Genomic DNA, 57008 nt, shown 5'->3' on the forward strand with positions numbered 1-57008 from the left:
CCTCGGCCACCGGGTCCGGGTGGGTGCCCGGGTCGGAGGAGATCACCGACGGGGCGTCCAGCCACGGCGCGGACTTCGCGGCGCTGGCGAACTTGGAGGAGAACTCACCGAAGGTGAGGTGCTGCGACTTCCGCTCGATGAGACCGGCGGTCGCGATGTCCCAGAAGGCGGTGGAGCCGCCGTTGCCCAGGATCACCTCGTAGCCCTCGGGGAGGGAGAAGAGGTCCCGGAGGCCCTGGCGCACGGAGCCGACCAGGTTCTTGACCGGAGCCTGGCGGTGGGAGGTTCCGAGCAGGGAGGTACCGGTGGCGGCGAGGGCGTCCAGCGCCTCGGTCCGCACCTTGGAGGGGCCCGCGCCGAAGCGTCCGTCGGCGGGCTTGATGTCAGCGGGAATCTGGATCTCGGCCACAAGCGGAGCGTATCGGGTCCGGGTCCACGCTTTGGAACCGCGTCCACCCGATGAGATGACGCGCGTAGAGGTGGGAGCTGCTCGGAGAGGCCGGGAGCCGGTGGGAGGCTGTCCGCCGTGACGTCACCCGGTGAACTCGAACGGACCTTGCGGAAGAACCTGCGCGGAGAGGTCGACTTCGGCGCCGCCGCCCGGGCCCTGACGACGATGGACGCCTCGAACTACCGCCGCGTCCCCGTCGGCGTGGTCGCCCCGCGCGACGCCGAGGACGTGGCCGCCGCGCTCGCGGTGTGCGCCGCGGCCGGGGTCCCGGTCGTCCCGCGCGGCGGCGGCACCTCCATCGCGGGCCAGGCCACGGGCGTCGGCGTGGTGCTGGACCTCACCCGCCACATGAACGCCCTCGTCTCCCTGGACCCGGCCGCCCGCACCGCCGTCGTCCAGCCCGGCCTGGTCCTCGACCGGCTGCGGGACGCGGCCCGCCCGCACGGGCTGACCTTCGGGCCGGACCCCTCCACGCACTCCCGGTGCACGCTCGGCGGGATGATCGGCAACAACGCCTGCGGGGCCCACTCCGTGGCCTGGGGGACCACCGCCGACAACGTCGCCGGGCTGGCGGTGACGGCGTACGGCGGCTCCTCGCACCGGCTCGGCACCGGCTGGCAGGGCGCGCCGGACGGGCTGCGGGAGCTGGTGTCGCAGAACCTGGCGGTCCTGCGCACCGGCATGGCGGGCGGTGCGGCCGACGGCTTCGCGCGGCGGATCTCCGGCTACGGGGACCTGGACGCGCTGCTCCCCGAACGGGGCACCCGGGTGGCCCGGGCGTTCTGCGGGAGCGAGGGCACGCTCGGCGTGGTCACCGAGGCCGTCGTACGGCTCGTGGAGCTGCCGGCCGCCCCGGCGCTGGCCGTCCTCGGGTACGCCGACGAGAGCGCGGCCGCGCAGGCCGCGGCGGGGCTGCTCGGGTACGGGCCGCTGACGGTGGAGGGCATGGCGGCCGACCTGGTGGGTGGGGCCGCCGGGCTTCCCCGGGGCGGGGCCTGGCTGTTCGTGGAGATGCGCGACGAGGGCGCGGCCCGGGCCCTGCTCCGCGCCTCCGACGCGGTGGACGGGCTGCTGCTCACCGACCCGGCGGCGCAGCGGGCCCTGTGGCGGATCCGCGAGGACGCGGCGGGCACGGCCACCCGGATGCCCGACGGCACCATGGCCTGGCCGGGCTGGGAGGACTGCGCGGTCCCGCCGGCCCGGCTCGGCGCCTACCTGCGGGAATTCCGGGCCCTGCTGGCGGAGCACGGGCTGCGCGGATCCCCGTACGGCCACTTCGGCGAGGGCTGCGTGCACGTGCGGATCGACTTCGACCTGGTGACGGCGCCGGGCGTGGCGCGCTTCCGGGCCTTCTCCTCGGACCTCGCCGACCTGGTGGTCGCGCACGGCGGCTCCCTGTCCGGGGAGCACGGGGACGGGCAGGCCCGGGCGGAGCTGCTGCCCCGCATGTACGGGCCTTCGGTGATCGGGCTCTTCGAGGCCTACAAGCGGGTCTGGGACCCGGCGGGCGGCATGAACCCCGGGATCCTGGTCCGCCCGGCACGTCTCGACGAGAACCTCCGCTTCGCCTCCCTCCCGCCGTCCCTGCCCTTCGCGGGGGAGGTGGCCCGGTGCGTCGGCGTCGCGAAGTGCCGGTCGACGGAGGTCGGGGGACCGGGGGTGATGTGCCCGTCGTACCGGGCCACGGGCGAGGAGCGCCACTCCACGCGGGGGCGGGCGCGGCTGCTGCACGAGATGCTGGCCGGGGAGGTCGTGACCGACGGCTGGCGTTCGGCGGAGGTCGCCGAGGCGCTCGATCTGTGCCTCGGCTGCAAGGGCTGCCGCAGCGACTGCCCGGTGGGGGTCGACATGGCCGCCTACAAGGCGGAGTTCCTCCACCACCACTGGGCGGGCCGGCTGCGCCCGCTCTCCCACTACGCCCTGGGCGGGCTGCCGGGCTGGCTCCGCCTGATCGCCGCGCTCCGCCTGACCGGGCCGCTGAACCTGGTGTCCCGCTTCCTCCGCATCCCGGGCCTGGAACGGTCCCGGCCCCTGCCCCGACTGGCCCGGACCCCGTTCACCCGCGGGTGGCGCGCGGCGGCCCGCTCCGCGGGGCGGAGTCCCCTACCCGCCCTTCGCCCGTTCCCCGGGCTCCGCCCGGGAAATTCAGCCTCGCCGGCGTTTGAGGCGCGGGGTCCGGGGCGGAGCCCCAGGGGGTCCGGGGCACAGCCCCGGGGAACGGTGGAAGGGCGGGTAGGGGATCCAGCCCCGCAGGGGACGTTCGGGACCGTCGTGACGGTGTGGCCGGACACGTTTGCGGAGTACCTCGCTCCCGAGGTCGGGCACGCCGCCGTGCGGGTACTGCGGGCCGCAGGCCTGGCGCCCGTGGTGCAGACGGGCCGCGTCTGCTGCGGGCTGACCTACGTCTCCACCGGCCGCCTCGACGCCGCCCGCAGGGTCCTGCGCCGCACCCTGGACGCCGTGGGCGACCCCCAGGGACCCGTCACCGTCCTCGAACCGAGCTGCGCGGCAGCGCTCCGCACCGATCTGCCCGCCCTCCTCCCGGAGGACCCCCGCGCACCCCGTCTCGCAGCGGCCGTCCGAACCTTCGCCGAGACCCTGGAGGAGTACGCCCCCCACTGGCAGCCGCCCCGCCTGGACCGGCCGGTCGCCGGCCAGACGCACTGCCACCAGCACGCCGTGCTCGGCGACGCCGCCGACCGCCGGCTGCGCGAGCGCGCCGGGCTGACGGGAGGGCTCAGCGGCGGCTGCTGCGGCCTCGCGGGCAACTTCGGTTTCGAGCCCGGGCACCACGAGGTCTCCGTGGCCTGCGCCGAGGAACAGCTCCTGCCGTCGCTGCGGGCGGCCGCACCGGGGACGGAGGTGCTGGCGGACGGGTTCTCCTGCCGGACGCAGATCGCGCAGCTGGCCGGCGGCCGGGCCCGCCACCTGGCGGAGGTACTGGCGGAGGGCTTGCCGGAACCGGACGTAGACGGGATGTAAGGCAAAACACGGACGCACGGTCCTTACTCACCCCCTAATCTGGATAAATGCCCGCACCCTCCTCGCCCACGAGCACCGCCACGCCCACCCAGCCCTCGCAGACGACGGCCACCACCCCCGCGGACGGCTCCTTCCGGGCCCGCTTCGGTCCCGTCGCGCTGGTGGTCACGGCGGGCGTTTCGGTGCAGTTCGGTGCCGCCCTCGCGGTGATGCTCATGCCGAAGGCGGGCGCGGCCGGCGTGGTCACGCTGCGCCTCGCCGCGGCCGCGCTGGTGCTGCTGCTCGTCTGCCGGCCCAAGGTGCGCGGGTACTCCCGCTCGGACTGGTCGACCGTGGTGTGGTTCGGCGTGGCCATGGCCGGCATGAACGGGTTCATCTACCAGGCCATCGACCGGATCCCCCTCGGCCCCGCCGTCACCCTGGAGGTGCTGGGCCCGCTGGTGCTCTCCGTCGTGGTCTCCCGCCGCCTGCTGAACCTGCTGTGGGCCGGGCTGGCGCTCGCCGGAGTCGTCCTGCTGTCCACCCACGGCGGAGGCGGCCTCGGCGGCCTCGATCCGCTGGGTGTGGCCTTCGCCCTCGCGGCGGGCGGCATGTGGGCGGCGTACATCGTGTTCAGCGCGCGGACCGGCCGCCGGTTCCCGCAGGCGGACGGGCTGGCACTGGCGATGGCCGTGGCCGCCGTACTGTCCCTGCCGCTCGGCGTGATCGAGGCCGGCTCGGCCCTGCTGCGCCCGAGCACCCTGCTCCTGGGCCTCGGCGTGGCGCTGCTGTCCTCGGTCCTGCCCTACACGCTGGAGCTGCTCGCCCTGCGCAGGCTCCCGGCGCCGACCTTCGCGATCCTGATGAGTCTGGAGCCCGCGATCGCCGCGACGGCCGGGTTCCTGATCCTGAACCAGGCGCTGTCGGCGCTGGACGCGGCGGCGATCGCGCTGGTCATCGTGGCGAGCATGGGCGCGGTCCGCTCGCAGACCCGCCGGGAGAGCCGCCGGGAGAAGCGCCCGGAGAGCCGTACGGAGGCCCGCCCGGAGAGCCGTACGCGGCCGTCCGGTGTTCAGGCCGGCGTCGAGGAGTCCAGCGCGGGCAGGAACTGATCGTAGAAGCCGGCCTTGAGCCGTAGCGCCCGCTCCTCGGTCTCCTGGAAGCCGGCGGCCCCGGCCGCCCCCTCCGCCCGGGCGAGGAGCTCGGTCACCCGCGCGGCCAGCCGGTCGGAGTGGGTGTCGGACAGCAGGGACACCGTCGCGAGCGAATGCGTCTTCGCGTCGTGGACCAGGTGCGGGTGGTAGAAGCGCGAACGGTTGCGGCCGCCGCCCTCGGCCGTGAACAGCGGCCCCATCCGCTCCCACAGCCGCCCGTACTCGACGGAGACCAGCACCTCGCCCCAGAAGCGGAGGAAGGTCAGCAGGCGCAGGTCGGCGTCGGTGTGGCCGCCCGCGTCCGCGATCAGTTCGAGGGTGTCGGTGATGGCCCGCCGCGTCGCGGCCGTGGGCCTCGACGCCACCAGCGCCTCCCTGGACACGCCGAGCCGGCGCATGTCCTCGGTCATGTCCTCGCGGTGCGAGGGCGCGTGCCCCTGGGCGCCCGGGTACTCCTCGCGCAGGATGATCCGGGCGATCCGCAGCCCCTCCTCGTCGTGCAGCAGGTCGATGGCCAGGTCGTAGGACGGGGTGAAGGCGAGCGAGACGAAGCGCCGCTGGAGCAGGAGCGCGGTGAAGTCCTCGTCGGGCAGCCGGGTGATGTTCGCGAGGACCGGATGCTCCTCGAAGCGTTCGATCAGCCCGTTCTCGAACCGGTCCAGCTCGTGCAGTCCGTCCGGCCCGGCCGGCCCGTCGTGCTGGCCCTGGCCCGGAGCGCCCAAGTCGTACATGGCCGTACCTTTCCGTGGATCCGGATCACCAACTGATGTTTCTGAGCGACTCGCGCCAGTCGGACAGGGCCACGTCGCGGCCGATCGACCACAGCGTGTCCAGCTCCCTCTGGACCTGCCGGCCCATCGTCGTGTCACTGCCGTCGATCTCGGTCTGCGCGGAGTTGATCGCGAGCTGGCGGTGCAGGAACGAACTGACCAGAAAGTGTTCGTCGGCCTTGTGCACGGCGATGGACGGCAGGGAGTTGTACACCCGCACGCTGAGCAGCTCCCGGCCCGCCGGCCCGACGGCCCTGTGCAGTTCCGCGAGGCCGGCCAGGCACATCTCCACCCGGGCTCTCACGTCCAGCGCGAGGGCGGGGTCCCGTACGGAACGCAGTGCCTCGTCGCGCAGGCCCGCCACGGGGGAGGACGGGTACAGGAGCATGATGCGCACCGGGACACCGTGGTCCACCAGCGCCTTCTCCAGCGCGGGCTGGAGGTTTTCCAGGTTGGGGATGAAGGTCTGCAGGATGGCCACCTCCTGGGTGGCGCCCTCCACGAACGCGTTGAACTGCACGTCGGGGAACTCCGCGTGCACCCGGATCACGCCGAGGTAGTTCTCCTGCTTGAGCTGCTGCGCGACGGTGTCGATGTCCAGCTTGGCGAGCTGCGCCTGGAAGCTGCTGTCGAGCCGGGCGACCTGCGTCCGGAGGGTCTCGTCGAGCCGGGTGACCTGGGCCTCGACCACGTCGAGCTTGCGCAGGCGGTCGATCTCCAGCAGGAGGAACACGGTGACCGTGCTCAGGATGAGCAGGGTGACCTTGGGGAGCGCGCCCCCGGGAGCGAGTGCGTCGAGCCACCCGAGGAGGTCGGCGATCAGTACCACGACGCCCGATGTGGACATCAGGGCCAGCGCGATCCGTTCCACGCGATAGCGAACGTCGACACTCATGTTGCTCCAGCCCCCGTGCCCCGTACCTCTTGCCCGTCGTGGTCGGCGACGACGGTATACCGACTCCCTTTGTTTCAGGGGGGTTTGAGGGGTGCTGTGGGGAGAGGAGAGGCGAGTTCAGGCCACGCCGGTCCGGTGCGGTCCGTTCCGGTCGGTTCTCAGCCCGCAGTTCTCAGTTCTCAGTTCCAGATGATGTCGCCGGCCGGGCGGGGCGTCACGTCCGCGTGCTGGACGTTCGCCTCGACGTGCGTCGTGCCGGTCACCCAGTCCGCCGCCCAGGCGGAGAGCGAGAAGCCGGAGCCGGCGGCGGAGCCGGAGTCGGGGGAGCCCCCGTCCGGGAAGTCCTGGCCCCAGCCGCTGGCCATGGCCACGCCCAGCGCGAGGGCGCTCAGGGCGGCGGTCGCGAAGTACATCCGACGAGTCGTCATGCGCGGAGCATTCCAGTCGCCCGCACCGGAGGGAAGGGCTCAACCGTTCTTGTCCGCGCACCCCGCCTGGAGCGCCGCAGCCCCGTAGCGCGCCGCCGTCGCGGCGGCCGCCGCCCCGATGCGCCGGCGCAGGGCCGGTGGGGCCAGTACCTCCGCCTCCGCGCCGAGCTCCAGGAACTGCGCCTCCGCGTGGTCCTGCGACTCGATCGGCAGCACCGCCCTGGTCCACCCGGGCAGTTCGGGGTCAGGGGTCCCGGTGGCGGCCAGGGCCCTGGCCTGGGCGCCGGTCAGCCGGGCGGCGGCCCGCGCGGAGACCCGTACCTCCGCCTCCTCCGGGTACAGCCGCTCGTGGAACTCCACCTGGGTGCGCCGCCAGTGGGAGGCCAGCTCGAAGCCGTCCGGGAGCACGCACTCCTCGTCGGTCTCGCGCACCGCGAGGATCTGGTCCACCCGGTAGGTGTACGGGGGGCCGACGGGGGCCGGCGTGCCGGGAGCGGCGCCGGTGGCCGTGGCGGGACCGGCCGCGGTGGCCGCGACCAGGTACCAGCGCCCCGCCTTCAGGACCAGCCCGTACGGGGCCAGTCGCCGGTCCACCTCGTGGGGCGCCTTCCAGCGCCGGTAGCGGACCTCGACGACCCGCCCCCGCCACACCGCGTCGGCGACCCGCGCCAGGTACGGGGTCTCCTCGTGCTCCGCGTACCAGCCGGGCGCGTCCAGGTGGAACCGCAGCCGCATCCGGTCGGCCTGCGCACGCAGCTCCGCGGGCAGGGCGGCGCGCAGCTTCAGCTGGGCGGTGGACAGGGCCCGGCCGAGGCCGAGCTCGGCGGCCGGGCCGGGCATGGAGGTGAGGAAGAGGGCCTCGGCCTCGCCCGCGGCCAGGCCGGTCAGGCGGGTGCGGTAGCCGTCGAGGAGCTGGTAGCCGCCGCTGTGTCCGGCGTCGCCGTACAGCGGGACGCCGGCGGCGGCCAGTGCCTCCGCGTCGCGGTAGACCGTACGGACCGACACCTCCAGCTCCCCGGCGAGCTCGGCGGCGGTCATCCGGCCCCGGGTCTGGAGCAGGAGCAGGATCGAGAGCAGTCGGCTGGACTTCACGTGCACTTCACTGACACAGGATGTCAGTGGAGTGCTCCTACGGTTCCCCCATCAGCGCAGAGAGCAGCAGAGCACCGTTGTTGGGGAGACCGCACATGAACGACTTCGACTTCTTCGCCGGCACCTGGGACGTCACCAACCGGTGGCTCGCCGACTTCCTGGACGCGGACAGCGGCTGGGAGGAGTTCCCGGCGGTGTCCCGGGCCACCCGCCACTTCGACGGCGCCGCGAGCTTCGACGAGATCGAGTTTCCGACGAAGGGGTTCGCGGGCATGACCCTGCGGCTCTACGACCCGGAGCGCGAGCAGTGGACCCTGAACTGGGCCAGCCGCCGGACCGGAACGCTCTTCCCGCCCGTCATCGGACGCTTCGACGCGGCCTCGGGTACGGGCGTCTTCGAGGGCGAGGACACCTACGAGGGCAAGGCCGTCCTCGTGCGGTTCGTGTGGTCGAGGACCCAGACGGGCTCCCCGCGCTGGGAGCAGTTCTTTTCGGCCGACGGGGGCACCGGCTGGGTCCACAACTGGACGATGGACTTCACTCGCCGGGCGGCCGGTACCACCGCTTGATCCCTTCCGCCCGGCCGCGCTTCAGAGGAGTCCGAGCGGCCCGAGCGCCGTGCTCAGCGCGTCCGGCCGCTGCTCGACCGGCAGGTGCTCGACCAGCCGGACCGCGCACCCCAGCGCCGCGGCCCCCGCGTCCGCGACGGCGTCGTCCCCGACCATGAGCACGCCCGCGGGCGCCGCCCCGAGCGCCTCGCAGGCGATCCGGAACAGGCGGGGGTCGGGCTTCTGGACTCGGTGCTCGAAGGAGAGCGCGTACGCGTCGACGAACCGGTCGACCCCGTGGGCACGGAAGACGGGGCGCAGGTCCCAGCCGATGTTGCTGACGACGGCGACGGGGACGCCCCGTTCGTGCAGGGCGGCGAGCGTGGCCGCGGTATCGGGGTAGGGCCGCCAGGCCGCGGGGGTCCAGTGCCGCTCGTAGAGGGCGTCGGCCAGCTCCGGGGAGGGCAGCGGCACCTCGCGGGTGAGGGCGGTGTAGGCGGCCCGGTGCTGCTCGGGGCTCAGGTCCCGCTCCCGCCACAGCGGCTCCAGCCGGGCCGGCAGCCGCCGTGGCGAGGCGCCGCCCGGCAGGGCGCCCGCCTCTTCGAGCCGGGTGGCCAGGGAGGTGAGTTCGGCCTCGGGCAGGTCGATACCGGCGTCCGCCACGACCGTGCGCAGCCAGTCCTCGGTGGGCTCGACGCGGAAGAGGGTGCCGGAGAAGTCGAACATCACGCCTTTGACGGAGCCCGTGAGCACGCCTTGGGCGCTGTCCCTGTCGCTGCCTGTGTCCCGGCGGACGCCCTCGCCCAGATCGCCGCCGGTGTCGCCGCCCGTGTCGCCGCCCATGTCCCCCTCCTCGCGCTCGGCCATGGCGTGGATCCTCGCCGTGGGCGTGCGCCCGGCGCAAGCCCCGGCCCGCCCGCCGGGGCAGGGGCGCTCGGTCCAATTCCCTTCCGCTCCCACCCCGTTCACGTTCCGAAAAATAAATGCAAGCACGCTTGATTGTTTTCCCGACGGCTGCCACGCTTCCCCTCACGCCGAGAAGGGGAGCGCACCCGTGCCCGATCCGTCCGCTGTCGAGAACGCCTTCGCCGTCTTCGCCGATCTCCGCGAGGAGGGACGGGAACTCGACTCCCTGGTCGGGGAGTTGCCCGCTCCCGACTGGGCGAAGCCCACGCCCGCACCCGGCTGGAGCCTCGCGCACCAGATCGCCCACCTGCACTGGACCGACCGGGCCTCGCTGCTCGCCCTCACCGACGCCACCGCCTTCGCGGGGCTGGTCGAGGAGGCCCTGAAGGCCCCCGACTCCTTCGTCGACGCGGGCGCCGAGGAGGGCGCCGCGCTGGCCCCCGCCGAGCTGCTCGCCCGCTGGCGCGAGGGTCGCACCGCGCTCGACGGGGCCCTGGCCGCGGCCTCGCCGGATGCCAAGTTCCCCTGGTACGGGCCGCCGATGAAGGCCGCGTCGATGGCGAGTGCCCGCCTGATGGAGACCTGGGCGCACGGGCAGGACGTCGCCGACGCGCTCGGCGTGCGCCGCGTGCCGACGGCCCGGCTGCGCCACGTGGCGCGGATCGGAGTGCGGGCGCGCGACTACGCGTACGCGGTACGGGGACTGCCGGCGCCGGTGGGGGAGTTCCGGGTGGAGCTGGCGGTTCCGGGAGCCCCCGGCGAGGTGTGGACGTACGGCCCCGAGGACGCGCCGCAGCGGGTCACCGGCCCGGCGCTCGACTTCTGCCTGCTGGTGACCCAGCGCGCCCACCGCGCCGACCTGGCCCTGACGGCGTCCGGCCCCGATGCCGACCGCTGGCTCGACATCGCCCAGGCCTTCGCGGGCCCGGCGGGCCCGGGCCGTACGCCGGGGGCCTCCCGGTGACCGGGCGCCCGCTGCTGATCGGGAACGCGTCGGGCTTCTACGGGGACCGCTTCGACGCCCTGCGCGAGATGCTGACGGACGGCCCCCTCGACGTGCTGACCGGGGACTACCTGGCCGAACTGACCATGCTGATCCTCGGCCGCGACCGCCTGAAGAACCCGGAACTCGGCTACGCCAAAACCTTCCTGCGCCAGCTGGAGGAGTGCCTGGGCCTCGCCCACGAGCGGGGCGTACGGCTCGTCGTGAACGCGGGCGGCCTGAACCCGGCGGGACTCGCCGGAGCGGTCCGCGCGCTGGCCGCGAAGCTGTCCGTGCCCGTCGCGGTCGCGCACGTGGAGGGCGACGACCTGATGCCGTCCGCGGCGTCGTCCCCGCTGCCGTACGGGGAGGGCGCTCTCACCGCGAACGCCTACCTCGGCGGCGCCGGGATCACGGCCTGCCTGCGGGCGGGCGCGGACGTGGTGGTGACCGGCCGGGTCACGGACGCGGCGCTGGTGAGCGGGCCCGCGGCATGGTGGTTCGACTGGGCGCCGGACGACCACGACCGACTGGCCGGGGCGGTGGTGGCGGGCCACGTACTGGAGTGCGGGACCCAGGCCACGGGCGGCAACTACGCCTTCTTCACCCGCCACGACGTGTCCCGCCCGGGCTTCCCGCTGGCGGAGATCGCGGAGGACGGCTCGTCGGTCATCACGAAGCACCCGGGCACGGGAGGAGTCGTCTCCGTCGGTACGGTCACGGCGCAACTCCTCTACGAAACCCAGGGAGTCCGCTACCTCGGCCCCGACGTGACGGCCCGCCTGGACACGGTCCGGCTGACGCAGGCCGGCCCGGACCGGGTGGCGGTCTCGGGCACGCGCGGGGAGGCCCCGCCCGCGACCCTCAAGGTGGGAGTGACCCGTATCGGGGGCTGGCGCAACGAGGTCGTCTTCGTCCTGACGGGCCTGGACGTGGACGCGAAGGCGGCGCTGGTGCGGGAGCAGCTGGCCGCACTGCTCGCGCCGGTGGAGTCGGTCTCCTGGACGCTGTCCCGTACGGACCACGAGGACGCGGAGACGGAGGAGACCGCGAGCGCGCTGCTCCGCCTGGTCGTCCGGGACCCGTCCCCCGACCGGGTGGGCCGCGCCCTGACCTCGGCGGCCATCGAACTGGCCCTGGCCAGCTACCCGGGCTTCCACGTCACGGCCCCTCCGTCCCCGGCCCAGCCGTACGGAGTCTTCGACGCGACCACCGTCCCCGCCGCGGAGGTCCCCCACACGGCGGTCCTCCCGGACGGCACGGGGCTCCGGGTGGCTGCGGACGGTGGCCCTGCGGGGCCGGTCCCCCACCCGCCCTTCGCCCGTTCCCCGGGCTCCGCCCAGACCCTGGCGGGCCAGGAAAATCCAGCCCCTCCGGCGTTCGAGGAGCGGGGGTCCGGGGGCGGAGCCCCCGAAGGGGCCGGGGCGCAGCCCCCGGTTTCGGGAACGGGCGGGGTGGGGGAAGGCCCCGCAGGGCCCACCACCCCCACCCGCCGGGTGCCGCTCGGCACCATCGTCGGGGCCCGCAGCGGCGACAAGGGCGGGGACGCCAACGTCGGCGTATGGGCCGAGAGCGACCCCGCCTGGGAGTGGCTCCACGACACCCTCACCGTCGAAGCCTTCAAGGCACTGCTCCCCGAAACCGCCTCCCTGGAGGTGACCCGCCACCCCCTCCCCAACCTCCGCTCCCTCAACTTCACCATCACCCGGATCCTCGGCGACGGCGTAGCCTCCGGCCACCGCTTCGACCCCCAGGCCAAGGCCCTCGGCGAATGGCTCCGCTCCCGCCACGTGGACATCCCGGTAGCCCTGCTGGCGCCGCCCGCGGAGCCGCCCGTGGAGATCCCCGTACCCACCACCGCCCCGGAGGGGACCCCGTGACCCGCCTCAAGAGCGCCGTCGACCCGCTCGCCCCCGAGCACGCGCAGGCCCGTACCGCCGCCCTGGAACGCCTCGCCGAGCTCGATGCCGCGCACGCCGCGGCCCTCGCCGGCGGCGGCGAGAAGTACACCGCCCGCCACAAGACCCGCGGCAAGCTCCTCGCCCGCGAGCGGGTCGAGCTGCTCCTCGACCCGGACACCCCCTTCCTGGAGCTGTCCCCGCTCGCCGCCTGGGGCAGCGACTACCCGGTCGGCGCTTCGATGGTCACCGGCATCGGCACGGTCGAGGGCGTCGAATGCCTGGTCACCGCCAACGACCCCACCGTCCGCGGCGGCGCCTCCAACCCATGGACCCTCAAGAAGGCACTCCGCGCCAACGAGATCGCCCGGCAGAACAGGCTCCCCTGCATCAGCCTCGTCGAGTCCGGCGGCGCCGATCTCCCCTCCCAGAAGGAGATCTTCATCCCGGGCGGCGCCATCTTCCGCGACCTCACCCGGCTCTCGGCCGACGGCGTCCCGACCATCGCCGTCGTGTTCGGCAACTCCACCGCCGGAGGCGCGTACATCCCCGGCATGTCCGACCACACCATCATGATCAAGGACCGCTCGAAGGTGTTCCTGGGAGGCCCGCCGCTCGTCAAGATGGCCACCGGCGAGGAGAGCGACGACGAGTCCCTCGGCGGAGCCGACATGCACGCCCGGACCTCCGGCCTCGCCGACTACTACGCCCTCGACGAGCACGACGCCATCCGCCAGGCCCGCCGCGTCGTCGCCCGCCTCAACCACCGCAAGGCCCGGCCCGATCCGGCGCGCGCCGAGGAACCCCTCCACGACCCGGAGGAACTCCTCGGGATCGTCCCCGCCGACCTGAAAACCCCCTTCGACCCCCGCGAGGTCATCGCCCGAATCGTCGACGCCTCCGACTTCGACGAGTTCAAGCCCCTCTACGGCACCAGCCTGGTCACCGGCTGGGCGAGCCTGCACGGCTACCCGGTCGGCATCCTCGCCAACGCCCAAGGGGTGCTGTTCAGCGCGGAATCGCAGAAGGCGGCCCAGTTCATCCAGCTCGCCAACCAGCGCGACATCCCGCTGCTCTTCCTCCACAACACCACCGGCTACATGGTCGGCAAGGAGTACGAGCAGGGCGGCATCATCAAGCACGGCTCGATGATGATCAACGCGGTCTCGAACTCGAAGGTCCCCCACCTCTCCGTCCTGATCGGCGCCAGCTACGGCGCCGGCCACTACGGCATGTGCGGCCGCGCCTACGAGCCCCGCTTCCTCTTCGCCTGGCCCAGCGCCAAGTCCGCCGTCATGGGCCCCGCCCAGCTCGCCGGCGTGCTCTCGATCGTGTCCCGTCAGTCCGCCGCGGCGAAGGGACAGCCCTACGACGAAGAGGCCGACGCCGGCATGCGCGCCTTCGTCGAGGCGCAGATCGAGTCCGAGTCCCTGCCCATGTTCCTGTCGGGACGGCTGTACGACGACGGGGTCATCGACCCGCGCGACACCCGAACCGTCCTCGGCCTGTGCCTGTCGGCCGTCCACAACGCCCCCGTCGAGGGCGCCCGTGGCGGCTTCGGCGTCTTCCGGATGTGAGCCCGCACATGACGAATCCGACCCAGCAGCCCCTGACCCAGACCCCCCTCACCTCCCTCCTGGTCGCCAACCGCGGCGAGATCGCCGTCCGCGTCTTCCGCACGGCCCGCGCGCTCGGCCTGGCCACCGTCGCCGTCCACTCCGACCCCGACGCCGACGCCCTGCACGTCCGCGAAGCCGACGCGGCCGTACGCCTGCCCGGGGCGGCCCCCGCCGACACCTACCTGCGCGGCGACCTGGTCATCGCGGCCGCCCTCGCGGCGGGCGCCGATGCCGTCCACCCCGGCTACGGGTTCCTCTCCGAGAACGCCGACTTCGCCCGCGCCGTCCGCGCCGCCGGGCTCATCTGGGTCGGCCCGCCGCCCGGGGCCATGGAGGCCATGGCCTCCAAGACCCGGGCCAAGGAGCTGATGCGCGCCGCCGGGGTCCCGCTGCTCGACCCCGTCGACCCGCACGCGGCCACCGCGGCCGACCTCCCGCTGCTCCTCAAGGCCGCGGCGGGCGGCGGCGGCCGCGGGATGCGGGTGGTCCGGGACCTCGACTCCCTCAAGGAATCCCTCGAAGCCGCCTCCGCCGAGGCCCTGTCCGCGTTCGGAGACGGAGAGGTGTTCGCCGAGCCCTACGTGGAGCGCGGCCGCCACGTCGAGGTGCAGATCCTCGCCGACTCCCACGGCACCGTCTGGGCGCTCGGCACCCGCGACTGCTCCCTCCAGCGGCGCCACCAGAAGGTCATCGAGGAAGCCCCCGCGCCCGGCCTCCCCGAGGCCCTGCGCAGCGCCCTCCACGAGGCCGCCGTGGCCGCCGCCCGCGCGGTCTCGTACGAGGGCGCGGGCACGGTGGAGTTCCTCGTCACCGCCGAGGGCCGCCCGTACTTCCTGGAGATGAACACCCGCCTCCAGGTGGAACACCCCGTCACCGAAGCGGTCTTCGGGATCGACCTCGTCGCCCTGCAACTGCGGATCGCCGAGGGCGCCGCCCTGCCCCTGCAGCCGCCCGCCCCCGCCGGACACGCCGTCGAGGCCCGCCTCTACGCCGAGGACCCGGCCGCCGACTGGCGTCCGCAGACCGGTGTCCTGCACACCCTCGACGTCCCCTCCACGGTCCGCGTGGACACCGGTTTCACCGACGGGGACACCGTCTCCGTCCACTACGACGCCATGCTGGCCAAGGTCGTCGCCCATGCCCCGACCCGCGCCGAGGCGGTCCGCGCCCTGGCCCACGCCCTCGTCGGAGCCCGGATCCACGGACTGACCACCAACCGCGAGCTCCTCGTACGCTCCCTGCGGCACCCGGAGTTCGCCGCGGCCCGGCTCGACACCGGGTTCTACGAGCGCCACCTGCCCGCCCTCACCGAGACGGCCCCGGACGACCCGGCTCCCGCGCTCTGCGCGCTCGCCGCCGCCCTCGCCGAGGCCGCCCCCGATCCGGACGCCCCCCTCGCCACCCGCCTCGGCGGCTGGCGCAACCTCCGCTCCCAACCGCAGAGCCGCCGCTACACGGCCGGCGGGAGCGCGTACGAGGTCCGGTACCACCCGGCCCGCAGCGGACCCCCGGAACTCCTCGACCACCCCGGTGTCCGGGTCCTGTCCGCCGCGCGCCACCTGGTGACCCTCGAAGTGGACGGCGTCCGGCGGCTGTTCCACGTGAAACGAAATTCGAACACGACGTACGTGGACTCCGTGCTCGGCGCCCACGCCCTGACCGCCGTCCCCCGGTTCGAGGATCCCCAGGACCGCACCGAACCGGGCTCCCTGCTCGCCCCCATGCCCGGCACCGTCGTCCGGGTCGCCGAGGGCCTCGCCCCCGGCAGCCCCGTCACCGCCGGGCAGCCCCTGCTCTGGCTGGAGGCCATGAAGATGGAACACCGCATCCTCGCGCCCGCCTCCGGCACGCTCACCGCGCTCCACGCCGTCACCGGCCAACAGGTCGAATTCGGCGCCCTGCTCGCCGTAGTCCAGGAGGAAGCATGAGCTCCACCCCCGGCACCACGACCCTCGGCCCCACGCTTCTCGAAACAGAGGAGCACCAGGCCCTGCGCGCGGCGGTCGCCGCCCTCGGCCGCAAGTACGGGCGCGAGTACCTCGCCCGCATCGCCCGGGAGGGCGGCCACCCCGACGAACTGTGGGCGGACGCGGCCAAACTGGGCTACCTCGGGGTCAACCTCCCCGAGGAGTACGGCGGCGGGGGCGGCGGCATCGCCGAACTGTCCATCGTCCTCGAGGAACTCGGCGCCGCGGGCTGCCCGCTCCTCATGATGGTCGTCTCGCCCGCCATCTGCGGCACGGTCATCGCCCGCTTCGGCACTGAGGACCAGAAGCGCGCATGGCTCCCGGGGCTCGCCGACGGCACCCGCACCATGGCCTTCGGCATCACCGAACCCGACGCCGGCTCCAACTCCCACCGCATCACCACCACCGCCCGCCGCGACGGCGACGACTGGGTCCTCACCGGCCGCAAGGTCTTCATCTCCGGCGTGGACATCGCCGACGCCACCCTGATCGTCGGCCGCACGGAAGACGCCCGGACGGGCAGCCTCAAGCCCTGCCTGTTCATCGTCCCCCGCGAGGTCGAGGGCTTCGCGTACACCCCCATCGACATGGAACTCCAGGCGGCGGAGAAGCAGTTCGAGCTGGTCCTGGACGACGTGCGCCTCCCCTCCTCCGCGCTGGTCGGCGACGAGGACGCGGGTCTGCTCCAGCTCTTCGCGGGCCTCAACCCCGAGCGCGTCATGACCGCCGCCTTCGCCATCGGCATGGGCCGCTACGCGCTCTCCCGGGCGGTCGACTACGCGAAGACCCGCCAGGTCTGGAAGGCCCCCATCGGCGCCCACCAGGCCATAGCCCACCCCCTGGCGGCCGCGCACATCGAGCTCGAACTGGCCCGCCTGATGATGCAGAAGGCGGCGCACCTCTACGACGCCGGCGACGACATGGGGGCGGGCGAGGCCGCGAACATGGCGAAGTACGCCGCGGGGGAGGCCTGCGTCCGCGCGGTGGACCAGTCCGTCCACACCCTGGGCGGCAACGGCCTCACCCGCGAATACGGCCTGGCCGCCCTGATCGTCGCCTCCCGGGTGGCGAGGATCGCCCCGGTCAGCCGCGAGATGATCCTCAACTTCATCTCCCACCAGACCCTGGGCCTGCCCAAGTCGTACTGATTCCTTTCAACGCGCCCCTCGCACTGCTGCGCGGGCTTCGCGTCGCTGCGCCGGGCACCTTTTCGACGCGCCGCTCGCACCGCTGCGCGGGCTTCGCGTCGCTGTGCCGGGCTCCGTCCGGCGGTGGCCGGTCGGGGCTGTCGCCCCTGCCGCCTGGCGCGGGTGCCGGTGGGCGTGTGCGGGTGGTTCGGCCCTGCGGGGCTGGGTCCCCTACCCGCCCTTCGCCCGTTCCCCGGGCTGCGCCCGGACCCGTTGCCGGGTGCGGCGCCGTTGCCGGGGGCCGGCCCCCGGACCCCCGCTCCTCAAACGCCGGAGGGGCTGATAGATCCAGCCTCGCCGGCGTTTGAGGCGCGGGGTCTGGGGCGGAGCCCCAGGGGGTCCGGGCGCAGCCCGGGGCCCCGCTTTCAGCCCGTCCGGCGTTTGAGGACCGGGTCAGGGCTGGCCCTGGGAACGGTGGAAGGGCGGGTCGGGGACTTCGCCCCGCAGGGTCACCCACCGGCAGCCCACCGGAGCCCGCCGCAGGCGACCCGCATACCCTCCCCGGAGGGGTTCCCGACCGACCGACCACCCCCTCCGGAGGAGACATGCCCCCACTGGTCCACGCCGCGCGAACGCCCGGCCTCACCACCCTCACCCTCGACTCCCCGGCCAACCGCAACGCCCTCTCCGCCACCCTGGTCGAGGAACTCCGTACGGCCCTCGCCACCGCCGCCGCGGAACCGTCCACCCGGGCCGTGGTCCTCACCCACACCGGCACCACCTTCTGCGCCGGCGCCGACCTCAAGTCCCCCTGTGACCCCGCGGACTTCCTGGCCCTGCTCCGCGAGATCGCCGAACTGCCCAAGCCCGTCGTCGCCCGGGTCACCGGCCACGTCCGCGCGGGCGGCCTCGGGCTGCTCGGCGTCTGCGACATCGCCGCCGCCGGGCAGGCGTCCACGTACGCCTTCACGGAGACGCACCTGGGCGTCGTCCCGGCCGTGATCTCCGCGCCGCTGCTCCCGCGCCTGGACCCCCGCGCCGCGGCCCGCTACTTCCTGACCGCCGAGGTCTTCGACGCCGTCGAGGCCACCCGCATCGGTCTGCTCACCCTCCACACCCCGGACGCGGACGTCGACAAGGTGCTCGCCCCCGTACTGGAAGGCCTCCTCAAGGCCGGCCCCGAGGCCCTGGCCGCGACGAAACGCCTGGTCACCGCCCCGGTACGGGCCGCCCTGGAGCGGGACGGAGCCGCCCTCACCGAGCTGTCCGCCCGCCACTTCGCCTCCGCCGAGGCCCGCGAGGGCATCAGCGCCCGCTTCGAGCGACGGGACCCGTCATGGCTACGGTGACCACGGAATCCGGAGCGACCGGCGCGACCGGCCAGACCGGCGGCCAGGCCGGCCCGACGGACCAGACCGGCCCGACCGCCCCCAAGCAGGCCCGCAGCCGGGTCACCCGCCGCCACCTCCTCGAAGCGGCCGTCTCCTGCCTCGCCGAGCAGGGCTGGGCCGGATCCACCGTCGCCGTGGTCGCGGAGCGCGCCGGCGTCTCGCGCGGGGCGGCCCAGCACCACTTCCGCACCCGCGAGGAACTGTTCACGGCGGCGGTCGAGTACATGGCCGAGGTGCGCTCGACGGCCCTGCTGGACCTGTTCCCGCAGGGCGGCGCCGCGGCGGCCCGCGCCGACGTGGTCGGGGCGCTCATCGACCTGTACACCGGCCCGATGTTCCGCGCCGCCCTCCAGCTCTGGGTCGCGGCCTCCCACGAGGAGCAGTTGCGCCCCCGCGTGGCCGAGCTGGAGGCCCGCGTGGGCCGCGAGACCCACCGCATGGCCGTGGAGCTGCTGGGCGCGGACGAGTCCGTCCCGGGCGTACGGGAGACCGTGCAGGGCCTCCTCGACATGGCCCGCGGGCTGGGCCTGGCCAACGTCCTCACCGACGACACCGCCCGCCGGGCGCGGGTGGTCGCCCAATGGGCCCGGATCCTGGACTCGGAACTGGGCTGAGACCGCCCCCGCTCCCTGACCCCCGCAACGCGAAGGGCGCCGCACCCCCGAGGGGATGCGGCGCCCTTCGTCACGGCGGCGGCCCTGTGCGGGGGCAGCCGGTGCGGTCGTTCGCTCAGGCGGTGGAGGCGATGTCCGCGTATCCGGCGATGTCCTGCGGGTTGCGCACGCCCGGCCCGGTGTAGCGGGCCGAGGGGCGGACCAGGCGGCCCGTGCGCTTCTGCTCCAGGATGTGCGCGGACCAGCCGGCGGTACGGGCACACGTGAACATCGAGGTGAACATGTGCGCCGGAACCTCCGCGAAGTCCAGCATGATCGCGGCCCAGAACTCCACGTTCGTCGCGAGCACCCGGTCGGGACGGCGCGCGTGCAGCTCCTCCAGGGCGGCCTTCTCCAGCGCGGCGGCCACCTCGTAGCGCGGGGCGTCCAGCTCCTTGGCCGTGCGCCGCAGCACGCGGGCGCGCGGGTCCTCGGCGCGGTAGACGCGGTGCCCGAAGCCCATCAGCCGCTCGCCCTTGTCCAGGGCCTTCTTCACGTACGCCACGGCGTCGCCGGTGCGCTCGATCTCCTCGATCATGCCGAGGACGCGCGAGGGCGCCCCGCCGTGCAGTGGCCCGGACATGGCGCCGACGGCGCCGGACAGCGCGGCCGCGACATCGGCGCCCGTCGAGGCGATGACGCGCGCGGTGAACGTGGAGGCGTTCATGCCGTGCTCGGCGGCCGAGGTCCAGTACGCGTCGACGGCCTTGACGTGCTTCGGGTCGGGCTCGCCCCGCCAGCGGATCATGAACCGCTCGACCACGGACTCGGCCTTGTCGATCTCGCTCTGCGGGACCATCGGCCGGCCCTGGCCGCGCGCGGACTGGGCCACGTACGACAGCGCCATCACGGCCGCCCGCGCCAGGTCGTCACGAGCGGTCTGCTCGTCGATGTCGAGCAGCGGTTTCAGACCCCAGACGGGGGCGAGCATGGCGAGCGCGGACTGCACGTCGACCCGGATGTCACCGGAGTGCACCGGGATCGGGAAGGGCTCGGCGGCCGGCAGGCCGGGGTTGAAGGCACCGTCGACCAGCAGGCCCCAGACGTTCCCGAAGGAGACGTGGCCCACGAGGTCTTCGATGTCGACGCCCCGGTACCGCAGCGACCCACCCTCCTTGTCGGGTTCGGCGATCTCCGTTTCGAACGCGACGACTCCCTCGAGACCGGGTACGAAGTCGGACATCAGGCGGCTCCTCAAATAGTGCGAACACGCGCGGCTCCCGGCGTGATTCGCGGTCCGGCGCGGTCATCCCCGTTGATGCCCGGCACGGCCGATGGTCATCCGTTCGGGACCGTCGGACCGGCCCCAAGATTTTGTCCGTTCCGCTTGGCGCGGGGAAGCGTGACATACGGCACAGTCGCGGACGCCACACTGCGGCAGGATGGCGGCGTGACCGATCAGCACCTTGACCCTGCCGACATGCGCAAGCAGTACCGCTCCCAGCTCGTCGTCGAGGAGAGCCTCGCCGAGGAGCCGATGGGCCAGTTCGCGCGCTGGTTCCGGGACGCGGCGGATGCGAACGTCTTCGAACCCAACGCGATGGTCGTCGCGACCGCGACCCCCGAGGGCCGCCCCAGCTCGCGCACGGTCCTGCTGAAGCAGTTCGACGACCGCGGCTTCGTCTTCTTCACGAACTACGACTCCCGCAAGGGCCGCGAACTGGCCGCCAACCCCTTCGTCTCCCTGCTCTTCCCCTGGCACCCCATCGCCCGCCAGGTCATCGTCACCGGTACGGCCTCGCGCATCGGCCGGGACGAGACGGCGGCGTACTTCCGCTCCCGCCCCCACGGCTCCCAGCTGGGCGCCTGGGCGAGCGAGCAGTCCACGGTGATCGCCTCCCGCGAGGAGCTGGACCGCCGCTACGCGGAACTGGAGGCCCGCTACCCGGAGGGCGAGCAGGTTCCGGTTCCCCCGCAGTGGGGCGGCATCCGGGTGGTCCCCGACGCGGTGGAATTCTGGCAGGGCCACGAGAACCGCCTCCACGACCGCCTCCGCTACGTCCTGGAGGCCGGCACCTGGCGCGTGGAACGCCTCTGCCCGTAAGGCCCCGCGGGCCCTGAAAACGCAGGCGACCCGCGAGCTCGGGATTCCCCCCTGCAGTGGGGGAAGCCGGCCGGACGTACCGGCGAGCTCGCGGGTCGGGTGACTGCTTGGGATTGGCGCCAGGCGTTCCCGCCGGGCACCGCACTGGGTGCGTGCGACGACGGGCGCTTAGCCCGCAGTCACCTCACGCGTCCGGATTTCATACATTTCCGGGATCACCTCCTTTCAGTGTGCCGCCACTGTAGGCACCCCCGCCGGTGGCGTTCAACTGAATTTCCGAGGTGAATCCAAACCTGCACGAACAGGCCATGCGGGCCCTGAAAACGCAGGCGACCCGCGAGCTCGGGATTCCCCCCTGCAGTGGGGGAAGCCGGCCGGACGTACCGGCGAGCTCGCGGGTCGGGTGACTGCTTGGGATTGGCGCCGGCGACTCCGCCTGGCACCGCACTGGGTGCGTGCGACAGCGGGCGCTTTAGCCCGCAGCCACCTCACGCGTCCGGTTTCCGTACATTGCGGCAACCACCTCCTCTCCGTGTGACGCCACTGTAGGCATCTCCTTGGATCGCGCTCAACCGAATTTCCGGGGCGAATCCATAGCTGTATCCGTCCGCTCTCTGGAGCAGCGTCAGATTCCGGTAGGAGACATCAAAACGGCAGGTCAGCGTGGTGAGTCGATGCTGGCCGCTAGTCCGGACCGCGATCCGTCCCAGCCAAGTGCCAACCCATGCCCCCCGGGGAACCACGGCTCGCACGAGGTCGCCGGTGGCGTAACCGTTGAGAATCTTCGCGCGTGGCCGCCGCAAGCGGGGGAACCCGAAGCGGTCCGGGGTGGTTCTGGCGTACGCGCCACGCCCTGTCGAAGTCACCACCAAGATCTGTGCGGGCGCCCGTACGAGCTCGTCCCCCCGCTCATGGGCAAGGAACCCGACCGAGAGGGCATCGACGGTGTGGCTCTTCGGCAGCCCCATGACGGCACGGTTCCAGTACGTCCGACCGCCCGACCAGGTGTGCACGGGCACGCCCAGCGTGGCCAGCGTCTCCACAAGCAGGTGCTGGGTGGCGTTCATGGCGGCGACGTCCCGAAGCGGTCTCCCGAGCTGGGCGACCACGGCTTTCAACCGGGCGGGCCGGTCGGCGAGGAATTCTTCGACCCGCTGGGTGCCCTTCGCCTGGTTGCACGGAACGCAGGCGAGGACGAGGTTCGAAATCCGGTCCGAGCCCCCGAGGCTGCGGGGGCGGACGTGTTCCATGTTGAGCGGTACCGCGGAGGCATCGCAATAGGCGCAGGACCTGTTCCACTTGGCCAGGAGGAACTCACGGATTTCGAACCCTGCGAGCGTGGGCCCCAGGTTCTCCCGTACGCCGGATTGCCCTGCTCGGGCGAGAGCAGTCGTATCGAAGGCGACCTGTTCCACGTGGATCTCGACAACCGGCGCATAGCGGCACAGCTTCGTCACGAGCGACATGGTGGAGTCGACACGGTGCTGCGTCGACGGAGGGAGCCAGCCGGGTGGCCGACGGCGATTGTCGGACCGGGGAGCCCGGTACCGCAGATTCGAGGAGCGGCGGCGGCGACGGTAGCCCGCGCGCCGCAGCATGCCGTTGTGGATCTGCTGCCCGCGATGCCGGAGCTCGATGGTGATGAGCCCCCGGCGCGCTACGGAGGTTCGGCCCTCCGGGCCGATGCGGTGGAGTTCGTCGGTCACGGCGATCCCCGTTGCCTTGGACCCGGGGTCGAGGCGCACGTGCACGCCCGTGACGGTGGAGCCCTCGCGGGTCCGGTCCCTGAGTCGGATGGTGAAGGGCGCTCGCCGTGCCAGGGCCGCTCGGCCGCTCCGGAGCAACTCGCGGGCCCGGGCAGGATGGCAGGGCATCAGCGGTTCACCCCCCTTCGCCAGAACGAACACGCGGCTTGCCGTCGTGCGGGGAGCGTCACCGCTCCCGGTCGCTGCCGTGGCCGCTGCCGTGGCAGCGGATCCGGCGTTCCGCCGACGGGTCCAGGTGCGGTTCCCGTCGGTCTCCCCTCGCCCATGTTCCACGCCGGTGCCCGGCTCAGTGGCCGGGAGTCCGCAAGCCGTTTCGTCCCTGCTCCCGGGGGTGTCTGCGCTCACGGATTCCAGAGCAGGCTGCTGAGGAAGCACAGCCTGGTGGGTCTGCTCACCTGCGGAGAACGTAGTCATCGAGGCACCTCGTCTGATCCGCGGATCGTGATGACTGGGGCTGGTCACTCGGTGAGGGAGCGAGTGACCTCCCTTCTCGTGATGCGGCCGACGCTATCGAGCTCGGACCGAGCAGCGTCGACGGATCGGCAGGACTCACTCGAACGTGTGGTCGCTCGGGTTGTGCGGTGCCGGCGGTCGGGCTGTGTTCATCCGATCCCGGAGCTGCCTACCCTTGCCGCCGAGGCTGGGTGGCCACATGGATCAGAGGACGCTGCCGCGCGAGTACCGGACGAGGGCGGGATCGGGGGCCGGGGCCTTCGTGGGGATGGGTCTCGTCTGGGTGTGGGGCTGCTACCAGTCGGCGACCGCCGATCGCCTGCCGCCCTGGTGGAGGCTGGGGCTGCCGGTTCTGACGGCCCTGTTCATCGCCTTCGTGGCCTACACCCGGCCGCGTCGGTTCACGGCGCTCGACGAGCGGGGGATCGCCGTACGGAACCTCCTGCGGGTGCGGCGGGTGGAGTGGGCGGAGCTGCACGACATCCGGGCCGAGGCCTGGCCCGAGAAGGCGCGGGCCATCCCCGGCACGCCCCGCGTCCGCGCGTACGCCTACCTGCGCGACGGCAAGCGGATCGTGCTGCCGTGCGTGGACGACCGGGAGGTCGAGGCGGTCCGCACCGAAGTGGCCCTCATCCGGTCCGTGTGGACCGCCCTGCGCGGCCCCGGATGGCATCCGGATCCGGGCCCGGCCCCGGACATACCGGGATGATTGCGGGAAGTGGGTGTGGGCTGCGTCACGTTCCAGTTCAATGACGTGACGTGCCGCACACGCGAACACCTGCAGGGGGCCCAGGTGACTGCATTCGGACGTGACGAGACCGCCGACGATCTGCTCGCAGCGCTGCTGGACGGGATGGACGCGGCCTTGTGCGCGTTCGATGCCGATGGCGTGATCACCCACTGGAACCGTGAGGCCGAGCGGATCCTCGGGTGGTCGGCGGGGGAGGCCGTGGGGCGCAAGGGGTTCGCGGGGTGGGCCGTGCGGGCCGCCGACGCGCAGGACGTGCAGGACAGACTCATGGCCGCCCAGGACGTGCCGGGGCGGCAGGTGCACGAGTTCGCGCTGCTGACCAAGGACGGCGGGCGGGTGCTCGTGCGGACCCAGTCCGCCGGGGTGCCGGGCGCCGACGGGAAGCCGGCCGGGGTGTACTGCGCCTTCAGCGAGGTGCACGCGCAGATCGACCTGGAGCGTTCCATCGCCCTGAGCGAGGCGCTGATGGAGGACGCCTCCTGGGGCGTCGTGCTCGTGGATGTGGACCTGCGCCCGGCCGTGGTCAACGTCCATGCCGCCCGCGCCTTCGGGTCCGGCCGCACCACGCTGCTCGGGCGGCCGCTGGGGGAGCTGCTGGCGCAGGGGGTGGAGGAGCTGGAGGGGGCCCTGCAGCACGTGCTGGCCGAGGGCGCGCCCCCGGCGCCCGCGGAGCTGTGGGTGTCCGTACGGGGCCCCGAGGGCGTGCGGCGGCGGTGCTGGCGGTGCGGGTTCCTGCGCCTGGCGTCGCCGCTCGCGGAGGAACCCGTACCGCTCGGGGTCGCGCTGCTGTTCCAGGACGTCACCGAGGCCCGCCAGGCGCAGCTGGACACGGCGCAGCTGCGGTTCCGGTCCCACCAGCTGTACCGGGCCGGGCGGGCCGCCGCCGAGTGCGAGGACCCGGCCGAGGCGGCGGCGGTGCGGCTGGAGTTCGCGCTGGCGGGCTTCGCCGAACACGCGCTGGTGGACGTACTGGAGCCGCTACGGGAACCGGAGTCCGTGCGGCTGCTGCGCTGGGCGGCGTCGCCGCCCGGCCTGCCGGGGCTGCCCGAGCCCGGGGCGATCCCGGTGCGCTACGCGGCCGGGCACCCGGTGCTGCAGGCGCTGGAGCGGGTCGGGTCGGTGCGGGCCAGCGCCCCGCACGGGCAGGCCGACGGGGCGTGGGCGGGCAACCGGCGCTGGCCCCAGGGGGCGGCGCACGCCCTGTGCACGGTCCTGCGCAGCCGGGGCCGGAGCCTGGGGACGCTGACGTTCCTGCGGGGGCCGTCCAGGCCCGCCTTCGAGCGCGCGGACGCGGCGTACGCGGAGGAGGTCGCGGCCCGCGTCGCGGCGGACCTGGACCTGGCCGGGAGGTGAGGTGCCCGCCCCCGGGTGCCTGGTGCCCAGGGGGTGCCTAGTGGCGGAAGAAGATGCGGTCGCCGTACTCCTGCATGACGCGGCCGTTCCACTCGTGGCCGCCGTCGACGTTGCCCGAGCGCAGGAGCGGAGGTTCGACCCCGCGGGCGACGAGCTCGCCGGCCGCCGCGGCCATGACGGCCTGCATGATCGCGCTGGTCACGACGGTGGAGGCGGGGGCGAAGGGGGCTTCGATGCCTTCGTGGGTGAGCTCGGCGTCGCCGACCGCGATCTTGCTGTCGAGGACGATGTCGCAGTGGTCCTTGAGGAAGGTGCCGGAGACGTGGCGGGACTTGGTGTCGGTCGCGTAGGCCACCGAGGTGACGCCGATGACCTTGAGGCCGATCGCGCGGGCGTTCATGGCCATCTCGACCGGCAGCGCGTTGCGCCCGGAGAGGGAGATGATCACGAGGACGTCGCCGTCACTGGCCGGGCTGCTGTCCAGGACCGCCCCGGCGAGGCCGTCGACGCGCTCCAGGGCGCTGCCGAGGGTGGCGGGCATGACGTCGATGCCGGCGGTGCCGGGGACGGCGAGGAAGTTCATCAGGGCGAGTCCGCCGGCCCGGTAGACCACGTCCTGGGCGGGGAGCGAGGAGTGCCCGGCACCGAAGGCGAAGAGCTTGTTCCCGGCGGCCACGGCGTCGGCGATGACGGTGCCGGCCTCGTTGATGCGTGCGGACTCCTCGTCCCGTACCCGCTCCAGCAGGCCGATCGCGGCGTCGAAGAACTGACCGGCCAGCTTGCTCTCGCTCATACGCCGATGGCCTTCCGGGGTGGGAGTGGGTGAGGTTGTCGTCCGTGTCCGCCGCTCACCGTGCGGTCTGGACCAAGGGCGTGTCAATACGAACTTCCATCCATGGGGCGAAAGGCCCGGTGGGCGACGTAATGAGAGGTGGCCACGGGGGCGCGAGGGGCGTTTCGAGGCGGTCCGGAACGGCCCTTGACGTCCTACACGGGACGGTTGTCCGCGCGATGGGTCAGAATTGGGGGCAGGGCCAGCGCACGCAATCCGAGGGGCACGAATGTCCGGACTGATCGACACCACGGAGATGTACCTCCGCACCATCCTCGAACTGGAAGAGGAAGGTGTGGTCCCCATGCGCGCCCGCATCGCCGAGCGGCTCGACCAGAGCGGCCCGACGGTGAGCCAGACGGTGGCGCGGATGGAGCGCGACGGCCTGGTGGCCGTCGCCAGCGACCGACACCTGGAGCTGACCGACGAGGGGCGCAAGCTGGCGACGCGCGTGATGCGCAAGCACCGGCTCGCGGAGTGCCTGCTCGTCGACGTCATCGGTCTGGAGTGGGAGCAGGTGCACGCCGAGGCCTGCCGCTGGGAGCACGTGATGAGCGAGGCGGTGGAGCGGCGGGTGCTGGAGTTGCTGCGTCACCCGACCGAATCGCCGTACGGCAACCCGATCCCGGGACTGGAGGAGCTGGGCGAGAAGGCCGAGGCCGACCCGTTCCTGGAGGAGGGCATGGTCAGCCTCTCCGAGCTGGATCCGGGCGCTGAGGGCAAGACCGTCGTGATCCGCCGGATCGGCGAGCCGATCCAGACGGACGCGCAGCTGATGTACACGCTGCGCCGGGCGGGCGTACAGCCCGGTTCGGTGGTCAGCGTGACCGAGTCGCCCGGCGGTGTGCTGGTCGGCAGTGGGGGCGAGGCGGCGGAGCTGGACTCGGACATCGCCTCCCACGTGTTCGTGGCGAAGCGCTGACGGACGGGCAGGGGGCGGTTCGGCGGGCGAGGTTTCGGCAGGCGACGGCTCGGCAGGCGTCGGCTCGGCAGGCGAGGGTTCGTCAGGCTGACGCACGGACGTTCGATCGGGTCGTCAGTGCGAGCGAATCCGGCTGGTGTCGGCCGATGTGGACCGGTGCGGATCTGTATGGATGGTCCCGGCGCCTTACGGCGCCGGGACCGGTCCTCCCCTGCTTGACCTGGAGCCCCGAGCTCTCAAGGTCATCCCTTCGGACCGTCTTCCCCGAGCGGCCCGCCTCCCTGTTGAAAGGATCTCCATCGGCAGCGGCGGTCAATCCTTGAGCAAGGTCACTCGAAAGAGCGGTGTTGGCGGCGAGAACCCCGTTTTCGAATACGGGTTCGATACTGTGGCCGGGAGCGAAGGGGGTGCATCTGCGGTGGTACGACGCCTCGATGTGACGGGGGCCGACGGCGTACGCCTGGCGGCCTGGGAGTTCTGCGAAGCGGCCGCGGAGCGCGAGCCGGATCCATCGCCCTCACCGGCGCCGACACCGGATCCGTCGCAGTCGCCGTCGGGTGAGCCCGCGGCCCTCTTACTGCACGGCCTGATGGGCCGTGCCTTCCACTGGGCGGGCACCGCCCGCTGGCTCGGCGCGAGCCGCCGCGTCGTGGCCCTCGACCAGCGCGGCCACGGCCAGAGCGAGCGCCCCCCGACCTCCGGGCCCGGCAGCTCCGTCGCCTACGGACGCGAGGCCTTCGTGGCCGACGCCGAAGCCGCGGTCGAGCAGCTCGGCCTCGCGCCGGTGACGCTGATCGGCCATTCCATGGGCGCCCTCACGGCATGGCAGCTCGCGGCCCGCCGCCCCGACCTCGTGGCGGCCCTGGTCATCTGCGACATGAGGGCGTCCGCCCTCGGCGAGGCCTCGCAGCAGGAGTGGGAGGAATGGTTCCGACACTGGCCGCTGCCGTTCCCCACGCAGGACGCCGCGCGGCGCTGGTTCGGCGAGGACGACCCGCGGGTGGAGCGCCCGGATCCCGGCCGGGGCGAGTTCTTCGCGGAGGTCATGCACCAGGCGGACGACGGCTGGCGCCCGCTGTTCTCGCGCCGCCAGATGCTGACCGCGCGGGAGACATGGGTGCACGACGCGCACTGGGAGGAGCTCGCCCAGGTCCGCTGCCCGACGCTGGTCGTCCGCGGCCTGGACGGCGAACTGGGCCGGGCGGAGGCCCAGGAGATGGTCCGCGTCCTGCCGGCCGGCCAGTACGCCGAGATCCCGGACGCCGGCCACTACCTCCACTACGACCACCCGACGGCGTGGCGCGCGGCGGTGGAACCGTTCCTGGAGGGCATCAAGGCATCGGCGTGAGGGGCCGGCGGGGACCTGGCGGGCCTGCCGGGGCCCCCGCGGGCCCCGGCCGACCGGTGAGGGCGGCTGCGGCTGCCGGGCGGGGCGCCCCGCTCCCCGTCCCCCTGCCCGCTCCTGCGGGCCCTGTGGGGGCCCTACGGGGCCTTGCCGTGACCCCGTCTCTTTCGGATCTTGCGGGCCCGGCAAGATCCGAAAGAGACGGCCTAGGGGCGCAGCATGCGTAGGGCATCGGTCAACGTGACGGGCTCGTCGCTCCAGGAGCAGACCTCCAGCCACGACAGGAAGCCGTTCCGGGTGAACGCCAGGACCTCGCCGATGCAGTCCTCGACCGTGTCGTACAGCTGAACCTCGGCCGCGACCACGGTGCCGACGGGCAGGGGCGCCGCCGCCACTTTCTCCGTGTCCAGGTCGAAGTGCGTCGTACCGCAGCCGCACGAGCAGCGTCCGGCCGTCCGGAGGTACGGCACTTGCAGGCGGAGAGCGCGGTGGATCGCGTCCTCCGTCCCGAGCAGGACGTCCAGCGCGGCCGTGACATCGGAGGGCAGCCCCGGTGGCCCGCCCGCCGCGGTGGGGGCCGTCACGGGCCGCCGTCCAGGAGGGCGAGCTGGTCCGGCAGGGGGAGGGCTTCGCCCGAGGCGAAGGCGGTCGCGAAGGCCTCCGGGCCCAGGGCCGCGCGGGCTCGGGACGTTGCCCGGTCGGTGTCGGCGCGTTCCGCCCGGGGGCGCGGGGTGCCCGCCGAGGCGCGCAGCGCCGTCGCCGTGCCCAGGAGGGAGGCCGCCCGGGCGGGCGGGAGTATCCCGGCCAGCCCTTCGAGGGCCAGGGCGAGCGCGCGGGGGTCCCCGGTGCGGCGAGCCGCCGCGAGGCCTTCCCGGTGCAGGGACTCCGCCGCGGTCGGGTCGGCCCGCAACTCCGCGACGTACCCCAGCTCCGCCAGGATCAGCGCCGCCCCGGAGTCCACCCCGAGCCGCCGGTTCCAGGCGAGCCACGGCCGCAGCCGGGCCTCGGCGGCGTCCAGGTCTCCGCTGCGCCGCGCGCCCAGGGCGAGTCCGATCGCCGCGAACTGCTCGGCCGGGCGGTGGCATTGCTCCTCCGCCAGCCGCAGGGCCTGCTCGTGCAGGGCGGATGCTTGCGTGAGGTCGCCGGTGAGCAGCGCGATGCGGCCCTGCCGGGCCAGCCGGAAGGAGGCGTGCGTCCACAGCTCCAGTTCCTGCGCGTCCCGTACGCCGTCCTCGTGGAGCCGCGCCGCGGCCGCGTAGTCCCCGGTGACCTCGGCGAGGATGCCGAGCTGCTCCGAGGTCTGCAACTGGCCCCATCGGTCGCCGAGTTCGGTGAACACGGCGGCGGCAGCCTCCGCGTTGCGGCGCAGTTCCGCGAGGTCGCCGTCGTAGAGGGCCCGCGTCGAGAGGGTGAGGAGCGCGACCGCTTCGCCCCAGCGGTCGCCGGTTTCGCGGAACTTGGCGGGCAGGGAGGCGACTTCGTCTTCGAGTACGCCGGAGCCGAAGCCGCACCGGGCGTAGGTCAGCAGCCACTGTCCCCGCAGGTCGGCGCCGGAGAAGTCGCCGCCCAGGTGGCTGTCGTCCCCGCCGAGCAGTGCGAAGGCGGCGTGCAGGGCCGTCGAGCCCGCCGCTCCGGTGGCGTCGGTGGCCTCCTGGATCCGGCCGCGCAGGAACCAGTACCAGGACTGCGCGCCGACCAGTCGCAGCCCCAACTCCCCGGCCCCCGTGTGCTCCAGGGCTGCCCGTGCGTTGAGGCTCTCCCGGTCGAGCCGCCGCAGCCACTCGCCCTGCTCGGGCCCGTGCAGACGACCGGCCGCGCGTTCGGCGAACCCGGTGTAGTACTCCGCGTGCCGCTGCCGGGTCGCGGCCGTCTCTCCGGCGGCATCGAGCCGCTCCAGCCCGTACGCCGCCACCGACTCCAGCAGCCGCAGGCGCGCGTCCCCGTACGACGGGTCGCCGTAGGCGGCGACCACGAGCGAGCAGTCCACGAGCCGTGTGACGAGATCGAGGACGTCCTGACCGGGGATGCCTCGGCCCGCGGCGCCTTCGCCCACACTCCCGGCCACACCCCCGTCCGCGCCTTCGTCGGCGCACACCGCCTCGGCCGCCTCCAGGGTGAATCCGCCCGCGAACACCGACAGCCTGCGCAGTACCGTCGCCTCCGCCGGCGAGAGGAGCTCCCAGCTCCAGTCGATCATCGCGCGCAGCGTGCGCTGGCGGGCCGGGGCGTCGCGGCGCACCTGGTTGAGCAGGCGGAACCGGTCGTGGAGCCGTTCCGCCAGGGCCTCCACGCCCAGGACCCGTACCCGCGTCGCGGCGAGTTCCAGGGCGAGCGGGATCCCGTCCAGCCGGCGGCAGATCAGGGCTACGGCCTCGGCGGTGCGGGGGTCGAGGGCGAAGCCGGGGGCGGCGGCGGCCGCGCGGGCCGCGAACAGTTCCATGGCCTGGGCCTCCTCGAGCGGGGCGACGGCCTCGATCACCTCGCCCGAGAGCGCGAGCGGCTCCTGGCTGGTGGCGAGGACGCGGAGCCCGGGGGCGCGGCGCAGGAGCCGGTCGGTGAGGGCCGCGGCGGCGGGCAGGAGGTGTTCGCAGTTGTCGAGTACGAGCAGGGCCGCTCGCCGCCGCAACGCCTCGCCGAGCCGCTCCTCTACGGAGCCGCCGCCCGCGTCGTCCTCGCGCATCCCGACCGCGGCCGCCACCGCCTCGGCGACCGACGCGTGGTGGGCACCGGCGAGTTCCACGAACCAGACCCCGTCGGGGTGGGCCTCCTCGAGCCGGGCCGCGGCGGCGAGCGCGAGCCGGGTCTTGCCGACGCCGCCGGGCCCGCACAGCGTCACCAGCCGGCCGTCCCCGAGCGCCGCGCACACCCGGACGACGGCCTCCTCGCGCCCCACGAGGGAGCTGACGGGGGTGGGCACCTTCCCACCACCCCCGAACCCCCGCCCCCGAGCCCCCTCCACGGCCCCCGGTCCGAGCCCCGGCACCGGTCCGAGCCCCGGCACCGGTCCGACGCCTGCCACCGGGACGGCCGGCACCGCGCTGGCCGAGCCTGCGGCGGCCGGGCCTGCGCCACCCGGGCCTGCGCCACCCGGAACGGCGGCAGTCGGGACGGCGGCGGTCGCGCCCGTGACGGCCGCGCCCGCGATGGCCGGGCCTGCGGCGGCAGGAATGGTGATGTCCGGGACCGCGAGGGCCGGGCCCACGCCGTCCCGGCCAGCGCTGGTCGGGCCGGAGACAGCCCGGCCCGCGTCGCCCGGGCCCGAGACCGTTGTGCTGGAGACGGTCGGGCCTGCGACGGCCGCGCCCACGCCGCCCGTGCCTGCGCTGCCCGGGCCTGCGGCGCCCGGGACCACGCCGGTCGCACCTGCGGCGGCCGGGACGGCGCTGTCCGGAACGGTGGCGGCCGCCCCCGCGCCGCCCGCCGCCACCGGGACCGGCCCCGCCAGTGCGGGGTCCTGGCGGAGGATGGCTTCGTACAGGGACCTGAGTTCCGCGCCGGGGTCGATGCCGAGTTCCTCGGCGAAGAGGTTGCGCAGGTGTGCGTAGACGGCGAGGGCCTCGCTCTGGCGGCCGGCGCGGTACAGAGCCCGCATCTGGCTGCCGCGCAGCCGCTGGCGCAGCGGGTGGGTGGCTGCGGGGCCGGTCAACTCGTCCGCCAGCTCCCGGTGTTCGCCGAGGGCTAGGCGGGCCTCCGCCAGGTCCTCGTACGCCGTGATCCGCTGCTCCTCCAGCCGGGCGATCGCCGCCCGGGTGAACTCCGCGTCCCGGAAGTCGGCGTACGCGTCCCCCTGCCACAGCCCGAGCGCCCGGGCCAGCAGCTCCGCCCGGGGCCGCGGCTCCGCCTCCTTGCGCGCGGCCGCCGCCAGCTCCGCGAAGCGGTCCGCGTCCACGGCCCGCGCGGGAGCGCGCAGGGCGTAGCCCGCCGGACCGTACGAGACCAAGGCGCGTGCGCCGTCCTCGGCCCCGGCGAGGGTCCGGCGGAGCTGGGAGACCTTGGTCTGGAGGGTGTTGCCCGGGTTGCCGGGGGCGGCGTCGCCGGCCTCGCCCCACAGGTCGTCGATCAGCCGGTCCACCGGCACGGGGCGGCCGTCGCGTACCAGGAGGGCCGCGAGCAGGGCCCGTACCTTCGCCTCGCGAACGGGCACGGGCGTCCCGTCGTCCGTGCGGACGGTCAGTGGCCCCAGCACCTCGAAACGCATGCCGCAACGTTACTTCTTGACCGTCAGCCCGCATGCGGTCCAGGCGTGCACGACGCCGTGCGCGGCCCCGTGCGCGGCCCGTGCGTGACGCGTGCGCGGCCCGTGCGCGGCCCCGGACATGGTGCTCCTGTGACCGCGACCGAGCGGCCGCCGCCGCCGAACACACCGGAAGGAAGACTCAGATGACCACCGCCGCCCCCGCCAAGAGCACCCTCTCCCGCGAGGTCCGCCTCGCCGCCCGCCCCGTAGGCGAGCCGGGCCCGCACCACTTCGAGCTGGTCGCCGCCGAGGTCCCGGACCCCGCCGAGGGCCAGATCCTCGTCCGCAACACCTGGATGTCCGTGGACCCGTACATGCGGGGCCGGATGGACGGCGCCCCGTCCTACATCCCGCCCTTCGCCCTCGGCGCGGCCCTCGAAGGCAGCGCGATCGGCGAGGTCGTCGCCTCCCGCTCCGCGGCGGTGCCGGTCGGGGCGACCGTCTCGCACTTCCTCGGCTGGCGGGAGTACGCGGTCCTCGACGCGGCCGCCGCCACCGTCGTGGATCCCTCGGCCGCCTCGCAGGCCGCGTACCTGGGTCCGCTCGGCACCACCGGACTGACGGCGTACGCGGCGCTGACCCGCACCGCCCCGGTCAAGGAGGGCGACGTGGTCTTCGTCTCCGCCGCCGCCGGAGCGGTCGGCAGCGTCGCCGGGCAGCTGGCGCGGCGCCTGGGCGCCTCCCGGGTGATCGGCTCGGCGGGCGGCCCGCTGAAGACGCGCACGCTCCTGGACCGCTTCGGCTACGACGCGGCCGTCGACTACCGCCAGGGCGACCTGGCCGGCCAGCTCGTCGAGGCGGCCCCCGAGGGCATCGACGTCTACCTCGACGCGGTCGGCGGCGACCACCTCCAAGCGGCCATCGGCGCGATGCGCCAGGGCGGGCGGATCGCCATGGTCGGAGCGATCAGCGGCTACAACTCCACCGCTCCGGCGGTGGGCCCGGACAACCTCTTCCAGGCGGCGGCCCGCGAGGTGACCCTGCGCGGGATGCTCGTCTCCAGCCACTTCGACCTGTTCCCGGAGTGGATCGGCCGGGCGGCGGGATGGCTGGCGGACGGCAGCCTGCGCACGGAGGAGACCGTCGTCGACGGCATCGAGCGGGCCCCGGAGGCCTTCCTCGGCATGATGCGCGGCGCGAACACCGGCAAGATGCTGGTCCGCCTCGCCCCGGAACCCACCGCCGCGAAGGCGCCCACGCCCACCATGCGCACCACCACCACGCCCACCACCACCACGCCCACCACCGATGCCCGATGAGCGCCGCCCTGGTCGTCCTGGCCCACCCCCGCGGCGATTCCCTCACCGCCCAGCTCGCCCGCCGTGCCGTGGCCCGGCTGGAGGCCGACGGCCACACGGTCGACGTACTCGATCTGCACGCCGAGGGCTTCGACCCCCGGATGGGCACGGAGGACGAGCCGGACTGGTCGGATCCCGACAAGGAGTACTCCGCCGAGACCCGGGCCCACATGGACCGGATCGCCGCCGCCGAGATCCTCGTGGTCGTCTTCCCGCTCTGGTGGTTCGGCCTGCCGGCCATCCTGAAGGGCTGGATCGACCGCGTCTGGAACAACGGCTTCGCCTACGGGCGCCGCACCCCGCTCCTGAAGGGCAAGCGGATGGTCTGGATCCCGCTGGTGAGCTACCCGGAGGCGAAGTTCAAGGAGCTGGGCTGGGACGGGCCGGTGGACCGCCTGCTCCGCGTCGGGATCTCGGAGTACTGCGGCATCGAGGGGGCCAGCGTCCACTTCGTCTACGACTCCCTGAGCGCGGGCGCCTCGGCCCTGGCCGAGGCGGACACCGCCCTGACATCGGCCTGGCCCCGGCCCGTTGACCGGCAGCCGTCGGTCAGCGGTACCGGATGACCCTCACCCCGCACTCGTGCAGCCCGTCGAGGCTGGTGAACTCTTCCGCCGCCCCGTCGACCAGCGCCACCGGCCCCCTCGTCGTTCGGAACCCGGTGAGCAGCAGCCCGGTCGAGGGCCGGCCCCGGCCGTCGAGGCGCCGCACCCACACGAGTGCCCGCCCGTCGGCCGGAAGAGCCGACAGTGCCTCCACGGCCTCGGTCATCGTCGAGTGCTCGGACACGTCGAGTACGTCGCCCAGCTCGCGCATCGTGGAAGCGAACCAGGAGGCTCTGCTCGGCCGGGGTGTGGGCCCCACCGGGTTGCCGCGGTCCCAGGCCGTGAAGAAGCCCCACGGGTCGGAGTTGGGCAGCAGGAAGGGCGCCTCGGGGCCCTTCGGCACCACCAGGGCGGCGTCGACCATGGCATGGCGCCAGTCCCCGTCCCGTAGCGCGACGGTGGTCTCGCAGGCGAACAGCCACCCGCGCGCCGTCTCGTCCCGCGCGTCCGGAGCCACCAGCTCGATGGGCTCCTCGTAGGTCCTGCGCAGCCATTCCCCGGCCTTGCGCCGGGCGGATTCCAAGTCCTTCGCCGTCTGGGGGACCTCCGGCCGGAACCGGGCGAAGGCGAGCCCCAGCACTCCGGCACTGTCCAGCCGCGCCAGACCGCCGGTCATCCCGTCCAGGAACACCACGTTGCCGTTGTTGTTGTGCGCGTACAGGAGGTGCCCGCTGGCCTCGGCCCCGCCGGCGGTCCTGCGCACCCACACCACACCTTGTGTGTCGGGCCCGGTCTCCCGGGCCCGCCGGATCACTTCGTCCCAGCTCCCGCACAGCAGCTGTTCGGCGTCGGGGAAGTAGCGCCGCAGCAGCAACTCCCACCACCCCGGGGCCTCATGGGTCGGCTGCCACGGCAGGGGGGATGACGGAGCCCCGGCGAGTGCGGCCGCCATGGTCACCACGCACCCGCGCGAGTTCAGCCGTCGCGCCTGCGTCTGCGGGTCTCGGGACGCGGGAGCCCGTGTGTAGGCCGCCGCGTCCCCCCACGGATCGTCCGCCGCCGGATGGAAGGGCCGTCCGGCGTCCTTGGGCACCACCACCGAGGCGGCCAGCATCGGCGTCCGTGGGTACCCGGGCTGCTCGATGGTCCGGCAGGCGAACAGCCAGGTCCCCTTGTCCTCGGCGACGGGATCGGTTCCCACCAGCTCGACGAGCCCGTGGTAGGTGTCGAGCAGCCACTTCAGCGCCCGCTGCCACGGCTCGGCTTTCACCGTGCCGCCCTTGCTCGCACCGACCCAGCCCCCTTGCCGCGCATAGGCCAGATATTCCGCCACAGGGGTGTGCGACGGTGGGAAGTGCGGTGCTGTCCCATCTTTGGGGACAAGGGCCAGGCGTGTGAGCGGAGCGAATTTTCGATCGCCGGTATCGAGGTGTTCCCGAGAGTCGAAGCGCACACCCCAGGCGATGTCGTATTCTTCGGAAAGGTCCGGCTGAATGACGATGGTGTAGCGTCGCTGGCTGTGCTCAAAAGCGCGCGTCAAGAATGCCTCTGCGGCGGCGAACGCGTCAGCTGATGAGAGCGTCATCTATTGCCTCTTGTAGGGAATGTGGCCGATATATTTAGCGTCTTCCAGTTTCGCCAGGGTCCCGCTCTGGCCATCTAGGAACACTACCCCATGGTCGGTATTGACCGCGTTGAAGACGTGGGCGGTGCCGTCTTCCCGCTCGATGTAGACGACGCTCCGGGCGCCTCCTCCGGCCGATTCCAGGTCGCGGATGATGTCGTCGTAGCCGTGCACCCAGTCGTAGTCGCCCGGCTCGCGGCCCTTTAGTCCGAGTTCCTTCGGTGGGACGTGGTCCGGGTCAATCTTCGGCGAGGTCGAGACCTCCGCCCCATCCAATCTCCGATCCACGGTCACTACATTGTGTGAGCAGTTATCGGTGTATCCGTACTCGTTTGTATTGTTGATGTCCTTGAGCCATGGATACTGGTCGTCCAGAAAACCCTGCGCTTCCTCGGGTGTGACGGAATCTGCGTGGATTGCTCTTTCGGATACCTGATCCGTGGGCTTGGCGAGGTCCTTCCAGTCGGGTACCCCGTGAGGAGTGCTTCCCGGGTGCACGGTGTGCTTTGCCGCGCCCTCGGTACCCGCCTCCAGCGCTTCCTTCCCGACCCGGGCCCCGACCCGTGCTCCGCTCAGGCCCTTGGTGCCGATGAGTTCGGGGATGAGGCGGCCGAGGCCTTCGCTCGGGTCGTCTTTGAAGCTGTCGATGAAGGCGCCCGGGATGCGCTCCGGGTGGGCGGCGGTGGAGACGAGGCCGGCCAGGGACGTGCTGACGCTCTGTGCGTACTGTGCCGGGTGCGTGAGGTTGTAGAAGTCCATCGGGTTGAGGCCGCGGGCGAAGTTCAGCATCCCCGCCGTGCCCTTGGCCGCGCCGCCCACCACGTGGTTGAGTTCGACGGCCACGGCGCCCCCCTGGTCGAGGAACTCGGCCATCACCCGTTGCCGCGTCGTCGGCTCGGCCGGGGCGAGTCGGTGGCGGCCGCGATGGCCCGCTCGGCGGTGGTGGCCGCGTCGTCGCGCTGGCGGCGGGCCTCGGTGAGGATCTCCTGGGCCCGGCTGAGCTCCGCCGTGCCCACGGTGGACTCGACGGGCGGGGGGCCGGGGTCGCCCGCTCCGCTCCGTACGGCCGCGTTGAAGGCCTCGGCCTGATCGGCGTACGTGTCCGCGGCGTCCTTGCGTGCCTTGACCGCCGCTCGGTGGAGCTCGATGGCGCCCCGGGCCTGTTCCTGTGCCCACTCGACCGTTTCCGCGTACCGGTTGAGTGCGCTGCCCGCGGCCTCGCACGCGTCGGCGGCGTGGAACCAGTCCGTCGGGTGCATCGAGAACTTCTCGCGGAAGGCGTCGGCCGCGGCGCCCTTCCACTGGTCGGAGTTCAGGGCCTTCATGCCCTGGCCGACCCGGCCGAAGGCCGTACGGAAGTCCATGAGATGCGCCGCCGACTCGCGGATCGCGGCAGCCTTGCCGTGGACGAGTTCGTCGGCCAGCTCGCTCTGTCCGAGTTGCTTCTCGCGTATCGAAACCCCGAGGCCGGAGGCGACCTCGTCGCCGAAGCCCTCGACCTTGTCCGCCCAGTCGTGCGCGCCGAGGCGGTCGAGGTCCGCCCCGACCACTTCGGTGGCCACGTCGATGCCGTGACCGACGGCCTGCTTGGCGGAATCCACCCCGCGGCCGAGTTGTTCGACGCCCTTGTCGAGGAGTTCACCCCAGTCCGGCATCAGTGCTCACCGCCCGGCTGTGGTCCGGGGCCCGGGCCGGCGATGTCGTCGACCGCCCTGTCGGCCTCGTCCCGGAGTCCGGCGACGTCGATGAGCTGGTTGGACAGGAGCAGATCGGAGCCGTTCAGGTCCCGGATCGTGCCCTTCCAGGCTTCCCCGCTGTTCTCGGAGGCCCAGTCGTAGGACTCCCGGCTGTAGTCCGCGTCCCGGATCTGCGTGTACGGATTCTCGGAGAGGACCTCGCCCCAGTCCTTGCCGACGACGTCCGCCTCGGACGCGTACGGATTGCCCAGCCCGGCGTTGGCCACCACCTTGAAGCTGCCCTGGATGTACTGGTCCTGCTCGTGCAGTGCCCCCGCCGACAGCCCGACCTTCGCCGCGAAGGCGTTGCCTTCCTGCACGAGGGAACGGACCCCCCACTCCCAGCGCCCGCAGAAGGTGTCCAGGGTGGAGGTGAGGCCTTCGTGCCCGGTCTCCATCCCCGAGAGCGCGAGCCCGGAGAATCCGCGGCCCATGCTCGCCGTACCGACCAGCCCGAGCTCCTTCAGCTCGGCGAGCGTCTGTGTGATCCCCTGCGCGATCTGGCCCAGAGCCTCCTTCGAGGCGTCGAGATCGGCACCGTCCCCGCTCATGCCGCCGCCTCCCCGTCGAGCGCCGCCGCATCCGGCACGATCCCGCGTACGGGCGGGAAGACCGCGCCGTCAGGACCGGCCGCGTCCAGCGCGATCCCGCACGGGAAGTCCAGCGCCGGCACCACTTCGTCCAGCAGCCGTGCGCCGATCACCCGCCGGTACGGCCATTCCCGCCCGACCTCGCCGCGTGCCTCGGCGAAGCGGGCCAGCGTCTCCTCGCTAGTGAACGCGCAGATCCAGTCCAGGCCCCCGAGTCCGGCCGTCCACAGGCCACCCCGGTCGTCGAAGGGCACCAGCACCACGCGGCCGCGGAAGTCCGTCAGCCGCTCCAGCGCCGCATCCCGTGCAACCGCCACCGGATCGCACTCCGCTACGGGAACCACCGCCGGGGCGGAGGCCGCCCGTCCGGCCGCCCCCGCCCGCAGTTGAGCCCACTCTTCGTCGAATCCCACCCCGGAACCCCCTCGCTCGATCACCCCAACGTAGCTGTGCGCGGGGTCCCGGCGGGCTGACCGGGGTGTGGTGAGAGTGCGTCAGCCCTTGCTGACCGCCAGGAGGATTTCGGGGAGCTTGCGTGCCACCGTCGGGGCTGCGAGGCGGAGGCCGGCCCAGGTGGCCAGGGTGGCCCAGGCCACGCCCAGGGGGAGCAGGATCCAGCTCAGGGAGTGCTGGTCGGCCCCGCTGAAGTAGACGGCCAGGACGATCATCGGGGAGCAGATCAGCGCCGAGGCGAGCATGCCGCCGAAGATGCCCGCCCATGCCAGGGCGCCCTGCCCCGGGGCGACGTTCTTGAAGGCGCCGTCCGTCGGGATCGAGTACGGGAAGCGGGCCGAGGCCAGGGCTCCCGTGCACAGCATCGAGCCGAGGATGGCCAGCGCCAGGCCCAGCGCGGCGGGGAAACCGGCCCAGTTGCCGACCAGGGCGGCCGTGATCGCCGCGACCACCGCCGTGAAGGGCACGGTGATCAGCGCGAGGGCCAGGGCGCGGGCGCGCAGTTCCACGTACGCGTCCCGGGTGCTGGAAATGGTCTGCGCGACCATCCAGAACGCCGAGGTGTCCTGCCCGAACTGGTTGTACATCTGGACGCCGAGCATGCCCGAGGCGAAGCAGGACAGGTACACCGAGCCGCTGCCCTGGAGGGCGTTGGCGACGGGGATGATCAGGCCGATCGCCAGGGCCGACACCCAGGCGGCCTTGGTCTTCGGGTCGCGTGCGATGTAGCGCAGCGCACGCTGGATCGCCGCGCCCGTACGGTCGTCCGGCAGGAGGGACCAGCCGCTGCCGGCCTTGCCGTTCGCAGGCTTCTTCTTCTCCTTGGCGGCCGCGATCGTCGAACCGTCCGGGGTGACCATCAGCTTGGTCAGGCTGCGCTCCCAGAACCAGAGCAGCAGTCCGAGGGCGGCCACGGTGATGACGAGCTGGGCGGCCGCGATCCCGTACGAGCCCTCGCTCGCGGAGTCCACCATCCCGACGGCCGTCGCCGGCGGCAGCCAGCGCACGACCGCCTCGGCCGGCTCCAGCCGCTCCAGGCCGCCGACCTCGAACAGCCGCTGGCCGGCGATGTTCGCCACCTGCGCGCCGATGGCGATCAGCAGCCCGCTGAGCAGCGCGAGGTCGCGTCCCTTGCGGCTGGTCAGCAGCCGGACGTTGGCCGTGGCCACCGCGCGGGCCAGCGCGACGCAGCCGACCAGCAGCAGCGGCACGGCCAGGACGGCGGCCACCACGCCCGCGGCGCCCCGCGCGAGGGCGATCACCGAGCCGGCGGCCAGGCACAGCGTGAACAGCGGCCCGATGCCGACGAGCGAGGAGGCCAGCAGGGCCCGGACGAGCGGCCGCGGGCGCAGCGGCAGCATGACCAGCCGGCTCGGGTCGAGCGTCTCGTCGCCGGTGGGGAAGAACAGCGGGACGAACGTCCAGCAGAGGGCCATGATCGCCGCCAGCAGGACGACGACCGTCCCGGCGTGCGCGTTGCCGCGCAGCAGGGCGAGGCCGAGCGTGGTGAAGAAGGCGATGACGAGGGCGAAGGCGAGGGCGCCGAAGTAGGCGGCCTTGCGCTTCGAGGAGCCCTTGAGTCCGTTGCGCAGCAGGGACAGCTTGAGGCGGACGAAGATCGGGGTGATGTTCACGGATGCGGCCGCGGAGGCGGGTGCGGATGCGGATGCGGCGGACCCGGCTGCGGGCGCCGGAGCCTGCGTGGGCGTGGGCGCGTTCATCGGACGCCCGCCCCGTTGCTCCCGCCGTTGGCCGCTGCCCCGCCGCCGAGCCAGTCCAGGGACTCGCCGGTGGCCCGGCCCTGCGCTCCGACCAGTTCCAGGAACGCGGCCTGCAGCGAGGGCGCGTCGCCCCGTACGTCGGCCAGCGGGCCCGCGGCCCGGATCCGGCCGCCGGCCATGACGGCCACCCAGTCGCACAGCGACTCGACGAGTTCCATGACGTGGGAGGAGAAGACGACCGTGGCACCGGAGGAGGTGTAACGTTCCAGCACTCCGCGGATGGTCTGCGCGGACACCGGATCCACACCCTCGAACGGCTCGTCCAGGAACAGCACTTCGGGGTTGTGGAGCAGCGCGGCCGCCAGGCCGATCTTCTTCCGCATGCCCGTCGAGTAGTCGACGATCAGCTTGTTCTGCGAACCGGCCAGGTCCAGGATCTCCAGCAGCTGCGTGGCCCGGCTGTCCGTCTCGCGGCCCGGCAGCCCCCGCAACCGGCCCATGTAGCCGAGCAGTTCCCGCCCGGAGAGCCGCTCGAAGAGCCGCAGGCCCTCCGGCAGCACGCCGATCCGGGACTTGACCTCGACCGGGTCCGCCCAGACGTCGTGCCCGGCGACGATCACCCGGCCCATGTCCGGGCGCAGCAGCCCCGTCACCATGGACAGCGTCGTGGTCTTGCCCGCGCCGTTCGGCCCGACCAGGCCGACGAACTGCCCGGCGGGCAGCTCCAGATCGATCCCGGACACGGCCACCTGCTCGCCGAACCGCTTCCACAATCCCTCAACTCGCACGGCGGGTGCGGCGGACGGTGCGGGTCGCACACCGCCGCCCGTTCCGTCCGTTCCGCCCGTCGCAACGCCCTGGTCCGGCATGCGCCTGCCTCTCGATTTCGTTCCCCGTGTCCTGCTTTTCTCACCATAGGAGGCGGGGGAGAGGCGGAGCAGTTACTTATGTCATGAGTTTCCCCACGCACATGTCCGCTGGTCAGAGCCTGTGGGCAGGGGCAGGGGCAGGGGCAGGGCCCCGTGGGTCATGGCCCCGTGGGTCAGGTCGTGCGCCGGGCCCGTTCCGCCGCCGCCTCGCGCCCGCACGCGTAAGCCAGCGCGTCGATCAGCTCCTCCACGTCGGGCAGCCACCGGTTCGCGGCCGTCGGCGGCTGCGCCCACTGCACCGAACCGCGCCCGCCGATCCGGGTCGGCGGCGCGGCCACGTACTCGCCCTCGCCGCGTGCGACCAGGTCGAGTTGGGCCGGCTGCCAGCCGATCTTGCGCAGCAGGTCGGGCACCTTCGCCCCGGCGCCGGGCAGGACGAAGAACAGCATCCGCCCCGCCGGGTTGGCGATCACCGGTCCGAGGGTGCGCTGCATGCGCTGGAGCCGGGCCAGGGCGAGGAAACCGGCCGCGTCCGGGACGTCGAGCGCGTCGAAGGTCCGGCCGGTGGGCAGCAGGATGGCGGCCTTCGGGTTCTTGCCCCAGAGCCGCCTGACCTGCACCGCGCTGCCCGAGGCCTGGGAGGCCCACTCCTTGCCCGCCGCGTGCGCGCCGGGCACCGGGCACTCCGCGGCCCCGCACGAGCACTGTTCCCGCCCGTCGCCGGACTCCAGCCAGGTGCCGGCGAAGACATCCCAGTGCCGTTCTTCCGTGTACCGCACGGCATGGTCCAGCAGCGGCTCACTGCGCTGCAGGGGGATGGGCGCGGTCTCCGTGACTCCGATGGTCTCTTCCACGTGCAACACAACTCTTGCGGTCACCGGGGGTTACGGGCGTAAACCCGCCGGGCTCGGGAGCATCGATCCTGCATGCGGGGCGCATCGGTGCATCGCGGGGGGCGCGTGGGAGGCCGGGGCGCCGTAGGTGGGTAGCGACAGGACGCAAGGGGGAAGATTCCCCGCACATCAGGCGGGAAGTGATCATTCGAACGATCACCCGCGTCTCTGGGGGTTTTCATGGCAGCCAGGCCTCTCGTCGCCCGCCAGCCGAACGAACGGCTGCAGGCGCTCATCCAGGAAGCCGGGTGCTCCAATGCCGGGCTCGCCCGGCGCGTCAACATGTGCGGGGCCGAGCACGGCCTCGACCTCCGCTACGACAAGACCTCCGTGGCCCGCTGGCTGCGGGGCCAGCAGCCGCGCGGCCGGGCTCCCGGGATCATCGCCGAGTCGCTGGGCCGCAAACTCGGCCGGACCGTCACCATCGACGAGATCGGCATGGCCAACGGCAAGAACCTCGCCTCCGGTGTCGGCCTGCAGTTCTCCCCGACCGTCATCGGAGCGATCGAGCAGGTCAGCGAGTTGTGGCGGAGCGACGTGGGGCGGCGCGACTTCCTGTCGGGGTCGAGCGTGGCCTCCTCGGCGCTGGTCGAGCCGAGCCGCGACTGGCTCATCACCGGGGCCGACGCGCAGGTCGCGCGCAGCGGCGGCTCACGGGTGGGGATGTCGGACGTGGAGGCGGTACGGGCCACCACGCAGGCGCTGAAGGACCTCGACCACCGCTTCGGCAGCGGGCACGTGCGCCCCGTGGTCGTGCACTACCTCAACTCGGTGGTCTCCGGCCTGATCGGCGGGGCCTACCGGGAGCCGGTCGGCCGGGCGCTGTTCGCGGCGGTCGCCCGACTCACCGAACTGGCGGGCTACATGGCCGTGGACACCGGCCAGCCGGGACTGGCGCAGCGCTACTACATCCAGGCGCTCCGGCTCGCGCAGGCGGCGGGCGACCGGGCGTACGGGGGCTACGTACTGGCGGCGTCGATGAGCCACCTCGCGGCCGAGCTGGGCAACCCGAGGGAGATCGCGCAGCTGGCGAGAGCCGCACAGGAGGGGACGCGGGGCCAGGTCACCCCCCGGGTGGAGGCGATGTTCTACGCGGCGGAGGCGCGGGGCCACGCGCTCCTCGGTGACGCGCGGTCGACGGCGGTGCTGTCCTCGCGGGCGCTGACGGCGCTGGAGCGGGCGGAGCCGGAGTCGGGGGACGATCCGGAGTGGATCCGGCACTTCGACCAGGCGTACCTCGCGGACGAACTGGCGCACTGCCACCGGGACCTGGGGCAGGCCGACGCGGCGGCGAAGCGCGCGGAGGAGGCCCTACGGGACCTCCCGGCGGGCAAGGCGAGGCGCCGGGCGATCGGTCTGCTCCTGCTGGCGGCGGCGCGGGTGCAGCAGCGCGAGGTGGAAGCCGCCTGCCAGACGGCGACGCAGGCGGCGGAGGCCCTGTCGGGCATCCGCTCCCACCGCGGGGCGGTGTACCTGGAGGACTTCCGCACCCGCCTGGACCCGTACCGGGAGGAACCGGCGGCCCGGGAGTTCACGGCCCGCCTGGAGCCGGTCCACTGACCCGCCGCCCGGCCCCGTGAACCAGGGCTGTCGGGCGGCGGGTCCGCCGGTTCGGCCGATGCCGGGGGTCCAGCGGATGCCGTCGGTTCAGCCGATGACCTCGATGCGGCCCTCACGGCCCATGCTGATGAGGTGGTTGGCGTCGGCGTCCACGAACCGGATGCGCCAGTAGCCGCTGGTCTGCGCGGTGAACTTCATGTTCACGGCTCCGTAGGCCCCGGAGACGGAGGTGCCCATCTCCTTCCACACGGTGGAGCCGTCGGGCCGGAAGTAGTAGCGGACCTTCTGGCCGGCATACGGTACGAGGCCCTCGGGGGTGGAGGTCCTCAGGACCGCGGAAACGGACAGCTGCTTCCCCTTGACCGCCTGGAGCGGTGCGAAGCGCTCGCCCGAGATCTGGGTTCCGGCGCGGTTCTGGAGGAGCACCTTGGTGCCCGTGCTGGGGCCGATGTTCTTGGTGCCCGGCGTGTACACCCGCCATCCGGTGGCGGAATACCAGCGCGACGGAAGGACCTTCACGGTGAACGGCTTGTTGTAGGGCACGGCGAGGGACGTCTTGGTGATCCACTGACCCGACGTGGTCCGGAACTGGATCTCGACCGGCGCCTGCTGGCTGGTGATGCCGTCGACGGTGATCTTGGCGCCGAGGGTGAGGCTGCCGTACTTGTCGGTGGAGACCACCTTGTCCTCGACGACCTTGGTCGTGTGGGTGACCTTCGCGACGGTCGCGGTGCGCGTGCCGTCTCCCATCAGCCAGCTGCTGGTGGCGACGGACACGTTCACGGAGCCGGTCCTGAAGATCGGAGGCAGGAGGGTGTAGCTGCCGTCGGGGCCGGCGGTGGCCTGCCCCTTCCCGGCTCCCGCGGCGGCGACGCTCTGGCCGGCGGCGGGCTTGATCGTGCCGTCGTCCGCCCGGCGGCTGAGCTTGCCGAGCACGGGCACGCCGGTCCCGTAGCGGGCGGTGAGGGGAGCCGTCGAGGTCAGCGTCAGGATGCCCTGCTGGGCCCGGATCGTCGACGGGGCCGTCACGGACACCTCGGTGTCCCCGCTGGCCAGGGCCACGGTGTGGGTCAGGGCCTTCTCGGTGCCGAGGGCGGCGACGGTGGTGGTGAACTTGCCCTGCGCGTCGGATACTCCGTCGGCCCAGCCCTCGCCGAGGGTGGCGCGGACCCTGGCGCCCGCCAGCGGCAGGCGCTCTCCGGTGCGCGGGTGGATCGCGGTGACCGTGCCGGTGACCTGGGTGTCGATGGCGTCCAGCGAGAACTCCTGCCGGCTGGACTTCGCCTCGACCCGGGCGTCGATCGCGTAGGTGGACCGTCCGGCGTTGCGGCGGGGCAGTTCATTGCCCTTGTAGTCCCGGGCGTACACGTCCAGTTCGTAGTCCGTCATGTCGGCGAGGACCAGCGGCTGCTTGTCGCCCACGTACCAGTGGCGGGTGCCGTAGCCCATCTCCTCGTCGTAGTCGCTGTAGTACTTCAGGCTGTCGACCACGGCGACGATCTTGTCGGTGCCCGCGCGCCGGACATCGACCCGGTACGGTGTCGCGTTCTCGCCGCCTTCGATGTGGACGACGAACGTCTTGTCCGTACGCTGCCGGATGCTGGCGTCCCCCACCGTGACCTCAAGGGACTTCGTCTCCGGGTCGGACGTCAGGGCCGCCTGCCGCGCGGCCGGCGCCGCCCCGGGTGCGGCGTGGGCGGCGGGAGCCGTCAGTGCTCCTACCGCCGCGAGCGCGACCGCCGTACCGACGGCCGTCATGGTCCTCTTGAAACTGTTCACCGGAATCCCCCGTGCGTCACGTGTGATCGACTGCACGGGTTGGACGGCCGACAGGCCCCGGAGGTTGTACGCGTTCAGCGCGTGACTTTGACGCGGCCCTCGGCGCCGTTGCTGATGAGGTGGGTGGCGTCCGCGTCGACGAAGCGGATGCGCCAGTAGCCGCTGGTCTGCGCGGTGAACGTCCTGCTCACGGCTCCGTCGGCCCCGGAGACGGACGTGCCCATCTCCGCCCACACGGTGGAGCCTTCGGGGCGGAAGTAGTAGCGGACCTTCTGGCCGGGGTACGGCACGAACCCGCCGGGGGTGGAGGTCCTCAGGACTCCGGAGACGAACACCTGCTGCACCTCGCCGTTATGGGTCGGTCCGGATTGTGCACCGGTGATCCGGGTTTCGGCGCGGTTCTGGCGGAGCACCTGGGTGCCCGTGCTGGGGCCGATGTTGCTGGTGCCCGGCGTGTACACCCGCCAGCCGTCGGAGGGATACTGGCTGCCCGGTTGGGTCACCCTCACGGTGAACGTCTTGTTGTAGGGCACGGTGAAGGACTGACGGGTGACCCAGTTGCCCGGGCGGTACTGGAACTGGATCTGGATCGTCGCCTGCTGGCTGGTGATGCCGTCGACGGTGACCTTTCCGCTGATGGTGAGCCCGCCGTACTTGTCGGTGGAGACCAGCTTCTCCTCGACGACCTTGGTCGTGTGGGTGACCTTCGCGACGGTCGCGGTGCGCGTGCCGTCACCCAGCAGCCAGGCGTCCTGGACGGACACGCCCAGGGAGCCGGTCCTGAGGATCGGGGGCAGCAGGGTGTAGCTCCCGTCGGGTCCGGTGGAGGCCGTCGCCCTCCCGGCTCCCGAGGCGGCGAGGCTCCGGCCGGCGGCGGGCTTGACCGTGCCGTCGTCCGCGAGGCGGGTGAGCTTGCCCCGCACGGGCACGGTGGTCCCGTACCGCGCGGTCAGGGGCGCCGTCGGGGTCAGCGTCAGCGTGGACTTCTGGGCCCGGATCTTCGCCGGGGTCGTCACGGGCACCTCGGTGCCCCCGCTCGCGAGGGCCACGGTGTGGGTCAGGGTCTTCTCGGTGCCGAGGGCGGCGACGGTGGTGGTGAACTTGCCCTGGGCGTCGGACACCCCGTGGGCCTGGCCGTCACCGAGGCGGGCACGGACCTTCGCGCTCGTCAGCGGCAGCCGTTCCCCGGTGTGCGGGTGGACCGCGGTGACCGAGCCGGTGACCTGGGTGTCGAGGTCGTCCAGGGAGAACTCCTGCTGGCTGGACTTCGCCTCGATCCTGGCGTCGAGTGCGTAGGTGAACTGTCCGGCGTTGCGACGGCTCAGTTCGTTGCCGTTGCCGTCCTTGACGTACACGTCCAGTTCGTAGTAACCGATGTCGGCGAGGACGAGCGGCTGCTTGTCACCCTCGTACGAGAACTGAGAGGGACCGCCCGATTCGTCGGGGAACTCGATGTGGTCACTGAGGTCGTCGACCACGGCGACGACCTTGTCGGTGCCCGCCCGGCGCACCTCGACCCGGTCCGGCCTCTGCGAGCTGGCGTCGACGACGACGATGTACGTGTTGTTCGGGTCCTGACGGACCCTGGCGGCCGGCAGCGACATCGCCACGGACTTCGCCTCCAGCTCGGACGCCAGGGCCGTCTGCCGTGCGGCCGGTACGGCCGCACTCGCGGCGGGAGCCGCCAGCGCACCCACGGCTGCGATGACGACCGCCGTACCGACGGCCGTCATGGTCCCCTTGAAGCTGTTCACCGGTTCTCCCCGTGCGTCCATGTGACTGCTGCGGGGTTTGACGGACGGCCCGCCCCAAGGGTTGTACGGACCACGGCACCCATCCCGCCGATACCGGACGCCCGATGGCCGGTACGGCCCCCGGCGGCGAGGCCGACACTGGAAAATTCGCCGGGGGACGGTAGCGTGAGCCGACGGTTCCGCGGACGCGGACAGGTCGGAGAGGGAGTTCCGGTGACGGAGAGCGGACAGGGCGGCAGCCCGCAGGGAGGCGAGCCGTGGGGCCCGCCGGTGCCCGCACAGCCGCCGACGCAGCCGCCCGTGCAGCCCGGCGGGGAGCCGGAGTACCTGTACGGCCAGCCCTCCTACGGCTACCCCGCACCCGGTGGCCCCTCCTACGGCTACCCGCAGGGTCACGTCGTCGGCCCCGGCTACGAGGGCCCCGGCGACCCCCACGGCTACGGCTACCCGCCGCTGCCGGAGGCGGCCACCCAGTACATTCCGCCGGTCCCCGCGGCCCCCGCGCACGGCGAGGCGGCCACGCAGTACATACCGCCGGTCCCCGCGGCCCCCGCGCACGGCGAAGCCGCCACGCAGTACATTCCGCCGGTCCCCGCCGCCCCCGGGCACGACGAGGCCGCGACGCAGTACATTCCGCCGGTTCCGGCCGCGCCCGCCGATCCCGCAGCCGGGTTCGACGGGCTGTTCCGGGGGGACGTGCAGCACACGCAGCAACTGCCCCCGATCCAGGAGCCGGTGCTCAGCCGGCAGCCGCCGCGGCGACCGCATCCGCAGCAACCGCCGCAGTACCAGCAGCACATGCAGCAGCACCCGCAGCAACAGCAGTACCCGCCGCAGCAGTTCCAGCAGCCGCCCCACTTCCAGCAGCCGCAGGACCCCGCACCCGCGCCCCGCAGGGTCTCGCCCGCGATCGTCGCCGCCGTCGTCATCGGCCTGGCCGTCGTCGGGCTCGGGGTCGGTGCGCTGCTCAGTGACGGCAAGGCGCAGAACAACGACCCGGCCGCCGCGGCGCCCACCCCCAAGCCCGGCAGCTCCGCCGCGGAGAGCGGCGAGGCTCCGCTGGACCCCGCGCAGCCGCAGGCGGTCCAGCTCGACAAGCTCCTCGCGGACAGCAACGACAGCCGCGCCGCGGTGATCAAGGCCGTCGAGGACATCAAGGGCTGCAGCAACCTGGACCAGGCGGCCACCGACCTGCGCGACGCGGCCCGGCAGCGCGAGGAGCTGGTGACCCGGCTCCAGGAGCTCAAGGTGGACCAGCTCCCGGACAACGCGAAGCTGACCGCGGCCCTCACCAAGGCGTGGAAGTCCTCCGCAGAGGCGGACAACAGCTACGCGTCCTGGGCGGACGACCTCAAGTCCGACGGCGACAAGTGCAAGGACGGCAAGGCCAAGTCGACCGGCAACGCTTCGGACGGGAACAAGGCGAGCGGCGACGCCACCAAGGCGAAGGAGAACGCGGCCGGGATGTGGAACACCATCGCCGGCAAGTACGGCCTCACCAAGCGGGACAAGAGCCAGCTGTAGCGGCGCGTCAGGGGCGCGTCCAAGACGCCCCAAGACGCCCCAAGACGCCACCCTGGCCCGGACTAGCTCGAACGGGGGGCCTGTTCCAGGGTCTTGGTCATGTCCATGGACTGCTCGCCGCCCGGCTGCGCGATCAGCCGGCCCTGCTGGACGACCTGGAAGGCGACCCGGCCGTTGACCATGCGGGGGAAACCGGAGACGGCGCGCATGTCCTGGTAGCGCCAGCTGAGGTCGGGGGTCAGGCCGCCGGTCTTGACGGGGTCGGACTGGTTGAGCTTGCGCGTGAGGGTGCGTCCGGTGAGGTCCTCGTCCTCCTTGAACCGCTTCACCATCTCGCTGAACACCGTGTACGCGATCCAGGTGGTCTGGGCGCCGCTGTCGTCGGGGTCCACGGCGTTGTCGCCGAAGGCGTGGTCCGAGATCACGTTGCGCATCTGCGTCCACAGGGGGTCGGTGGAGACCGGGTACCAGCTCGTGACGTACGCGCCCTCGAAGGGGCTCTCCTTGCCGCCGGTGCGGTCGACCAGGGCCTGGCTGACGGAGCCGAGCACGGAGGAGACCTGCGGTTTGCGGTTCTGGGAGTCGGCGCGGCGGAAGGCGTCGAAGAAGGTCTCGGTGCGGGCGCCGAGCACGGCGGCCACGCAGCCCCTCTCCTTGCCGTCCTTGCCGTCCTTGGCGGAGCTCGCGCCGCCCTTCGCGGGGGCGCCGGCGGAGGAGGCGGCCAGTGCCTCGTTGGCCTGGGCGGAGAGGTCCGCGGCGTCCTCGGCGGCCCGGATGTCGCTGGCCGGGCCCATCTGGTTGGCCTTCAGGCCGGCGTTGAGCTGGAGGGGCAGGGAGTCGCCGGCGAGGGTGTCGGGGCGGACCAGGGCGACCTTGGCGCAGGCGCGCCCCAGCTGGTGGCCGGCGCCGGCCACCAGGACGGGCTGGCCGCCGTTGACGGGGTAGGAGAGCGGGGACTGGAACTCCTCCGCGGAGACTCCGTACCCGCCGATGAACGGGATGCCCTCGGCTTCCAGCGGGGCCAGGAAGGCGCGTCCGTGCTGGCTGTAGGAGCCGATGACGGCGACGGCCTTCTCGGCGACCGCCTTGCGGGCGCAGTCGGCGGCGCCGGTGGGCGTGTTGTGCTCGTCGCAGGTCAGGACGCGGAGCTTGCGGCCGTTGATGCCGCCCTTGGAGTTGACCCAGCGCTCGTAGGCCTTGGCCATGCCCGGCATGCCGGGCATGTTGGTCGCCTTGGACGCCACCGGGGCGAAGGTCATGACCGTGAGGGTGTCGGCGCCCCCGGAGCCCCCCGAGCCTCCGGGGAGCGCCCCGCAGCCGGCGACGAGACAGGCGCCCATCGCCATGGCCGTGGTCCGGGCCAGAAAGGTGCGGGACAGTGCTGCTGCGCATCGCAGGGTGGTCATGTGCATGCACCATTCCGCGCCCCGGGTAACTGAAGTGTGAGGTGTACACAACATCGGGTGACACCCAGGTGAATTACGGGTGGCGCCCACACGCTGAGTGAGCGCCGGGCGGGTCCGGGCCCCCGGCCGCAGGCGCCTGAAGATCACGTCGAACGGGAACGTACGATCGAAAGCGTGACATTCGCCCAAGGTTCGAAGAACTCTTCCCGCCGCGGCGGCCGCTCCTCCACCATGGGCGGCATGCCCCTCAACGACATGCCGTGGTGGCGCTGGCGCAGCAACGTGCGCTCGGCGCTGCACATGCTCTCCGACCCCGCGTTCCAAGAGGACACCTGGCTGGCCGGCGCCGAAGGGTACGGGGACGTCACCGACGCCGTGTACCGGCTCGTCGAGGACACCTGGCTCGACAGCTGGTCCGCGGAGAAGTACGTCGGCACGATCTTCCGCGACTCGCAGGAAGCGGCCCTGGTCGACCTCGCCGTGCTGCGGGTGCTGCGGATCATGCACCAGATAGGCCCCGACGCCCCGGTCTCCGGCTACCTGGAGCACCACGCCTGGCCGGAGGCGGTACGGGCCGCGCGCGAAGCCCACGTACGGCTGGCGACGGCGGACGGGGACGACCCGGACGCGCGTCCGCGCTCACTGGACGTCCTGAGGATCCTCACGCGCGCGGTGTGATGTGGAAGGCTGTGGGGTCATGAGCGACGACCCGCAGCCCCAGGCCACGCAGCAGTACGTACTGACCCTCTCATGCCCGGACAAGCAGGGCATCGTGCACGCCGTGTCCAGCTATCTGTTCATGACCGGGTGCAACATCGAGGACAGCCAGCAGTTCGGCGACCGCGACACCGGCCTGTTCTTCATGCGGGTCCACTTCGCCGCCGACGCTCCGGTGACCGTGGAGAAGCTGCGGGCCAGCTTCGCCGCGATCGGCGACACCTTCCGGATGGACTGGCAGATCCACCGCTCCGACGAGCGCATGCGGATCGTGCTGATGGTGTCGAAGTTCGGGCACTGCCTCAACGACCTGCTCTTCCGCCACCGCATCGGCGCGCTGCCGGTGGACATCGCGGCGGTGGTGTCGAACCACACCGACTTCGAGGAACTGGTCGGCTCGTACGGGGTTCCGTTCGTGCACATCCCGGTGACGAAGGACACGAAGGCGGCGGCGGAGGCGCAGCTGCTGGAGCTGGTGCGGGCCGAGGACGTCGACCTCGTGGTCCTCGCCCGCTACATGCAGGTGCTGTCGGACACCCTCTGCAAGGAGCTGAGCGGGCGGATCATCAACATCCACCACTCGTTCCTGCCGAGCTTCAAGGGCGCGAAGCCGTACCACCAGGCGCACGCCCGGGGCGTGAAGCTGATCGGTGCGACCGCGCACTACGTGACGGCGGACCTGGACGAGGGCCCGATCATCGAGCAGGAGGTCGAGCGGGTGGGGCACGAGGTCACCCCCGACCAGCTGGTGGCGATCGGGCGTGACGTGGAGTGCCAGGCGCTGGCGCGGGCCGTGAAGTGGCACAGCGAGCACCGGGTCCTGCTGAACGGGACCCGGACGGTCGTCTTCACGTAGCCCTCCGGCCGGCCTCGGACGGCCCCGGCCGGTAGGGCCCGGGCCCTACATCCGGCTCAGGGACGCTGCCGCGAAGAGGACGTCGCGGATGGCTTCGCGGTCGCCGTTCTGGCCGAGCGCGGCATCCTCGGGGGAGATGTGGCCCGCGGCGAGCTGGCAGAATTCGGTGCCGTCCAGGGCGATCCGGGCCACCGTGTGGTCCGGCGAGGGCTTCGCCGCGGGGGAGTCCAGGGCGATGTCCCAGCCGCCGCCTCCCGCACCCTCGATCTCCAGGTGCAGGGTCCGGCCCGGCGCCCCCGCCGCGACCAGCCCGCGCGGCGGCGCCGCCAGTCCCGCCCGCCGGCGCCAGGCCAGGGCCGCCGGCAGGAGCCGGGCGGCCAGGTCGATCATCCGGTTCAGGTGGGGTGCGGACGGCGGCCCGTACGGGTAGTCCACCGCCTCCGCGATGTCCACGGCGTGGACCCAGCACTCGAAGGCCCGCTCCAGGAAGGCGTCCCCGAGGGGCAGGGCGAAGGCGCCGTAGTCCACGTCCAGCTCGGCCACGCCGCGGCCCGCGAAGGACACCGTGCGGACCAGGGTGTGGCCCTGCTCCCGCCACGGCTCGCGGACCCGGCGGGTGGTCGGGTACGGGGAGTCCTCCCAGAACCGTTCCGTGCGCTCGGCCGGGGTATCCGCGGACGCGTCGCGGCCCAGCGGGTCGTCCAGGCCCAGCGCGGCCGCCACGAGGCCGTCCACCGCCAGCAGGTGCCCGATGACCCCGGCCACCGTGGTCCGGCGCGACTGGCGGCGTTCCTCCTCGAACCACTTCAGCCGGACCGGGGTGTGCCACTCCGAGTCCCCGAAGTCCCGCAGCAGCGCGTCGAGCCGGGCCGTCTCGGTGTCGTACGGGGTCGCCCACACCGGGACCGGGATGCGGGCCGGGCGCTTGCCGAGGCAGTCCTCCAGCACGCGCGAGCGGAGCAGCGGCTTCAGGTCGAGGCTCTCCTCCGGGTGCAGCAGTCCCACGGCGTCGCGCAGCCGCAGCGCCTCCTCGGCGCAGCGTGCGCATTCGGTGAGGTGGTCCTCGACGGCCTGGGTCTCCTCCGCGGAGCACGCCGCCAGGGCCCATGCGCCGAGCAGGGACTTCAGTACGGCGTGGGTGGGCGGGGGCGCGGCCGGGACGGGAGCGGGCTCGGGCTCCGGGTCGGCGGGCGCCGGTGCGGCGGGGTGGGCGGAGATCTCGGGGTACTTCATGTACTCCGAGTCGTCCAGGGCATCGAGGTCCACGAGGTCGTCCGGCCCGTCGGGGTCCTCCTGCCCGTCGGGGTCCAGGGGCCCTTCCGCGGACGGCGCGTACCCCGGCCGCGCGAGGTCGAGGTCGTCGGCCGCCCCGCGCGGGCCCGGTATGCGCGCCGGGCCGCCGGAGCGCGGGGGCGGTTCGTGCCGCTCGTACTCTTCGCCGTCTTCTTCGCCGAAGGGGCTCGGAGGCATCGTCATCGGGTGGTTCCATATCCGGAGGGGCCGTATCCCGGCGGGACCGTGTCGTCGCGCGGGACGGCGTTGGCCGTGGACAGGAGTTGCAGGCCCAGGCGCAGCCGGCGCCGGGCCTCGTCCTCGCTGATCTGCAGGTCGGCGGCGGCCTGGCGGTAGTCGCGGCGCTTGAAGTAGGCGAGTTCGAGCGCGGCCCGCAGGGGTGCGGGCATCGACGTGACGATGAAGTCGGCGCGGGCCGCCGCGTTGGCGGTGCGCACCTTCTGTTCCAGTTCCTCGCGGGAGCCGTTGCCCAGTTCGACCTGGCGCAGGCGGGCGACTGCCTGCCCCTGGGTGATGCGGGCGACCCAGGAGCGCATGGAGCCCTGCTTGGGGTCGTAGGCGTCCGGGTTCTCCCAGATGTAGCCGAAGACCTCGCGGGTGACGCGGTCGGCGGCCTTCTCGTCGCCGAGGACCCGGTGGGCGAGGCTGTGCACGAGCGAGGCGAAGCGGTCGTACAGCTCGCCGAGCGCGGCGGCCTCGCCGCGGGCCAGGCGTTGTTGCATGCGGCGGTCCCAGCGCGGTGGTGCGTCCTTCGGCATCGTGCCCCCAGCCGGGATTCCCGGTTTCGCAGCCGTGTGTCGACCACTCGAATGTAGTGGGCATCCAGCGGTGTGTGCCCGTTTTGCCAGAACCTCGTCCCGGAAGTGCGCCCTGCGTGATAGGGACGTCGCACGGCGTGAACGCGGACGTGCTGCCCGGAGCCCGCTGTTGGGAAAAACGATGGGTACAGGCGTACGCGCCCCATCGCGCTCCTCGTGCGCTGGTTCGATGCGGCCACCTCCTTGACCGCTTCGCTTAACGCGCAGGCCACGTAGGCCTTACGCTCCTGTCCTGTCTTGAACTGCACCCCACCGCACACGTGAAGGCGGAACGCCGAATATGGACAGCGCAGAATACGAGCGCAAGATCGCCGCCCGCTTCGCCACCTTCGACCAGGACGGCTCCGGGTACATCGACCGGGAGGACTTCAGTACGGCGGCCAAGGCGGTCCTGGCCGAATTCGCCGTGGCGGCCCGGTCCGACAAGGGCCAGGCCGTCTTCGCCGGCGCGGAGGCCTTCTGGCAGGGCATGGCCGGCATCGCGGACGTGGACGGGGACCAGCGGGTGTCCCGCGAGGAGTTCGTCACGGGCGCGGCGAAGCGGCTGCGGGACAACCCGCACCGGTTCGCGGAGATCGCGCGGCCGTTCCTGCGGGCGGTGATCGCGGCGGCGGATGCGGACGGCCTCGGTGCGACCCCGGGGGCGACGGCGCGCGTGCTGCGCGTGCTGGGCACGCCGGAGGAACTGGCGGGCCCGGTCGCGACGGCGCTGGACGCGGACGGCGACGGGCGCATCACCGAGGACGAGATCCTGGCGGCCTTCGCCGGCTACTGCGGGGTGGCCGCGCCGGACGCGTGAGGCCTGCGGCGCGGGCCCGGCGACAGCACGCCGGGTCCCGTGCGCTCTCACGGCGGGCTCTGAGCTCAGAAGTCGGCTGCCGAGGCGACGACGGAGGGGCCCACCGCTAGGCGTTTCCCCAGGTCAAGCCACGAAGTACTGCTGGAGTACTAGGCGGCCACGCGCACCGGCCCGGACCCGAGGTCGGGTCCGGGCCGGTGCGGGCCGATACGGCTCAGCGCAGGATGAAGGGTGCCACGTGTGTCGTGGTGTCCGCTCCGCTGATGGTGAACTGCAGGTTGTAGCTGCCGTCCGCCAGCCCCCTGGTGGGGAGGTTGACGATGTAGCCGCGCAGACCGGCGTCGTACCGGAACGGGGTCGTGAACGGCCTGGTGGTGGGGCCGACGACCTGGGTGGGTGTGAGGGTGATGCCGGGGCTGGACAGGTTGGCGCCGTTGACGTCGCAGATCCGGAGTCTGATCGGGGCCGTGCTGTTCCCGCCGCGGATCGGCCGGCTCGGGTCGTAGAGCAGGCAGATCCGGTACGCCACGGTGTACGTGACGCTCTTGGTGGCCGGGTTGGCGGCGACGTCCGTGGCGTTCACCGTGAAGGTGTGCGAGCCGAACGTCGAGGTGTCGACCGGGCTGCCGTTCGGGACCGTACCGACGCAGCTCGCCACACCGGAGGTGGCGTCCGCGCATGAGTAGGACGCCGTGACCGACTCATTGAGCAGGTAGGTGCCGGCCGTCGGGCGCACGATGGTGATCGTCGGCGCCGCGGTGTCGAGGCGCACGGTGATCGTCTGCGGCGCGGACGTGTTGCCGGCGTTGTCGGTGGCGGTGAAGGTCACCGTCGTCACGCCGTCCGTCGTGACCGGCACGGCGGCGCTCGCGCCGGACACGTCGGTGGATGCGATCGGTTGGGCGCCGGCCGCGCTGTAGGTGATCTTCTGGATGCCGGAGCCGCAGGTCCCGTCACCGGCGCTGATGTCGACGGTCGCCGGGCTGCTGTTGTTCCAGCCGGCGCCGTTCGGCGACGGCGAGACGCTCGCGGAGGCGGTCGGCGCGGACGTGTCCGCGTCGTACGTGAACTTGTCGGCGTTGGTGATCGGGCTGGTGCCGTTCGGCGTGGTCACGGTGACGTCCACCGTGCCCCGTGCCTGCGGGGGCACCTGCGCCGTCAGTTCCTCCGGTCCGGTGACGTTCACGCTCGTGGCGGCTACGGAGCCGAACTTGACGGTGGCGCCGCTGGTCGGGAACTCCGTGCCCCGCACCGTCACCGTGTTCACGCACTGGGCCAGTTCGGGCCCGTGGTTCGGGGTGACGCTCGTGACGGTCGGCGGGGACAGCGTGACGCGGTCCATCGCGGTGCCCCAGCTGCCGCCCGCGAGGCCGCCGATCTGCTGGACCGTCCAGACGTCCTTGGGGTTGCTGGGGTCACGGGCGGTGCCCGAGTAGTCGCCCCAGCGCACCCGGGTGCCGCAGTTGCACGTGTAGGCCTGGGTGCCCGCGGCGTAGAAGTCGCCGAACGTCGTCGCCGGGAAGTTGCCGCCCGGCACTCCGATCGCGACCGCGGTGGGGAACATGGTGGACGAGGACGCGCTGAAGCCCGCGAACAGGTCGTCCTCGTCGTTCAGGGTCAGCGAGCCGTAGTAGAGGTCTCCTCCCACGAGGCCGAGATCGAGGTTGGTGGCCAGGCTCTGGCCCCCGCCGGTCGCGATCTGGACGAAGCGCTGGCAGGAGTGGACCGCGGTGTCGCCGATGGGGGTGCAGCCGACGTTGAAGAGGCCCCACAGGTGGTTGTTCTGCCAGGCGACCGACAGCATCCGGCTGTCGTTGGTGTTGATGGTGGCGTCACCCCCCGTCGGCTGGACCGCCATCGGCGGTTCGGCGGCTGCTCCGATGGCGATGGTGTTCTCGGTCTGGTTGACCGCGCTGACGCCGGGAACGCCGGTGATCGTGGTCACCACGACGTCGGTGCCGGCGTGTTCCATCGCGAGCTGGTCATTGATCGCCGACAGGGAGGTGGCCGGGACGACGTCGGCCTTGGTGTTGTCCTGTGCGAACGTCGCGAGGCTGACCGAGGCGGCACCGGCCAGGAGGTCCGCCTTGTTGACGACCACGGTCTGTTCGCCCAGGAACGGCTTGCCGGGTGCGACGAGGTCGAAGTTGTTCCAGGTCAGCGTGACCTTGTCGTTGGTGTAGCCGAGCGTCGGCCGGTCGTGCTGGACGTTCGAGGTGTTGCTGCCG

At 72.8% G+C, this 57008-nt stretch carries 47 protein-coding genes and 1 pseudogene (2 of these 48 cut by a window edge); 22 read left to right on the forward strand and 26 right to left on the reverse strand.

Features of this window, described 5'->3' with window-relative positions:
- A protein-coding gene (gene serC / locus ACE1OC_RS23050) for a phosphoserine transaminase (RefSeq protein ID WP_407838591.1) crosses the window boundary here: on the reverse strand, positions 1 to 409 show its 5' portion. It extends 710 nt beyond the left edge of the window; 409 of the gene's 1119 nt are visible here — the first part of the coding sequence; its start codon is at positions 407 to 409; the stop codon falls past the left edge of the window.
- Positions 410 to 616: 207 nt separating this feature from the next.
- On the opposite strand from serC, the gene ACE1OC_RS23055 reads away from it, so the two are divergent.
- Entirely contained in the window at positions 617 to 3433 is a 2817-nt protein-coding gene (locus tag ACE1OC_RS23055; RefSeq protein WP_407841650.1) for an FAD-binding and (Fe-S)-binding domain-containing protein, read from the forward strand.
- A 47-nt stretch (positions 3434 to 3480) separates the two neighbouring features.
- Complete coding sequence (locus ACE1OC_RS23060) at positions 3481 to 4524, forward strand: EamA family transporter (protein WP_407838592.1); 1044 nt, start codon at positions 3481 to 3483, stop codon at positions 4522 to 4524.
- On the opposite strand, the gene ACE1OC_RS23065 is transcribed toward ACE1OC_RS23060, so the two are convergent.
- The 4 genes from ACE1OC_RS23065 to ACE1OC_RS23080 form a co-directional block, all read right to left on the reverse strand.
- Positions 4485 to 5297, reverse strand: a complete 813-nt coding sequence (locus ACE1OC_RS23065; protein ID WP_407838593.1) for a hypothetical protein — start codon at positions 5295 to 5297, stop codon at positions 4485 to 4487. The genes ACE1OC_RS23060 and ACE1OC_RS23065 overlap by 40 nt on opposite strands.
- Positions 5298 to 5322: 25 nt before the next feature.
- Positions 5323 to 6231 (reverse strand): hypothetical protein, encoded by a 909-nt coding sequence (locus ACE1OC_RS23070; RefSeq protein ID WP_407838594.1) that lies wholly within the window; start codon positions 6229 to 6231, stop codon positions 5323 to 5325.
- A 179-nt stretch (positions 6232 to 6410) separates the two neighbouring features.
- A complete protein-coding gene (locus ACE1OC_RS23075) occupies positions 6411 to 6659 on the reverse strand; it encodes a hypothetical protein (RefSeq protein ID WP_407838595.1) in 249 nt (82 codons plus the stop codon).
- 39 nt (positions 6660 to 6698) lie between these two features.
- The gene (locus ACE1OC_RS23080; protein WP_407838596.1) at positions 6699 to 7751 is read right to left on the reverse strand and encodes a helix-turn-helix transcriptional regulator; all 1053 of its coding nucleotides are present in this window, start codon (positions 7749 to 7751) and stop codon (positions 6699 to 6701) included.
- Positions 7752 to 7846: 95 nt separating this feature from the next.
- Between ACE1OC_RS23080 and ACE1OC_RS23085 the strand changes: the two genes are divergently transcribed.
- Complete coding sequence (locus ACE1OC_RS23085; RefSeq protein WP_407838597.1) at positions 7847 to 8320, forward strand: hypothetical protein; 474 nt, start codon at positions 7847 to 7849, stop codon at positions 8318 to 8320.
- Between the two features lie 21 nt (positions 8321 to 8341).
- Here ACE1OC_RS23085 and ACE1OC_RS23090 read toward each other — a convergent pair whose 3' ends face one another.
- Positions 8342 to 9025, reverse strand: coding sequence for an HAD family hydrolase (locus ACE1OC_RS23090; RefSeq protein ID WP_407841651.1), 684 nt, complete (start codon positions 9023 to 9025; stop codon positions 8342 to 8344).
- A 328-nt stretch (positions 9026 to 9353) separates the two neighbouring features.
- On the opposite strand from ACE1OC_RS23090, the gene ACE1OC_RS23095 reads away from it, so the two are divergent.
- The 7 genes from ACE1OC_RS23095 (at position 9354) to ACE1OC_RS23125 (ending at position 18803) form a co-directional block, all read left to right on the forward strand.
- Positions 9354 to 10169, forward strand: coding sequence for a TIGR03084 family metal-binding protein (locus ACE1OC_RS23095; protein ID WP_407838598.1), 816 nt, complete (start codon positions 9354 to 9356; stop codon positions 10167 to 10169).
- Positions 10166 to 12067: an acyclic terpene utilization AtuA family protein gene (locus tag ACE1OC_RS23100; RefSeq protein WP_407838599.1), complete on the forward strand. Its 1902-nt coding sequence runs from the start codon at positions 10166 to 10168 to the stop codon at positions 12065 to 12067. The genes ACE1OC_RS23095 and ACE1OC_RS23100 overlap by 4 nt, the downstream gene beginning before the upstream one ends.
- Positions 12064 to 13662: an acyl-CoA carboxylase subunit beta gene (locus tag ACE1OC_RS23105; RefSeq protein ID WP_407838600.1), complete on the forward strand. Its 1599-nt coding sequence runs from the start codon at positions 12064 to 12066 to the stop codon at positions 13660 to 13662. Before ACE1OC_RS23100 ends, ACE1OC_RS23105 begins: the two co-directional genes overlap by 4 nt.
- 8 nt (positions 13663 to 13670) lie before the next feature.
- Positions 13671 to 15632 carry a biotin carboxylase N-terminal domain-containing protein gene (locus tag ACE1OC_RS23110; protein WP_407838601.1) on the forward strand — a complete coding sequence of 654 codons (1962 nt, stop codon included), beginning with the start codon at positions 13671 to 13673 and terminating at the stop codon, positions 15630 to 15632.
- The gene (locus ACE1OC_RS23115; protein ID WP_407838602.1) at positions 15629 to 16819 is read left to right on the forward strand and encodes an acyl-CoA dehydrogenase family protein; all 1191 of its coding nucleotides are present in this window, start codon (positions 15629 to 15631) and stop codon (positions 16817 to 16819) included. The genes ACE1OC_RS23110 and ACE1OC_RS23115 overlap by 4 nt, the downstream gene beginning before the upstream one ends.
- Positions 16820 to 17403: 584 nt before the next feature.
- Positions 17404 to 18147, forward strand: coding sequence for an enoyl-CoA hydratase family protein (locus ACE1OC_RS23120; protein WP_407838603.1), 744 nt, complete (start codon positions 17404 to 17406; stop codon positions 18145 to 18147).
- A complete protein-coding gene (locus ACE1OC_RS23125; RefSeq protein ID WP_407838604.1) occupies positions 18135 to 18803 on the forward strand; it encodes a TetR/AcrR family transcriptional regulator in 669 nt (222 codons plus the stop codon). The genes ACE1OC_RS23120 and ACE1OC_RS23125 overlap by 13 nt, the downstream gene beginning before the upstream one ends.
- A 115-nt stretch (positions 18804 to 18918) precedes the next feature.
- Here the strand turns inward: ACE1OC_RS23125 and ACE1OC_RS23130 are convergent, their stop codons facing one another.
- Entirely contained in the window at positions 18919 to 20025 is a 1107-nt protein-coding gene (locus ACE1OC_RS23130) for a citrate synthase 2 (protein ID WP_250747521.1), read from the reverse strand.
- 237 nt (positions 20026 to 20262) lie between these two features.
- On the opposite strand from ACE1OC_RS23130, the gene pdxH reads away from it, so the two are divergent.
- Positions 20263 to 20886, forward strand: coding sequence for a pyridoxamine 5'-phosphate oxidase (pdxH, locus tag ACE1OC_RS23135; RefSeq protein ID WP_407841652.1), 624 nt, complete (start codon positions 20263 to 20265; stop codon positions 20884 to 20886).
- Positions 20887 to 21374: 488 nt separating this feature from the next.
- On the opposite strand, the gene iscB is transcribed toward pdxH, so the two are convergent.
- Positions 21375 to 22793 (reverse strand): RNA-guided endonuclease IscB, encoded by a 1419-nt coding sequence (gene iscB / locus ACE1OC_RS23140; RefSeq protein WP_407838605.1) that lies wholly within the window; start codon positions 22791 to 22793, stop codon positions 21375 to 21377.
- Positions 22794 to 23304: 511 nt separating this feature from the next.
- On the opposite strand from iscB, the gene ACE1OC_RS23145 reads away from it, so the two are divergent.
- Together ACE1OC_RS23145 and ACE1OC_RS23150 are read left to right on the forward strand one after the other, a co-directional pair.
- Complete coding sequence (locus tag ACE1OC_RS23145; protein ID WP_407838606.1) at positions 23305 to 23814, forward strand: PH domain-containing protein; 510 nt, start codon at positions 23305 to 23307, stop codon at positions 23812 to 23814.
- Positions 23815 to 23898: 84 nt separating this feature from the next.
- A complete protein-coding gene (locus tag ACE1OC_RS23150) occupies positions 23899 to 25209 on the forward strand; it encodes a PAS domain-containing protein (protein WP_407838607.1) in 1311 nt (436 codons plus the stop codon).
- Between the two features lie 37 nt (positions 25210 to 25246).
- Here ACE1OC_RS23150 and ACE1OC_RS23155 read toward each other — a convergent pair whose 3' ends face one another.
- Positions 25247 to 26002: an SIS domain-containing protein gene (locus tag ACE1OC_RS23155; protein WP_327306120.1), complete on the reverse strand. Its 756-nt coding sequence runs from the start codon at positions 26000 to 26002 to the stop codon at positions 25247 to 25249.
- 268 nt (positions 26003 to 26270) lie between these two features.
- Between ACE1OC_RS23155 and ACE1OC_RS23160 the strand changes: the two genes are divergently transcribed.
- Positions 26271 to 26963: a metal-dependent transcriptional regulator gene (locus ACE1OC_RS23160; RefSeq protein ID WP_274548200.1), complete on the forward strand. Its 693-nt coding sequence runs from the start codon at positions 26271 to 26273 to the stop codon at positions 26961 to 26963.
- A gap of 418 nt (positions 26964 to 27381) precedes the next feature.
- The gene (locus ACE1OC_RS23165; RefSeq protein ID WP_407838608.1) at positions 27382 to 28311 is read left to right on the forward strand and encodes an alpha/beta fold hydrolase; all 930 of its coding nucleotides are present in this window, start codon (positions 27382 to 27384) and stop codon (positions 28309 to 28311) included.
- A 203-nt stretch (positions 28312 to 28514) separates the two neighbouring features.
- On the opposite strand, the gene ACE1OC_RS23170 is transcribed toward ACE1OC_RS23165, so the two are convergent.
- Positions 28515 to 28892: a hypothetical protein gene (locus ACE1OC_RS23170; protein ID WP_407838609.1), complete on the reverse strand. Its 378-nt coding sequence runs from the start codon at positions 28890 to 28892 to the stop codon at positions 28515 to 28517.
- On the reverse strand, positions 28889 to 32506 hold the full coding sequence (locus ACE1OC_RS23175) for an AfsR/SARP family transcriptional regulator (RefSeq protein WP_407838610.1): 3618 nt from the start codon (positions 32504 to 32506) through the stop codon (positions 28889 to 28891). Before ACE1OC_RS23175 ends, ACE1OC_RS23170 begins: the two co-directional genes overlap by 4 nt.
- Before the next feature lie 182 nt (positions 32507 to 32688).
- Between ACE1OC_RS23175 and ACE1OC_RS23180 the strand changes: the two genes are divergently transcribed.
- The gene (locus ACE1OC_RS23180; RefSeq protein WP_407838611.1) at positions 32689 to 33804 is read left to right on the forward strand and encodes an NADP-dependent oxidoreductase; all 1116 of its coding nucleotides are present in this window, start codon (positions 32689 to 32691) and stop codon (positions 33802 to 33804) included.
- Positions 33801 to 34409 carry an NAD(P)H oxidoreductase gene (locus ACE1OC_RS23185; protein WP_407838612.1) on the forward strand — a complete coding sequence of 203 codons (609 nt, stop codon included), beginning with the start codon at positions 33801 to 33803 and terminating at the stop codon, positions 34407 to 34409. Before ACE1OC_RS23180 ends, ACE1OC_RS23185 begins: the two co-directional genes overlap by 4 nt.
- Here the strand turns inward: ACE1OC_RS23185 and ACE1OC_RS23190 are convergent.
- From ACE1OC_RS23190 to ACE1OC_RS23230, 9 genes and pseudogenes are all read right to left on the reverse strand, one after another.
- Positions 34393 to 35658 (reverse strand): YrhB domain-containing protein, encoded by a 1266-nt coding sequence (locus ACE1OC_RS23190; protein WP_407841653.1) that lies wholly within the window; start codon positions 35656 to 35658, stop codon positions 34393 to 34395. The two genes, ACE1OC_RS23185 and ACE1OC_RS23190, sit on opposite strands and share 17 nt — an antisense overlap.
- Before the next feature lie 60 nt (positions 35659 to 35718).
- Positions 35719 to 35973: pseudogene (locus ACE1OC_RS23195) on the reverse strand (YrhB domain-containing protein); the annotation flags it as partial.
- The gene (locus tag ACE1OC_RS23200; RefSeq protein WP_407838613.1) at positions 35974 to 36855 is read right to left on the reverse strand and encodes a toxin glutamine deamidase domain-containing protein; all 882 of its coding nucleotides are present in this window, start codon (positions 36853 to 36855) and stop codon (positions 35974 to 35976) included. It lies immediately after the preceding pseudogene.
- Between the two features lie 29 nt (positions 36856 to 36884).
- On the reverse strand, positions 36885 to 37667 hold the full coding sequence (locus ACE1OC_RS23205; RefSeq protein WP_407838614.1) for a putative T7SS-secreted protein: 783 nt from the start codon (positions 37665 to 37667) through the stop codon (positions 36885 to 36887).
- A complete protein-coding gene (locus ACE1OC_RS23210; RefSeq protein WP_407838615.1) occupies positions 37667 to 38299 on the reverse strand; it encodes a hypothetical protein in 633 nt (210 codons plus the stop codon). Before ACE1OC_RS23210 ends, ACE1OC_RS23205 begins: the two co-directional genes overlap by 1 nt.
- Positions 38296 to 38751, reverse strand: coding sequence for an SseB family protein (locus tag ACE1OC_RS23215; RefSeq protein ID WP_407838616.1), 456 nt, complete (start codon positions 38749 to 38751; stop codon positions 38296 to 38298). Before ACE1OC_RS23215 ends, ACE1OC_RS23210 begins: the two co-directional genes overlap by 4 nt.
- Before the next feature lie 81 nt (positions 38752 to 38832).
- The gene (locus ACE1OC_RS23220; RefSeq protein WP_407838617.1) at positions 38833 to 40512 is read right to left on the reverse strand and encodes a transporter; all 1680 of its coding nucleotides are present in this window, start codon (positions 40510 to 40512) and stop codon (positions 38833 to 38835) included.
- On the reverse strand, positions 40509 to 41381 hold the full coding sequence (locus ACE1OC_RS23225) for an ABC transporter ATP-binding protein (RefSeq protein WP_407838618.1): 873 nt from the start codon (positions 41379 to 41381) through the stop codon (positions 40509 to 40511). The genes ACE1OC_RS23220 and ACE1OC_RS23225 overlap by 4 nt, the downstream gene beginning before the upstream one ends.
- Positions 41382 to 41554: 173 nt before the next feature.
- A complete protein-coding gene (locus tag ACE1OC_RS23230) occupies positions 41555 to 42235 on the reverse strand; it encodes a bifunctional DNA primase/polymerase (protein ID WP_407838619.1) in 681 nt (226 codons plus the stop codon).
- A 219-nt stretch (positions 42236 to 42454) separates the two neighbouring features.
- On the opposite strand from ACE1OC_RS23230, the gene ACE1OC_RS23235 reads away from it, so the two are divergent.
- The gene (locus tag ACE1OC_RS23235) at positions 42455 to 43834 is read left to right on the forward strand and encodes a transcriptional regulator (protein ID WP_250742745.1); all 1380 of its coding nucleotides are present in this window, start codon (positions 42455 to 42457) and stop codon (positions 43832 to 43834) included.
- 87 nt (positions 43835 to 43921) lie between these two features.
- Here ACE1OC_RS23235 and ACE1OC_RS23240 read toward each other — a convergent pair whose 3' ends face one another.
- Together ACE1OC_RS23240 and ACE1OC_RS23245 are read right to left on the reverse strand one after the other, a co-directional pair.
- The gene (locus ACE1OC_RS23240) at positions 43922 to 45613 is read right to left on the reverse strand and encodes a hypothetical protein (protein WP_407838620.1); all 1692 of its coding nucleotides are present in this window, start codon (positions 45611 to 45613) and stop codon (positions 43922 to 43924) included.
- 74 nt (positions 45614 to 45687) lie between these two features.
- Complete coding sequence (locus ACE1OC_RS23245) at positions 45688 to 47367, reverse strand: hypothetical protein (RefSeq protein ID WP_407838621.1); 1680 nt, start codon at positions 47365 to 47367, stop codon at positions 45688 to 45690.
- Positions 47368 to 47580: 213 nt separating this feature from the next.
- On the opposite strand from ACE1OC_RS23245, the gene ACE1OC_RS23250 reads away from it, so the two are divergent.
- The gene (locus ACE1OC_RS23250) at positions 47581 to 48891 is read left to right on the forward strand and encodes a hypothetical protein (protein ID WP_407838622.1); all 1311 of its coding nucleotides are present in this window, start codon (positions 47581 to 47583) and stop codon (positions 48889 to 48891) included.
- Between the two features lie 62 nt (positions 48892 to 48953).
- Here ACE1OC_RS23250 and ACE1OC_RS23255 read toward each other — a convergent pair whose 3' ends face one another.
- On the reverse strand, positions 48954 to 50297 hold the full coding sequence (locus ACE1OC_RS23255) for an ABC transporter substrate-binding protein (protein ID WP_407838623.1): 1344 nt from the start codon (positions 50295 to 50297) through the stop codon (positions 48954 to 48956).
- 231 nt (positions 50298 to 50528) lie between these two features.
- On the opposite strand from ACE1OC_RS23255, the gene ACE1OC_RS23260 reads away from it, so the two are divergent.
- Positions 50529 to 50975 carry an SCO4402 family protein gene (locus ACE1OC_RS23260; protein ID WP_254387724.1) on the forward strand — a complete coding sequence of 149 codons (447 nt, stop codon included), beginning with the start codon at positions 50529 to 50531 and terminating at the stop codon, positions 50973 to 50975.
- 19 nt (positions 50976 to 50994) lie between these two features.
- The gene (gene purU / locus ACE1OC_RS23265) at positions 50995 to 51870 is read left to right on the forward strand and encodes a formyltetrahydrofolate deformylase (protein ID WP_250742740.1); all 876 of its coding nucleotides are present in this window, start codon (positions 50995 to 50997) and stop codon (positions 51868 to 51870) included.
- Between the two features lie 45 nt (positions 51871 to 51915).
- Here purU and ACE1OC_RS23270 read toward each other — a convergent pair whose 3' ends face one another.
- Both ACE1OC_RS23270 and ACE1OC_RS23275 read right to left on the reverse strand, forming a co-directional pair.
- Positions 51916 to 53340, reverse strand: coding sequence for a zf-HC2 domain-containing protein (locus tag ACE1OC_RS23270; protein WP_407841654.1), 1425 nt, complete (start codon positions 53338 to 53340; stop codon positions 51916 to 51918).
- Between the two features lie 2 nt (positions 53341 to 53342).
- Positions 53343 to 53921 carry a sigma factor gene (locus tag ACE1OC_RS23275; protein WP_407838624.1) on the reverse strand — a complete coding sequence of 193 codons (579 nt, stop codon included), beginning with the start codon at positions 53919 to 53921 and terminating at the stop codon, positions 53343 to 53345.
- 340 nt (positions 53922 to 54261) lie between these two features.
- Between ACE1OC_RS23275 and ACE1OC_RS23280 the strand changes: the two genes are divergently transcribed.
- Complete coding sequence (locus ACE1OC_RS23280) at positions 54262 to 54780, forward strand: EF-hand domain-containing protein (protein WP_407838625.1); 519 nt, start codon at positions 54262 to 54264, stop codon at positions 54778 to 54780.
- A 214-nt stretch (positions 54781 to 54994) separates the two neighbouring features.
- Here the strand turns inward: ACE1OC_RS23280 and ACE1OC_RS23285 are convergent, their stop codons facing one another.
- On the reverse strand, positions 54995 to 57008 hold the 3' portion of the coding sequence (locus ACE1OC_RS23285) for an IPT/TIG domain-containing protein (RefSeq protein ID WP_407838626.1). The gene runs 707 nt beyond the window's last position; only the last 2014 of its 2721 coding nucleotides appear in the window; its start codon lies off the right edge, out of view; its stop codon occupies positions 54995 to 54997.

This window comes from Streptomyces stoeckheimensis (genome assembly GCF_045822005.1).
In the GTDB taxonomy this organism is placed as follows: Bacteria; Actinomycetota; Actinomycetes; order Streptomycetales; family Streptomycetaceae; genus Streptomyces; species Streptomyces stoeckheimensis.

What these genes read in the sequence shown, in the direction of transcription:
- ACE1OC_RS23220 (WP_407838617.1), bottom strand. Translation starts at nt 40,512, where the DNA reads ATGAACGCGCCCACGCCCACGCAGGCTCCGGCGCCCGCAGCCGGGTCC.
- ACE1OC_RS23235 (WP_250742745.1), top strand. Translation starts at nt 42,455, where the DNA reads ATGGCAGCCAGGCCTCTCGTCGCCCGCCAGCCGAACGAACGGCTGCAG.
- ACE1OC_RS23175 (WP_407838610.1), bottom strand. Translation starts at nt 32,506, where the DNA reads ATGCGTTTCGAGGTGCTGGGGCCACTGACCGTCCGCACGGACGACGGG.
- ACE1OC_RS23155 (WP_327306120.1), bottom strand. Translation starts at nt 26,002, where the DNA reads ATGAGCGAGAGCAAGCTGGCCGGTCAGTTCTTCGACGCCGCGATCGGC.
- ACE1OC_RS23110 (WP_407838601.1), top strand. Translation starts at nt 13,671, where the DNA reads ATGACGAATCCGACCCAGCAGCCCCTGACCCAGACCCCCCTCACCTCC.
- ACE1OC_RS23280 (WP_407838625.1), top strand. Translation starts at nt 54,262, where the DNA reads ATGGACAGCGCAGAATACGAGCGCAAGATCGCCGCCCGCTTCGCCACC.
- ACE1OC_RS23055 (WP_407841650.1), top strand. Translation starts at nt 617, where the DNA reads ATGGACGCCTCGAACTACCGCCGCGTCCCCGTCGGCGTGGTCGCCCCG.
- ACE1OC_RS23205 (WP_407838614.1), bottom strand. Translation starts at nt 37,667, where the DNA reads ATGCCGGACTGGGGTGAACTCCTCGACAAGGGCGTCGAACAACTCGGC.
- ACE1OC_RS23060 (WP_407838592.1), top strand. Translation starts at nt 3,481, where the DNA reads ATGCCCGCACCCTCCTCGCCCACGAGCACCGCCACGCCCACCCAGCCC.
- ACE1OC_RS23115 (WP_407838602.1), top strand. Translation starts at nt 15,629, where the DNA reads ATGAGCTCCACCCCCGGCACCACGACCCTCGGCCCCACGCTTCTCGAA.
- ACE1OC_RS23075 (WP_407838595.1), bottom strand. Translation starts at nt 6,659, where the DNA reads ATGACGACTCGTCGGATGTACTTCGCGACCGCCGCCCTGAGCGCCCTC.
- ACE1OC_RS23070 (WP_407838594.1), bottom strand. Translation starts at nt 6,231, where the DNA reads ATGAGTGTCGACGTTCGCTATCGCGTGGAACGGATCGCGCTGGCCCTG.
- ACE1OC_RS23120 (WP_407838603.1), top strand. Translation starts at nt 17,404, where the DNA reads ATGCCCCCACTGGTCCACGCCGCGCGAACGCCCGGCCTCACCACCCTC.
- purU (WP_250742740.1), top strand. Translation starts at nt 50,995, where the DNA reads ATGAGCGACGACCCGCAGCCCCAGGCCACGCAGCAGTACGTACTGACC.
- ACE1OC_RS23260 (WP_254387724.1), top strand. Translation starts at nt 50,529, where the DNA reads ATGGGCGGCATGCCCCTCAACGACATGCCGTGGTGGCGCTGGCGCAGC.
- ACE1OC_RS23145 (WP_407838606.1), top strand. Translation starts at nt 23,305, where the DNA reads ATGGATCAGAGGACGCTGCCGCGCGAGTACCGGACGAGGGCGGGATCG.
- ACE1OC_RS23090 (WP_407841651.1), bottom strand. Translation starts at nt 9,025, where the DNA reads ATGTTCGACTTCTCCGGCACCCTCTTCCGCGTCGAGCCCACCGAGGAC.
- ACE1OC_RS23210 (WP_407838615.1), bottom strand. Translation starts at nt 38,299, where the DNA reads ATGAGCGGGGACGGTGCCGATCTCGACGCCTCGAAGGAGGCTCTGGGC.
- ACE1OC_RS23255 (WP_407838623.1), bottom strand. Translation starts at nt 50,297, where the DNA reads ATGACCACCCTGCGATGCGCAGCAGCACTGTCCCGCACCTTTCTGGCC.
- ACE1OC_RS23085 (WP_407838597.1), top strand. Translation starts at nt 7,847, where the DNA reads ATGAACGACTTCGACTTCTTCGCCGGCACCTGGGACGTCACCAACCGG.
- ACE1OC_RS23270 (WP_407841654.1), bottom strand. Translation starts at nt 53,340, where the DNA reads ATGCCTCCGAGCCCCTTCGGCGAAGAAGACGGCGAAGAGTACGAGCGG.
- ACE1OC_RS23130 (WP_250747521.1), bottom strand. Translation starts at nt 20,025, where the DNA reads ATGTCCGACTTCGTACCCGGTCTCGAGGGAGTCGTCGCGTTCGAAACG.
- ACE1OC_RS23180 (WP_407838611.1), top strand. Translation starts at nt 32,689, where the DNA reads ATGACCACCGCCGCCCCCGCCAAGAGCACCCTCTCCCGCGAGGTCCGC.
- ACE1OC_RS23225 (WP_407838618.1), bottom strand. Translation starts at nt 41,381, where the DNA reads ATGCCGGACCAGGGCGTTGCGACGGGCGGAACGGACGGAACGGGCGGC.
- ACE1OC_RS23125 (WP_407838604.1), top strand. Translation starts at nt 18,135, where the DNA reads ATGGCTACGGTGACCACGGAATCCGGAGCGACCGGCGCGACCGGCCAG.
- pdxH (WP_407841652.1), top strand. Translation starts at nt 20,263, where the DNA reads ATGCGCAAGCAGTACCGCTCCCAGCTCGTCGTCGAGGAGAGCCTCGCC.
- ACE1OC_RS23160 (WP_274548200.1), top strand. Translation starts at nt 26,271, where the DNA reads ATGTCCGGACTGATCGACACCACGGAGATGTACCTCCGCACCATCCTC.
- ACE1OC_RS23185 (WP_407838612.1), top strand. Translation starts at nt 33,801, where the DNA reads ATGAGCGCCGCCCTGGTCGTCCTGGCCCACCCCCGCGGCGATTCCCTC.
- ACE1OC_RS23275 (WP_407838624.1), bottom strand. Translation starts at nt 53,921, where the DNA reads ATGCCGAAGGACGCACCACCGCGCTGGGACCGCCGCATGCAACAACGC.
- ACE1OC_RS23065 (WP_407838593.1), bottom strand. Translation starts at nt 5,297, where the DNA reads ATGTACGACTTGGGCGCTCCGGGCCAGGGCCAGCACGACGGGCCGGCC.